Genomic DNA, 56,663 nt, shown 5'->3' with positions numbered 1-56,663 from the left:
TTCATCGTGCACGTGGCGGTGCCGGACAACGCGAGCCTCTACGAGTTCGTCATCGACCGGCTGACCCAGCGCCCGGAGGTCGCCGACGTCCGCACGTCGATCGTCTACGAGCACATCCGCAACCACCGGATCGGCCCGGTCACGGGCAGCGGGAGCCGGGGCTGAGGGGAAGGATGGGAGCATGACGAAGCTGACGGGACAACAGGTCGCGGCCGAGGGCCTGACGGGCTGGACGCATCTGTACAACGGGCTGCAGACCCGGGTCGGCAGCGGTGGCTTCGCCGCCGGCCTGGCGCTGGTCAACGCGATCGGCGCGGCGGCCGAGGAGATGGATCATCATCCGGATCTCGACCTGCGCTACACCCACGTCGACGTCCGCCTCACCAGCCATGACACCGGCGGGGTGACGGCGCGCGACGTGCGGTTGGCCCGCACCATCTCGGCGCTGGTCGCGGACGCCGGCCTGACCCACTCGTCGACCGGTCTGACCTGGCTGGAGTTCGGCCTGGACAGCCCGGATTTCGCGGTGGTGGCGCCGTTCTGGGAGGCGATCCTGGGGTTCGAGCGACGCACCGGCGACTACGACGAGGAGGTCGCCGACCCGTCCGGCGCGCTGCCGACGATCTGGTTCCAGCAGTCCGGCAGCGCCGAGCCCCGGCAGCGGTGGCACCCCGACCTGTGGATCGACCCGTCCGAGGTGCAGCCGCGGATCGACGCGGCGGTGGCGGCCGGCGGCACGCTGGAGAGCGACTCCGAGGCGCCCAGCTTCTGGGTGCTGGCCGACCCGCAGGGCAACCGCGTCTGCCTGTGCACCTGGCAGGACCGCAAGTAGGCACGAAAAAGGCGGCCGCTATGCCGCGGCCGCCTTTTTGCTGCTTCGACTAGCGAGAGTTGGAGTTCGCGTTGTCGTTGTTGTTGCGGTAGTCGTCCGCGCCTTCCCGGTCCCGGGTGAAGTCCCAGCCGCCGGCCGACTCGCGGCCCGGCCGGCCACCCATCGCGAACCCGCCGATCTCCTGACCGCGGCGCCAGCCACGGAAGTAGCCGGTGGTGTGCGCGGCGATGCTCGCCGCGTCGCGGACGATGCGCAGCGGGCGCTCGTCACGCAGCGGCGAACCGGGGACCAGGTTGGCCTGGGGGACGCGCTTGGGCAGGCCCGCGGGCGTCTCGGCGGCGATCTCCGGGGTGGCGGCACGCTCGGCGGCCTGCCATCCGCTGTCGTTCGCGTTGGCCCAATCCATGTCAGGCGTCTGGTCGGTGTGGCCGGTGAACCAGGCCGACCGGGCGGCCGCGAAGATCAGCAGGTCACCGTCGCTGCCGTCGGACGGAACCGGCGGCGCGGTGCTGCGGTCGAGCGCGGTCAGTGTGGTGCCGGAGCTGGAGATCGTGCCGTTGTTGCCGTTGCGGCGGCGGGCGGCGCCCTCGACCAGGCGCAGCGACGGCGGGTCGCCGACCGGCGGCAGATCGGCCACGGTGGCGTCGAGGCTGTTGCCGATGCGCGGCTCCACCAGGCGCAGGGCCGGCGGCTCCTTCGGCATGTCCTGCCACGGCGGCTTGACCCGGCCGGTGTCGGCGGAGGGCGGGGCGCTGATCGAGGACGAGGCGGCCGGGACCGGCAGGTCGTCGGCACCCGGGTTCATCATCGGCCAGTTGGCCCGGGAGCCGGGCTCGGACGGCTCCGGACGCGGCGCCGGCATCGGCAGCGAAGAATAGTCGGTGGCGCTGCCCGGTGCGGGCGCGGCGCGGCCGGGACGCGGCGGGATGACCGTGCGCTGCCGCTCGGCGCGAACGCTGTTGATCGCGGCGTTGGTCAGCGTCGCCCGGAACGGCTGTCCACTCTCGGCGGGCGACACGGACGCGGCCGGGGACAGCGGTGCGGACGGCGGCGGGTAGCCGGGCGAGGAGAACCCGGGCGACGGCGGCGCGGACGACGGCGGCGCGGACGACGGCCCGAAGCCGGGCGGCGGTGCGGACGAGGGCCCGAAGCCGGGCGACGGCGCGGACGACGGCCCGAACCCGGGTGCCGGCGACGCGGAGGCCGGCCCGAAGCCGGGCGGCGGCGGTGCCGAGGCCGGGCTGCGGCCACCGGAGACCGGGCGGGAACCGGGTGTGATCGGCGTCATGCCGGGCGGCGGCGGGGGCACCGACACCGGGCGGTTGCCGGGCACCGGAGCGCGGTTGGGGAAGGCCGCGGCGGCCGCGGGCGCGACCGGCGGCGGGGTGACCGGGCGCGGGGCCAGCGGCGGCGGGGCCACCGGGTCGGGTGCGGTCGGCGGAGCATTCATCGGCTGCGGGATGACCGGGCTGCCGTCGCTGATCGGATCGCGCCGGGTGCGCCGGGTCAGGCGGGCGTCGGGCACGGACTGCAGCGGTGCTGCCTCCGCGCGGCGCCGGGTCGAGCCGGCCGCGGTGCTGCTGCGGGCCGCGATCGTGCCGATCAGCGAGGCGCAGGCGGCGTCGCAGGCACGGACCGCCGCGATGGCCTTGCGGACCGTCTCGGCGGCCGCGGGGGCCAGCGACTTGTTGACCCCGCCACGGCGCGGCGACTCGCTTATCGCCACGTGCAGCGCGGTGACGGCCGCGATGATCTCGTCGTCGGAGCCGGCGCCGGAGCGGATCAGCTCGGCGGCGACCTGCTCGGCCACCCGCTCGGGGTCGCCCTGCGCGGTGAGCCGGCCCGGCTCGGGCAGCGCGTCGAGCACGGCGAGGGCCAGCGGGTGGGCCGGGTCGGTGAACGCCCGCAGGGCCGCCGGGTAGAGCTCGCGGAGGACCTCGCGCAGCGCCATCGCGGTCGCCTGCCGGCCGCCGAGGAGGGCCACGTGCGCGGCCAGCACCGGCTTGTAACTGACCAGCTCGCGCGGGGCCATCTGGTTGGTCGCGGCGATGGCCCCGGCCTGCAACGCCCGGGCCAGGCCGGCGGCCCGGCGAGCGGCCGGCGGGGCCTGCATCTCCTCGACCGAGTCGTCGTCGGCGAAGCGCTCGGCGAAGTCGTCGGTGGTGTCGTCGTCGGTGACCACCAGGGGACGGCCCGCCGCGATGAGCAGCGACGTCACCAGGTGATCGTCGCTGTCGGCGGCGACCGCGGCGTCGGTGAATCCACTCGTCCGCTCCACGAGCAGCATGCCCAGCTCGGCGTAGCCGCCCGGGTCGTCGCTGATCTCGTGAACACCGAGCAGTCGGCCTGCGTCATCCACCACGGCGATGGTCAGCCGCGCGGCCGAGGCCGAGCGCACCGTTTCATCAGCCGACGCGAGACCGCAGTACACGCGCACGAGCGCCACGGCGTCGTCCTCCTCCCCGGTGAAACTTTGTTCGGGACCCACCATGAGTCATGGGGCCGCGCAGGTCAAAGTCTCATTGCATTTTGGCCAAGCACTGATGGTCCCTGTTGAGGGGTCAGTCGCGCCAGTCCACAGCGGCAGAGATCTTGCCGATTACCGAGCGCCAGCCGAGACTTGCCTGTTGTGCCCCGATTTTCTTCAATCGGCGGCGACCGAAGAATCCGCCCATGCCACCGCTTTCCGTCGTCCGGAGGGAATCGTCCAGATCGTCGAGCGGCGAGCCGGGCGACAGGGCCAGGATCACCGGCTTGAGCCGGAGGGCGTAGCCCAGGTCGCGGGCCACCTCGCCGGCCGCGATGAGCAGCGGAAGGTCCCAGCTGTCGTGCCCGCCACGCAGGTTTTCCACCACGAGGTCGAGCTCGTAGCGGTCGTCCGCCTGCGGGTCGATGTCGGTCGACTGTACCCGCTCGGCCAGGGTGCCCCAGCTGTCGAGTTGTGCGAGGTCGTGCGGTGCACCCGAACGAATGAAGGAGACCAGCGACTCCGGCGTCTTGAACGCGAGCAGCTTGCCCTTGTGGCTCAGGAACATCGGGACGTCCTCGTCGGCCGCCTCGTCCTCCTCGACCGCTTCGTCCTCGAAGTCTTCGGGGTCGGGCTCCTCGGACGCCGCCTTCGCGTCCTCGTCGACCGCCTGGTCGACCTCGCCCTCGGTGAGCAGCGCCGAGAACTCGTCGTCGGCGATGACCTCTTCCTCGTCCTCCGCGGCCAGGCGCTTCTTGCGCGCCTCGAACGGGTCGTCCTCGTCGATGACGACCTCGGTCGGGGTCAGCTCGGAGGCCTTGCGGAATGCCCGCAGGGTCAGGCCGACGCCGCCGGGCAGGGCGATTTCGACCGGTTCGATCCGGACTTCTTCCCAGAGGTCCTGGCCGGAGAGGCCCGTTGCGGACTTCTCGGACTCGTCGGACTGGCTGGCCACGGTGACCTCCGGGATGATTCGGACGGTTGGACGGTGATTCTGCCGACACACCCTAGTGTGCCCTCCTGAGAGCTGGCAGGCCGTCCCCCGTGATTCCGCATCGGCCGACGTCCGGCGGTCAGAAACCCTTGGGGTGCCAGACCGTCTTCGTCTCCAGGAACGCGGTCATCGGCGCCGTCCCCGGATCACCGGTGAAGTCGCCGCTGCCGGGCCGCCGGACCCGCTTGAGCGTGCCCGCGGCGGCCCGCTCCAGCTCGGTGGCGAGCTCCGCGTCGTCGACCGCGGTCAGGTCGAGACCGTTGACGTCGTCGTGCGAGGCGAGCCAGGGCGCGGTCTCGGCGGCGTGTCCGGTGAGGATGTTCACCACGCCGCCGGGCACGTCGGAGGTGGCCAGCACCTCGGCGAGGGTGACCGCCACCTGCGGGCCGGCCGCGAGGGCGACCACGGTGTTTCCGGTCACGATCGCCGGGGCGACCACACTGACCAGGCCGAGCAGCGACGGCGGCGCGATCACGCCGATCACGCCGGTGGGCTCGGGCGAGGAGAGGTTGAAGTAGGGGCCGGCCACCGGGTTGGCACTGCCGGTCACCTGGGCGATCTTGTCGGACCAGCCCGCATACCAGACCAGGCGGTCGATCGCGGCGGTCACCTCGTCGGCGGGGACGCCGAGCGCGGTGAACTCGGCCCGGCGGGCCTCGACCATCTCGGCGATCCGGTAGACCACCTGGCCGCGGTTGTAGGCGGTGGCGGCGGCCCACTTGGGCTGGGCCGCGCGGGCCGCGACGACCGCGTCCCGGGCGTCCTTACGGGAGGCGAGGGCCACGTTGTCGCCGTCCACGAGATAGGTCCGTCCTGACTCGCTGCGCGGGAAGGACCCGCCGATGTAGAGCTTGTAGGTCTTTCGCACGGAAAGACGGGTGGGCTCCTTCAGAGCCGCCTTCGGTGACTTAGGCAAGGTACGCCTCCAGGCCGTGGCGGCCGCCTTCGCGACCGTAACCGGACTCCTTGTAACCGCCGAACGGCGACGTGGGGTCGAACTTGTTGAACGTGTTGGCCCAGACCACGCCGGCCCGCAGCTTGTCGGCGACGGCCAGGATCCGGGAGCCCTTTTCGGACCAGATGCCGGCCGAGAGTCCGTACGGCGTGTTGTTGGCCTTTTCGATCGCCTCGGCCGGGGTCCGGAAGGTCAGCACCGACAGGACCGGGCCGAAGATCTCCTCGCGGGCGATCCGGTGCGCCTGGGTCACTCCGGTGAAGATCGTCGGGGCGAACCAGAAGCCGCGATCGGGCAGCGAACATTCTGGCGACCAGCGTTCGGCGCCCTCTTCGCTTCCAATTTCCGACAATTCGGTAATTCGGGCGAGCTGGGCGGCCGAGTTGATCGCGCCGACATCGGTGTTCTTGTCGAGCGGGTCGCCGACCCGCAGCGTGGCCATCCGGCGCTTGAGCGAGTCGAGCAACTCCTCGGCGATCGACTCCTGGACCAGCAGGCGCGACCCGGCGCAGCACACGTGGCCCTGGTTGAAGAAGATGCCGTTCACGATGCCCTCGACCGCCTGGTCGATCGGCGCGTCGTCGAAGACGATGTTGGCGGCCTTGCCACCCAGCTCCAGGGTGAGCCGCTTGCCGGTGCCGGCCACCGAGCGGGCGATCTGCCGGCCCACCTCGGTCGAACCGGTGAAGGCGACCTTGTCGATGCCGGGGTGCTCGACCAGGTAGCGACCCGTGTCGCCGGCGCCGGTCACGATGTTGACCACGCCCGGCGGCAGGTCGGCCTGGCGGCAGACGTCGGCGAAGAACAGCGCGGAGAGCGGCGTGGTCTCGGCCGGCTTGAGCACCACCGTGTTGCCGGCCGCCAGCGCCGGCGCGATCTTCCAGGCCAGCATCAGCAGCGGGAAGTTCCACGGGATGACCTGGCCGGCGACGCCGACCGGCCTGGGGTCGGGGCCGAAGCCCGCATATTGCAGCTTGTCGGCCCAGCCGGCGTAGTAGAAGAAGTGCGCGGCGACCAGCGGCAGGTCGACGTCGCGGGTCTCCTTGATCGGCTTGCCGTTGTCGAGCGACTCGAGGACGGCCAGCTCGCGGGAGCGCTCCTGGATGATCCGGGCGATCCGGAACAGGTATTTGGCCCGCTCGGCGCCGGGCAGGGCGGACCACGTCGCGAAGGCGCGGCGGGCGGCGGCCACGGCGCGGTCGACGTCCTCGGGAGCGCCGAGCGCCACCTCGGACAGGACCTCCTCGGTGGCCGGGTTGATCGTCTTGAAGACGTCCTTGCCGGGGGTGAAGTCGCCGTCGATGAACAGGCCGTAGGAGGGCTGGATCGTGACGACCGAGCGGGACTCGGGTGCCGGAGCGTACTCGAACATGATCAGTCCAGCGTGAAGTAGTCGGGGCCGGCGTAGTGGCCGGTGGTGAGCTTGGTGCGCTGCATGAGCAGGTCGTTGAGCAGCGACGAGGCACCGAACCGGAACCAGTCGGGGCTCAGCCAGTCGTCGCCGACCGTCTCGTTGATCAGCACCAGGTATTTGATGGCGTCCTTGGTCGTGCGGATGCCGCCGGCCGGCTTCACGCCGATCTGCCGGCCGGTCTGAGCCCGGAAGTCGCGCACCGCCTCCAGCATGACCAGGGTGACCGGAAGGGTGGCGGCCACCGGGACCTTGCCGGTGGAGGTCTTGATGAAGTCGGCGCCGGCCAGCATCGCCAGCCAGGAGGCGCGGCGGACGTTGTCGTACGTCGCCAGCTCGCCGGTCTCCAGAATGACCTTGAGGTGGGCGCTGCCACACGCCTCCTTGACCGCGACGATCTCGTCGAAGACCTTGGCGTAATCGCCGGCCAGGAACGCGCCCCGGCTGATCACCATGTCGATCTCGTCGGCGCCGCCGGCCACCGCGTCACGGGTGTCGGCGAGCTTCACGTCCAGCGGCGCCTGCCCGGACGGGAAGGCGGTGGCCACGCTGGCCAGGTGCACGCCGGAGCCCTTGAGCACCTCGTAGGCGACCGGGACCATGGCCGGGTAGACGCAGATCGCGCCGACGGTCGGGCAGGTCGGGTCGGCAGGGTCGGGTCGCAGGGCCTTGGCGGAGAGCGCGCGGACCTTGCCGGGCGTGTCCGCACCCTCGAGGGTGGTGAGGTCGACCATCCGGATCGCCAGGTCGATCGCCCGCGCCTTGGCCGTCGTCTTCACCGATCGGGTGCCGAGCGCGGCCGCCCTCGCCTCGACGCCCACCTTGTCGACCCCGGGCAGTCCGTGCAGGAAAGCGCGCAGGTTGACGGCGGAATCGGGCAGGGCGGACAGCCGGGACGTCGCTGTCGCAGTCATGAAATCGATTCTACGCAGCCGGTTAACAATTGATCTTGACAGACCGGTAGGTTGTCGGCGTGGACGTACTCGTTGTAGATCACCCGCTGGCCCAGACCCGGCTCACCGCGATGCGAAATGCGGAGACCGACAGCGGTGTCTTCCGCGCTTCGCTGCACGAGCTCACCACGATGGTCGTCTACGAGGCGGCGCGCTCCTTCGCCGTCGAGCAGTACCCGATCGACACCCCGGTCGCGCCCACCCAGGGCACCAGGCTGGCCAACCCGCCGCTGATCGTCCCGGTGCTCCGGGCCGGCCTGGGGATGGCCGATTCGGCGCTGGCGCTGCTGCCCGAGTCGTCGATGGGCTTCGTCGGCCTGGCCCGCGACGAGAAGACGTACGAGCCCCGGGCGTACATGGAGTCGCTGCCCGCCGACCTGGCCGGGCAGCCGGTGCTGGTGCTCGACCCGATGCTGGCCACCGGCGGCTCGCTGCTGCACTGCTGCAAGCTGCTGGTCGACCGCGGTTGCACCGACATGATCATCTGCTGCGTGCTGGCCGCGCCGGAGGGCATCGAGCGGCTGAGCGAGAGCGGCCTGCCGCTGCGCCTGGTCACCGCCTCGATCGACGAGGGCCTGAACGACAAGGCCTACATCGTGCCCGGTCTCGGTGACGCCGGTGACCGCCAGTTCGGCGGCATGCGCCGGTTCTAGGAGAGCTCGGTGTAACTCCAGCTGAGCGCCTTGCCGCTGGCGAACGGCATCACCCCGTGGAACGGCGTGGGGGAGTCGGCGAAGACCAGTGGCAGGAAGTGCCGGTCGGACTCCCACATCGGCAGGTTGCCGGCCAGCACATCGGCGATCGGCATCCAGTGCAGGCTGCCCTCGTCGTTGGCGGACAACGGCGTGCCGGTCCAGGACGTGATCCGGAACAGGAAGCCGAACCAGTTGCCGCCGTCCTTGCCGAAGCCGGGCCAGGAAATGGTGCCGGCGAAGTCGAGCGTCCCGCATTCGAGGCCGGCCTCCTCCCGGATCTCCCGCCGCATGCACGCGGCCACGTCCTCACCCGGTTCGAGCTTGCCGCCGAGGCCGTTGTAGTAGCCGAAATGGATGTCGTCGGGCCGGGTGTCCCGCCGGATCATCAGGATGTTCTTCCGGTCGGCGGAGAAGACATAACCGAGCGTGGCGATGGTGGCCTGCACTGAGCGTCCAACCCTCTCTGGAAAGACAGCTTTTTGCGAGTAATTCACTGAATCGGGTGGGGTCGCCCGGTTGGCCGAGGGTAACAATCGGCACTTGCCCCTAACGTCTTGGCGCGTATCGCGGTCAGGGCCAAAAGGGGATTTTTCGTGAAAGTGCTCATTGCCGGGGGCGCAGGCTTCATCGGCAGCACTATCGGCTCGTGCCTGCTCGACGCCGGCCACCAGCCGGTCGTTCTGGACAACTTGGTTACCGGGCGCCGGGAGTTCTGCGCCGGCCGGCCGTTCTACGAGGGTGACATCGCCGACCGGGCGATCCTGGACCGCATCTTCGACGACCACCCGGACATCGAGGCGGTCGTGCACTGCGCGGCGCTCATCGTGGTGCCCGACTCGGTGGCCCGGCCGATCAGCTACTACCGGGAGAACGTCGTGAAGACGCTCGACCTGGTCGACCACCTGATCGCCAAGGGGGTCACCCGGCTGGTGTTCAGCTCGTCGGCCTCGATCTACGAGCCGAACGACGAGTTCAGCGTCGACGAGGGCTCGGCGCTGGCGGCGCAGAGCCCGTACGCCCGGACCAAGCTGGTGGTCGAGCGGATGTTCACCGACATCACCGCGGCCAGCCCGCTGCGGGTGCTCTCGCTGCGCTACTTCAACCCGATCGGCGCCGACCCGAAGATGCGGACCGGTCTGCAGGTGGCGGCGCCGAGCCACGCGCTCGGCAAACTGATCGAGGCCTACCGCGCCGGCACCCCGTTCAGCGTGACCGGAGTCGACTACCCGACACGGGACGGGTCCGGGATCCGGGACTACGTCCACGTCTGGGACCTGGCCGGCGCGCACCTGCGGGCCCTTGAGGTCTTCGACACACTTTTCCCGGAAAAATCGCATTACCGGGTGATCAATCTCGGCACCGGGACCGGCACTACGGTCCGGGAGTTCGTCGAGGCGTTCAACCAGGTCGTCGACCGGCCGGTGGCGATCGCCGAGGCGCCCCGGCGGCCGGGTGACCAGGCCGGTGCCTACACCCGGAGCACCCGGGCCGCGGATCTGCTCGGCTGGCGGGCCGAGCACAGCGTCGCCGACGGCATCCGGGACACGCTCGCCTGGTTCGAACAGCGCGACCGGATTCTGCCCGACCTGGCGGGACGCCGCTAGTTGAGGAACATCGGGATGGTCTTTCGACCCGACCTGGCGATCGTCGCGCGTGACTCCTGCCACTATCGTTGCGTCTCATGACCTCCATTCCGCTCGCCGAGGAACTGCTCCTCCTCGCCTATGACGACCGGACCGGCAAAGCGACCGGCTCCCGCATCGGGCTCGACCTCGGCATGGCCGCGGCTGTGCTGGTCGATCTGGCCCTGGCGGGGCGGGTCGCCTACGTCGACGGCTTCCTGAAGGTGTCCGACCCGCGGCCGATCGGTGACCCGATCGCCGACGCGGTCCTGGCCAAGGTCGCCGCCGACGAGCCGCACACGCCGAGCCAGTGGGTGCAGCGGCTGCGCCACCGCCTGCGCACCCGGGTCCTCGAGGACCTGGTGTCCCGCGGCGTGGTGCAGGACGTGGACGAGACCCAGATGGGCGTCATCCACGTGCACCGCTACCCGACCACCGATCACGCCTACGAGACCGAGATCCGCAAGCGGCTCGCCGACGCGCTGACCAGCGACGGCATCTGCGACGAGCGGACCGCCGCGCTGGCCACCCTGCTCAGCGCCACCCGGATGGAGCCGGCCCTGCGGCTTCCGCCCGAGGAGTCGGCCCGGGCGCACGAGCGCCTCGAGCAGATCGCGGCGGGCGCCGGCTTCTCCGGCTCGGCCGACCTGGAGGACTCGATCGTCCGCCCGGCGGTCGCGCTGGTGGTCGCCACCCTCGGCAAGGCGATTCAGGCCGCCCTGGGCACGCCCAAGCCGGCCTGACACCGCCTTCAGACGCCGAGCGCCGCCGCCGTTTCGTCCCGCAGGGTGCGAAGAGCGGCGGCCGCACGGATCCGGGCCGCGGGCACGTCGCCGTCGGCGACGGGTTCCACCACCTCGAGGTACGCCTTGAGCTTCGGTTCGGTGCCCGACGGCCGGATCACCACCCGCACCGCGGCGGTGCGGAAGGTCAGCACGTCGTTCTCCGGCAGCAGGTCGTTCACCCCGATCAGCGGCGCGCCGAGCAGGGTGGCCGGCGGTGCCTGCCGGGCCCGGCCCATCGCGGTGCCGATCTCGGCCAGGTCGTCGACCCGCACCGACAGCTGGTCGGTGGCGTGCACGCCGAACTCGGCGGCCAGCTCGTCCAGCCGGTCGGCCAGCGTCTTCCCGGCGGTCTTCAGCGTCGCGGCCAGCTCGGCCACGGTCAGGGCCGCGGTGATCCCGTCCTTGTCCCGCACCAGGGTCGGCGACACGCAGTAGCCGAGCGCCTCCTCGTAGCCGAAGGCCAGGTCCTCGTCGGCCCGTACGATCCACTTGAAGCCGGTCAGGGTCTCGGCGTAGGGCACGCCCCGGGCGTCGGACAGCTTGCCGAGCAGCTGCGACGAGACGATCGTGGTCGCGTACGTCCCGGGCATTCCCCGCCGGATCAGGTGGTCGGCGAGCAGGATGCCCAGCTCGTCACCGCGCAGCGGACGCCACCCGCCGCCGGCCGTCGGGATCGCCACCGCGCAGCGGTCCGCGTCCGGGTCGTTGGCGATCGCCAGGTCGGCGCCGTGCGCGGCGGCCAGCGCGAGGAGGTTGTCCATCGCGCCCGGTTCCTCCGGGTTGGGGAACGCGACGGTGGGGAAGTCCGGGTCGGGGGTGAACTGGTTGGGGACGAACGCCGGCGGCGGGAACCCGGCCGCGGCGAACGCGGCCAGCACCGTCTCGCCGCCGACCCCGTGCAGCGGGGTGTAGGCGATCTTCAGGTCACGCGGACCGCCCGCGTCGAGCACGGCCGCGGCGCTCACCACGTACCCAGAAACGATCTTGTCGTCGAGAACCGTGCCCGGCTCGCCCAGCCGGACCCCTGCGATCGGGCCGACGGCCCGGATGGCCGCCTCGATGCCGGCGTCGGCCGGCGGGACGATCTGCGCGCCGTCCCCGGCCCGCCCGCCCAGCTCGCGCCCGAGGTAGACCTTGTAGCCGTTGTCCTGCGGCGGATTGTGGCTGGCGGTGACCATCACCCCGGCCACCGCGTCCAGCGCGCGCACCGCGTAGGCGAGCACCGGCGTGGGTAGCGTGCCCGGCATCAGCAGCGCCTCCCGCCCGGCGCCGGTGGCGACCTGGGCAGTCCGCTCGGCGAACTCGCGGGAGCCGTGCCGGGCGTCGTAGCCGATCACCAGCGGTCCGGTGCCACCCTGCTCGGTCAGCCAGGCGATCAGCCCGGCGGCGGCCCGGGTGACCACCGCGAGGTTCATCCCGTTCGGCCCGGCCCGCAGGCGGCCGCGCAGCCCGGCGGTGCCGAAGGTGAGCGGCCCGGCGAAACGGTCGCGCAGCTCGGCCGCCGTCCCGGGCAGACCTTCGAGCAGCGCGCTCAGCTCCGCGCGGCCCGCCGGGTCGGGATCGTCGGCCAGCCAGGCCTGGGCAGTCGCCAGAAGTTCATCGTCACGTGCCATCAGGTGTTGATAGCACGTGCCGAAAGATCAGGCGTCCTGGAGGGTGTAAGTCTTGATCATTTCATCGAAGATCGGCTTGCTGTCGGCGAACTGCGCCTCGGTGGCGGTCATGTAGAACGAATACGCCTTGCCGCCGGTGATCACCGCACCCCAGAGGCCGTGCCGGGCGGCGTCGCCGGTGCCGCACGTGTACTCCAGGACGGCGCCGTCCTTGCCGGAGATCGTGGCCTTGTCGAGCGCGATCCGGGTGTACGGCTTCGGGCAGTTGGCCGACTTCGTCTTGAGGGTGTTCTCCGCGACGCCGAGGAACGACGTGGGCGTGCCCTTCGACGTCTCGACCAGGATGCGGACCTTGTGCTTGGCGTCCTTGGGGTCGACGTAGTCCACCCAGCTGCCGGCCGCCTTGCGGGTCCAGCCCTTCGGCACCTGCACGGTGATGCCGCGGTCGTTGTACTCCTGGGTCTCGACCACCGGCTCGACCGGCGCCGCGACCGTCTCCTGGGCGGTGGGCGGCGGTGTCGTGCCGCCGCCGCTGCCGACCAGCGAGAAGACCACGACCAGCAGGACGACCACGGCGAGCGCGCTGCCGCCGGCGATCAGCTGCTTGTTGCGCTCCCAGCCCTTGACGGTGGTGACCGCTCGGCCGGTGGTCTCCTTGACCGTGCCGACCGCCTTGTCGATCATCTGCTTGCGCTTGACCGACGGGCTCGACACCACGGTGCCGGGCATCGGATCGCGCGCCGCGCGGGCGCCGTTCCAGGAGTCCCGCGGCGGGATCACGCTTGTCGGGTCGGCGTTGCCGCCCCGCGCGGACGGCAGCATGCCGGTCGCGGCGAGCCCGTCGGCCGGCTCCGGGGCGCGTCGCCGGCCACCGCCGGCCGGGGTCGCGTTGCTCTGCTGCAGCTTGGCCAGGTGATCGGTGAGCGACTGCCCGGGCGCGAGCATCGCCCGGCCGCCGATCTGCCCGCTCGGCTGCGGCGGGATCGGCTGGGTCTCGGCCGGCGCGGCCGACGGCCGCTGGGCCGGAACCACCGAGTAGGGGTCGGTCATCATGTGCGGCGGGGCCTTGCTGGCCAGCGGGCCGGCGAGCTGCTGACGCAGCATCGTCCGGGCGGTCTGCACGTCCATCCGCTTGGCCGGATCTTTCTCCAGCAGACCCATCAGCACCGGAGTCAGCGAACCCGCGCGCACGGCCGGGGCCGGCGGGTCCTCGACCACGGCGTGCATGGTCTCGATCGGGTCGCCCTTGTCGAACGGCGGGCGGCCCTCGACCGCGGTGAAGAGCGTGACACCCAGCGAGAACAGGTCGCTCGGCGGGCCGAAGTCGCTGCCCATCGCCCGCTCCGGGGAGATGAAGTGCGGCGAACCGAGCACCATGCCGGGCGTGGTCAGCTGAATGTCGGTGGGCATCCGGGCGACGCCGAAGTCGGTCAGCACGCAGCGGCCGTCCGAGCAGATCAGCACGTTGGCCGGCTTGACGTCGCGGTGCAGCACGCCGTGCGCGTGGGCCACCTCGAGCGCACCGAGCAGCGCGATGCCGATCTTGGCGACGACCCGGGGGGTGACCGGCCCGTCCTCGATCACCATGTCGGCGAGGCTGCGCGCGTCGAGCAGCTCCATCACGATCCACGGCCGGCCGTTCTCGTGCACGACGTCGTAGACCTGGACCACGGCGGGATGCTGAAGCGCGGCCGCGGCACGGGCCTCGCGCATGGTCCGCTCATACATCGAGTCGCGGTCGCTTGGCGCCAGGCCGGGCGGCAGCACGACCTCCTTGATGGCCACGTCACGGCGCAGCAGCGTGTCCGCCGCGCGCCAGACCGTGCCCATGCCACCGTGGCCCACCGCGGCACGCAGCGTGTAACGCCCGCCGATGAGAGTGCCCGGGGCCGCGCGTCCGCTGGTGTGCGCTGTGTTGCCGCCGCTCCACGTCGGAATCTGAGTCACTGAGGATGCCACCGAGGGGGTCTAGGGGCCGTCGACCAACCCCGCTATCTTGCCCGTAGCCGACCCCTATTTGAAAGCCACGGGGCCGGTGTTCCTATGAAGTCGACAAACCGTGACCGGGAAATCTCCCTGAGTTCGGACTATCGGACTCTCTGTGCAAAAGGCCTCACTCTCCAGGCCCGAGCGACGCCCTAGGATCACATTTGTGAACGCAGAGTCGGGTTTCGAGATCAAGCCGGTCTATCGCCCGGAGGATGTCCCCGCGGGCGCACCGCTCGGCGAGCCGGGCGAATACCCGTACACCCGGGGTCCGTACCCGACGATGTACACGAAGCGGCCCTGGACCATGCGGCAGTACGCGGGCTTCGGCACCGCGACCGAGTCCAACGCGCGCTACCACCAGCTGCTCAAGGCCGGCACGATGGGCCTCTCGGTGGCGTTCGACCTGCCCACCCAGATGGGCTACGACTCCGACGACCCGATCGCGCACGGCGAGGTCGGCAAGGTCGGGGTGGCGATCGACTCGATCGACGACATGCGCAAGCTGTTCGACGGCATCCCGCTCGACCAGGTCTCCACCTCGATGACGATCAACGCGCCGGGCTCGGTCCTGCTCCTGCTCTACCAACTGGTCGCCGAGGAGCAGGGCGTCGAGGGCGGCAAGCTGCAGGGCACCATCCAGAACGACATCCTGAAGGAGTACATCGCCCGCGGGACGTATATTTTCCCGCCGAAGCCGTCGCTGCGGCTGGTGGCCGACACCTTCGCCTACTGCCGGGCCGAGATCCCGAAGTGGAACACCATCTCGATCTCCGGCTACCACATGGCCGAGGCCGGTGCCACGCCCGCGCAGGAGATCGCGTTCACCCTGGCCAACGGCATGGAGTACGTCCGGGCCGCGCTCGCCGCCGGCCTGGCCGTCGACGACTTCGCGCCCCGCCTGTCGTTCTTCTTCGTCGCCCGCACCACCCTGCTCGAGGAGATCGCCAAGTTCCGCGCGGCCCGCCGGATGTGGGCCCGGATCATGCGCGAGGAGTTCGGCGCCCAGGATCCGAAGTCGCTGATGCTGCGGTTCCACACCCAGACCGCGGGCGTGCAGCTCACCGCCCAGCAGCCCGAGGTCAACCTGGTGCGGGTGGCGATCCAGGCGCTCGGCGCGATCGCCGGCGGCACCCAGTCGCTGCACACCAACGCGTACGACGAGGCGATCGCGCTGCCCACCGAGAAGTCGGCCCGGCTCGCACTGCGGACCCAGCAGGTGCTCGCCTACGAGAGCGGCTTGACCGGCACGGTCGACCCGTTCGCCGGGTCCTACGCGATCGAGGCGATGACCGACGAGGTGGAGCGCGAGGCGACCGCGCTGATCGAGCGGGTCTTCTCGTTCGGATCGGTGGTCGACGCGATCGAGCAGGGCTTCCAGAAGGAAGAGATCGAGACCTCGGCGTACCGGATCGCCAACGAGATCGACTCCGGCGAGCGGGTGGTGGTCGGCGTCAACCGCTTCACGGTCGACGACCAGGAGAAGTACGACCCGCTGCGGGTCGACCCGGCGATCGAGGCGGCCCAGGTCGGCCGGCTGGCGACGCTTCGCGCCGAACGGGACTCGGCCGCGGTCGAGGCCGCACTCGGGGATTTGGCGAAGGCCGCACAGGGAACAGAGAACGTTCTACCGTTGATGAAAGACGCTTTGCGACTGCGTGCCACTGTTGGCGAGGTATGCCACACGCTGCGTGGCGTGTGGGGGATCTACCACCCGGTGGAGCGTTTCTGAGGCAAGTACGAGGCACGTACCCGTGTCATGGTTGAACTCCGTCACCTCCGTGATCCGTTACCGGTTGTAGGAGGTGAAGGGCCAGATGCTGCGTTGGGAAGACACCCCGGGCATCCCCCGGACCTCTGCGGAGCGCTCTAATCAGGGCATTCGTGACCCTGCGCAATCCGGCGTGCACGGGAATGACGTTGCACAGCGTCACCAACATGGGTCTAAGCTGTCGCGCGTTGCGAAAACCCGACAAAACTTCGAGATCGATACGGAAACCGACGTGACTACTGCTCTGACGAGGCCCGACGAGGCCGAAGAGGAGTTGCCCGGGCCGTTGCCCGGTGCCGAGCCCCTGCCCGGTCAGCTCGACCGCTGGCTCGCCTCGCACGGTGCTGAGCTGGTAGCGATTCGTCGGCACATGCACGCCCACCCGGAGCGCTCGTTCCACGAGTTCGAGACCGCCGCCATGATCGCCCGCGAGCTGGCCGTGGCCGGTCTCTCGCCGCGGATGCTGCCCAAGGGCAACGGCGTGATCTGCGACATCGGCGAGGGCGACCGGGTCGTCGCGTTCCGGGCCGACCTCGACGCGCTGCCGCTGGCCGACCTCAAGGACGTGCCCTACCGGTCGACCGTCGACGGGGTGGCCCACGCCTGCGGGCACGACGTGCACACCACCGTGCTGCTCGGCCTCGGCCTGGCCCTGGCGCAGCTGGCCAAGCGGGGCGAACTGCCCGGCCGGGTCCGGCTGATCTTCCAGCCCGGCGAGGAGGCGATCCCGTCCGGAGCGCCCCAGGTGATTGCGGCCGGCGCCCTCAAGGACGTCGCCGCCATCTACGCGCTGCACTGCTACCCGCAGCTGCCGGCCGGCCTGGTCGGGGTCCGCTCCGGGCCGTTCACCGCCGCCGCCGACACGGTCAGCGTCAAGCTGACCGGCCCCGGCGGGCACACCGCGCGGCCGCACCTGACCGCCGACCTGGTGCACGCGCTGGGCCGGGTCATCGTGGACGTGCCGGCCCTGCTCGAGCGCCGGATCGACCCGCGCGCCGGGGTCTCGATGGTCTGGGGCGCGGTGCACGCGGGGAAGGCGTTCAACGCGATCCCCAGCGTCGGCGAGGCCTCCGGCACGGTCCGCATCCTCAACCGGGAGGCGTGGCGTGCGGCGCCCGAGCTGATCACCAAGCTGATCAAGGACGTGGTCGCGCCGACCGGCGCCGAGGTCGAGGTCACCTATCAGCGGGGTGTCCCGCCGGTGATCAACGACCGGATGGCGGCCGCGGTGATCGCCGGAGCGGCCGGGGCCGCGCTCGGCGCCGACCGGGTGGTCGAGGCCGAGATCAGCATGGGCGGCGAGGACTTCGCGTTCTACCTCGACCACGTGCCCGGCGCGATGATCCGGCTGGGCACCGGGGTGCCGGGCTCGGACGAGCGGCACGACCTGCACCAGGGCGACTTCGACGTGGACGAGAGCTGCATCGGCCACGGGCTGCGGGTGTTCGTGCACACCGCCCTGGCGGCGCTGTCGACCGGCGCTTTCTGATCCGTACCGGACGGCCCGCGAGATTGTGATCTCGCGGGCCGTTCCGTTCTAGTCCTTGTCGGCGGGCTTCGCCGGCGGTGCCGGTGGGAACGTCGGCAGCGGGCCGCCGGTGGCGGCCGGGGCGAGCGCGGGCTGGGCGGCCGGCGGCCGGTTCCGGGACCAGCGCTTGTAGGCCCACCACACCGCCCAGGCCGGCAGCCCGATCGCGATGATCCAGGGCAGCAGCGCACCCAGCACGGTCAGCAGCACGCCGAGCGAGGCCAGCAGCGCCTTCCAACCGGCCGAGAGCCCGCCGAGGAAGCCACCCGGATTGTCGTCCGGCTTCACCCCGGGCGACTCCGGCCCGAGGAACGTCACGGTGATCGTGGACAGCGCGGTGAGATCGGCCAGCCGCCGCTTCTTGGCCTGCAGCGACGCCAGGTCGGACTCCCGGGTGGCCACTTCCTTCTCCAGCATCACCAGGTCGTTCAGCGACTTGGCCTGGCTGAGCAGGTTGCGGCCGCTGGTCACCCGGGCCTGCTGCACCGCGATCCGGGCGTCCAGGTCGACGGTCTGCTCGGTGACGTCCTCGGTGCTGATCTCCCGGGACTCCTCGGTGCCCAGCTTGGACAGCTGGTCGACGCTGGTGGCGAACTTGTCGGCGGGCACCCGGATGGTGAGCGTGGCGGTGCCCGAGCCGGTGTTGCTGCTGCTGCGGTTGTCCCCGCCGATGAAGCCGCCGGCGGTCTGCGCGATGCCGGTGGCCTGCCCGGCTGCGGCGTTGACGTCCTTCACGCGGACCGAAGTGGAACCGCGATAGATGATCGACCGCTGATCGACGCCGAGGTCCGGGGCCTGCGCCGGGACGTTCTCGCCCTGGGCGGCATCCGGCGCCCGTTCCGCGGCCGCCTGCGGCTCGGCCGCGACCTTCGCTCCCGAGTCGGCCATCCCGGCCGAACTCGATGAGTTGTCCGAGGCGTCGGCACCGCATCCGGTAAGAATGATTCCCGCAGCGATCGCGGTGGTAATGAGCAAAGTCGTTCGTCTGAGGTGAACACGCATGGTTTTCTCCGATCCCCGTGGAGGCGTGCACCTGGGACGTGCGGCGCACGTCCACCGGTTCCGGCAGACTGCGTGATTAGCGGTTACGTTTCGGCAGCGGAGGGGTCCCGTGCGCATCACGAAGTACACGCATTCCTGTCTGCGGATCGACGGCGGTGGAGTGCTGGTGGTCGATCCGGGGGAATTCAGTGAAAGGTCCGCCCTCGACGGCGCGGACGCGGTGCTGATCACCCACGAGCACATCGATCACCTGGATCTGGCCGCGGTTGCCGAGGCGGCGGCGCGCAATCCGGCGCTGCGGGTCTTCGCCCACGCGGACGTGCTGCCCAAGCTCGCCGCCTTCGGCGACATCGCCACCGCGGTGGAGTCGGGCCAGGATTTCACCGCGGCGGGTTTCCAAGTTCGTGCGTACGGCGGTAAGCACGCGGTGATCCACCCGGACATTCCACGGATCGCGAACCTGGGCTTTCTGATCGCCGACGGCGACACGAACGTATTCACCCCGGGCGACTCGTTCACCGTTCCGGAGGACACGGTCGTGGACACGCTGTTCGTCCCGTTGAATGCTCCGTGGATGAAGCTGATGGAATCGATCGACTTCGTCCGGGCGGTCAAACCCGGGCGGGCCTATGCCCTGCACGACTCGCTGCTGACCGCGACCGGCGCGAAGATCTCCGACGGGCACCTGGAACGCTTCTCCGGCACCAGGTACGCGCACGTGGCGCCGGGGACCACGATCTGACGTGCCGAGCGCTACCGACGAGGTGATCCAGCGGCTCTACTCCGAGCCGCCGGAGGGTTTCGTGGCGACCCGCACCGCCGCGATCAACGAGGCCCGGGAGTCCGGCGACCGGGACACCGCGAAGCGCCTGGCCGCCCTCAAGAAGCCGACCGTGGCGGCCTGGGTGGTCAACCTGCTCGCACTACGCCGGCCGGAGCTGATCGAGGAGCTGGTCGAGCTGTCCGCCGCGTTGCGGGAGGCGCAGCGCGGCCTCGACGGCGAGCAGCTGCGGGAGCTGACCACGCAGCGGCGGCAGGTGGTGGCGGCGCTGGTCGGCGCGGCCCGGCGGCTGGCGCTGGAGGCCGAGCCGGGGGCGAAACTGCCGCTGGGCGAGGTGGAGGCGACGCTGACCGCGGCGCTGGCCGAGCCGTCGATCGCGGCCCAGGTGCGGACCGGGCGGCTGATCCGGGCCGCCACCTACGCCGGGTTCGGCGAGGTGCCGCGGCCGCGTCTGCGGCTGGTCACCGACGAAGCTTTTGACGAGCCGGACTCGGTGGAAGAGGACGAGGACGAAAGCGCCGAGGTCGTCGAGTTTCCGCAGCAGTCGGTCCGGGAGCGGGCCGCGGCCGAGCGGCGCCGGCGCGACTTCGAGCAGAAGCGCCGGGAGCTACGCCGCGAACTGAGTGCCGCGCAGTCGGCCGAGCGCCGCGCGGACGAGCAGTTGGAGCGGTCCGAGGCGGCCGAGCGGGACGCCGAGCATCTCGTCGAGGACCTCGACGCCGAACTGGCCGAACTGGAACGCCGCCGTACCGAGGCGCAGGCCGATGTGGCGCGGCGTAAACAGGCCCGGCGCTCGGCCGAGCGGGAGACCGCGGCGGCCCGCAGGCAGGTGGGCGACGTTCAGGCCGCGCTGGAGGATCTTGAATCGGACGAGCCGGATTGACCAACCGTGCCCCGCCGCCGCCCTTAACCGGACTAAAGCGTTTTTCCGGGGCCAGACGGGAAGAATATTTTCCAGATCGGGCGTGGGAGAGCACAATCGGCGCGTGACCCCCGAACAGGCTGCCGCCAATGCCAAAACGGGACTCGCAACGATCGTGGGCGCCTTTGCCGAGTCGCCACAGACGCTTCGCCGTGCGCGTCTGCTGGGATTGTCCGGTTGGGCCTACCACGTCTCCGCGCGGGCCGGTGCGCTCGGCGAGGTGAGACCCGAAACAGTGGCCGCGGCCATCGGCTTCATCGCCCCCGAGGCCGTCATCGACGGCTGGGAGGCGACCGCCAAGAGCTCCGCCCCGATGGAAGTGGCCACCTGGCACCTCCATGAGCTGTGCAAATGGGGCATCGAGCAGATCGGTGGCTTCCCCCGGGTGACCCGGCTGCTCGAGCTGACCGGCCGGGTGGTCGACGCGGTCGAGCATGCCGGGTTGCCGCTGTTCGCCGCGTGGCGGGCCATGCCGGTGCCCGATCAGGCGCCCGGCGCCCGGGCCGCGGTGACCCTGCACCTGCTGCAGGAGCACCGGCTCGGCGTGCACCTGGTGGCCGTGCGGGCCAGCGGGCTCACCCCGCTCCAGGCGATCATCGCCGGCCCGGAGGGGGAGACCGGCGCGGTCGCCTTCGGCTGGCAACCGCCCTACCCGCCGGCCGGGCCGATCGTGCGGCGGCTGCTGTGGGCCGACTCGGTGGCCGACGCGCTGGCCGGTCAGGCCTACGGGACGCTGGACATGGCCGAGCGGATCGAGCTGGTCGGCCTGCTGCAGTCGCTGAGCCAGCGCTTGGCCCGATAGAAACTGGCCCGATAGAAACTGGCTCGATAGAAATCGGTCGACAGACGCGGGCGGGTCGTGGTCGGATGCGCGCCATGACCGCCGCCGCGACGACCGCGCTGCCCGAGGGCTGGACCACTCGCCGGCCGAAGCTCGACGACGCCGAGGAGATCCTGGCCCTGGTGCACGCCAGCGACATCGCGGCGTTCGGCGAGCCCGACTGCACGCTCGACGAGGTGCGCGAGATGCTCACCGAGCCGAACACCGACATGTCCCGCGACTGCTGGATCGCGCTCGACCCGGCCGGCAAGATCATCGGCTGGGCCTACCCGCGCAACGCGAACCGGGGCGACCGCGACTTCGCCGACGTCTACATCTGGCCGGAGCACGGCCGGCCGGCCCTGCGCCCGCTGCTCGCCCTCCTGATGGACCGGATGGCCGAGCGGGCCGCCGAGTTCGGCCACGACCCGTACGAGGTGCGCGCCGGCGCCATCGCCAGCGAGGGGGAGTTGGTCGCGGCGCTCGAGGACGCCGGGTTCGCCTTCCTGAAACAGCACGCGCGGCTGCAGATGTCGCTGGCCGGGGTGCCGCTGACCGCGCCCGCGCCGCCGGCCGGGGTGACCGTGCGCGAGGTGCGCGGCGACGACGAGGGCGACCTGCGGGCCGTGCACTCGGTGATCTTCCGGGCCTTCGCCGACACCGATCATCTCGGCGCCGACTACGAGGCGTGGCGCACCCAGATCGGCAACGAGTCCTCGATCTCGTTCGACGAGTGGTTCGTCGCCGAGGTCGACGGCCGGGTCGTGGGGGCACTCCAGTCGTCCGACGCCGGCGTGGACGACAACGAGGGCTGGGTGAAGCGGCTCGGCGTGCTCCGGGCGTACCGGAAGCGGGGTGTCGGTGAGGCGCTGCTGCGCCGGGCCTTCGCCGTCTACGCCGCCAAGGGCCGGGCGAAGGTGGGCCTGGGCGTGGACATGGAAAATCCGACCCAGGCCATCCGGCTGTATTACGCGGTCGGCATGACCCCGCTGTACCAGGCGGACGTCTACCGCACCTACGTGACCGCCCGGGCCCGCTGAATTCAGACTTCGGGCGCGGAGGTGGCGCTCGGGCGGTTGCGGACGTCCTCGACGTAGTCGTCGGGGGCGCCGGCCTTCTCGGCCGCGTTGGCGATCTCGGAGATGTACCACGCGGTGGGCAGGCCGCCCTCGTAACCGTCGTAGACGTAGACCCACGCGCTGAACTCGCCCTCGAGGGTCGAGACACGCACGGTGAGTTTCTGGTACGCCCCGGCGGTCACCCCCTCGACCTCGTCGAGTTGCGCCGCGTCCCAGGGGTGGACGTCGTAGAGCGACACGAACACGCGGTCGCCGGGCGACTCCACGATCGTGGTGACCGCGCCTTCCCAGCCCATTTCCCCCTCACCGGCGAAGGTCAGGCGCCAGCCTTCTATCCACCCCACGCCCACCATGGGCGAGTGCGGACAGTAGGCCCGCATGCGGGCCGGGTCGAGGTTTGAGCCATACGCGGCGTAGTGACGCACGGCGACGACGATAGCCGTATCGGGCGGTGGTGGAGAATACAGGGAGTGCGTGTCGGCACAGAACCCCTGAGCATGGAGGCAGAAAGTCGTGAGCCGGATCGTGATCATCGGTGGCGGACCGGGCGGATACGAAGCAGCCCTGGTCGCCGCCCAGCTCGACGCGGAGGTGACCCTCGTCGAGGCGGAAGGTCCCGGCGGCGCCTGCGTCCTGACCGACTGTGTGCCGTCCAAGACGTTCATCGCGAGCTCCGAGGTGATGACCGGTTACCGCCACAACGAGCGGTTCGGCATCCGCTCGTCCGGCCTCGACGGCGTGACCGTCGACGCGGTGGCGGTCAACGAGCGGGTCAAGAGGCTGGCCCTGGCCCAGTCGGGCGATATCCAGGCCAAACTCATCAAGGCCGGGGTCGAGGTGGTGCACGGCCGGGCGCTGCTCGGCGAGGACACCCTCGGCCACACCCACCAGGTGCTGGTGATTCCCGACGGCGGCGAGATGTACTCGGTCGAGGCGTCTACCGTGCTGATCGCCACCGGAGCTACCCCTCGGGTGCTGGCCACCGCGAAGCCGGACGGCGAGCGCATTCTCGACTGGCGGCAGGTCTACGACCTCACCGAGCTGCCCGAGCACCTCATCGTGATCGGCTCCGGCGTGACCGGCGCCGAGTTCGCCAGCGCCTACCTGGCGATGGGCACGAAGGTGACGTTGGTCTCCAGCCGCGAGCGGGTCATGCCGCACGAGGACGCGGACGCGGCGATGGCGATCGAGCGGGTGTTCCGCGAGCGCGGCATGACGATCCTCAACCAGTCCCGGGCCGAGTCGGTGGTCAACACCGGCGACGGCGTCCTGGTCACCCTCTCCGACGGCCGGACGGTCGAGGGCTCGCACGCCCTCATGGCGGTCGGTGCCGTGCCCAACACGGCCCAGCTGGGCCTGCGGGAGTACGGCGTGGATGTCGGCGACGGCGGTTACCTGACCGTCGACCGGGTGTCGCGCACCAACGTGCCCGGCATCTACGGCGCCGGCGACTGCACCGGCGTGCTGCCGCTGGCCAGCGTGGCCGCCATGCAGGGCCGGATCGCGATCTGGCACGCGATGGGCGAGGCGGTGGCGCCGCTGCGGCTTCGGACGGTCTCGGCGAACGTCTTCACCGACCCGGAACTGGCCACCGTCGGTGTCTCGCAGAACGAGGTCGACTCCGGCCGCACCCCGGCCCGCCAGGTGATGCTGCCGCTGACCGGTAACGCCCGCGCCAAGATGGCCGGCCTGCAGGACGGTTTCGTGAAGCTGTTCTGCCGCCCGGCCACCGGTCAGATCGTCGGTGGCGTGGTGGTGGCGCCGAAGGCCAGCGAGCTGATCCTGCCGATAACGATGGCGATCGAGAACAACCTGACCGTGGACCAGCTGGCCCACACGATCACTATCTACCCGTCGTTGTCGGGGTCGATCGCCGAGGCGGCACGTCAGCTGATGCAGCACGAGCTGCAGTGACGTCGGCGGCGCCGGCCGCGATGGCCTCGTCGACGTCCGCTTTCCGGCCGCCGAACAGGGCCAGGATCCAGCCGGCCGTGCCGAAGACGATCGCCGCGGTGGCGGCGATCGCGAACAGCCGCCAGGCCGACTGGGTGATCGCGGTACCGCCGATGTGACCGACGAGGCCGCCGTAGCCTGCCCAGCAGAGCGCGGCGGCCCCGTCGTACAGCACGAAGAGCTTGACCGGGTAACCGGTGCGGCCGGCCGCGAAGCCGGCCGCCATCCGCCCGCCCGGCACGAACCGGCAGAGCAGCAGCACCAGCGGCCCCGGCCGGCGCAGGCCGCGGGTGAAGCGGACCGCGGCCTTCTTGGTGCGTGACTCGGGGCGCGGGGTGTCGTCGTGCTTGGGGGCGCAGCGGGCGCGCAGGTTGGCGAGCCAGCCCTTGCCGACATGCCCGGTGGAGCGGCCGAGGAGGAACGCGATCGAGTCGCCGGTGAACATGCCGAGCGCGCCGATCGCGATCACCAGCGGAAGGTCCAGGTTGCCGTAGACGGTGAGCGCGCCGGATGTGATCATGATCGCCTGGATCGGCACCACCGGAACCATCGCGTCGACGGTCAGGAAGCCGAACAGCGCCAGGTAGGCCCACACCGGGGTGGCCATCATGGTCAGCAGTTCGGTCATCGGTTCGGCCACCTCACGGGCGTCAGGGTCTGCCACATTGTCGATGGGCGTACCTGAGAATGTGCTGTGCTCCAGCATGCGCCCTGATCAGGGCCCCGGAACGGTGATACCTGACACGGTATTGTCGCCGCCCTCCCGAAGTTCCGGGGCCGGTCCGCGCCGGTTATTTCCCTTTATTTCATTCTGCGGCGCCGCACGGGTTTTTCGCGTGCCGTCCTCCGGCGTACCGTGAGACTGCCGGTGACATCGAGTCCCCCGTTCTCGGTGTGGCCGGCCCCGGGCCGTCGGAAGGTCCCGTTCCGACGGCCCTCCTCATGTCGCACGACGAGCGGATTTCCTTCGTTACGCGCGTGCAATGAGCCGCCCGTAGATTCCTTGCATGGCGGATCTTTTCGAGGAGTACCGCCTCGGCCCCGGCTGGGACGAGATGTTCAGCGAGCTAGGCATGCCCCGGGAAAGTTACGAGGCCCTGCACGCGACTCTCCAGCCGTTGTCGAGTGCGGAACTGGGCATTCGTGCCGAGGTACTGGCCCGGGCGTTCCTCGACCAGGGCATCACGTTCGCGCTCAAGGGCGTCGAGCGTCCCTTCCCGCTCGACATCGTGCCGAGGATCATCGCGGCCGCCGAGTGGCGGTCGGTCGAGGTCGGCGTGGCCCAGCGCATCCGGGCGCTGGAGGCGTTCCTCGCCGATGTGTACGGCGCGGGTCAGGTGCTCGCCGACGGCGTGGTGCCGCGGCGGATCATCGCGACCAGCGCCCACTTCCTGCGCGCGGCGGCCGGCATCAACCCGCCCAACGGGGTCCGCATCCACGTCGCCGGGGTCGACCTGATCCGCGACGAGCAGGGGACGTTCCGCGTTCTCGAGGACAACGTGCGCATCCCGTCCGGGGTGAGCTACGTGATGGAAAACCGCCGCGCGATGGCCCAGGTGCTGCCCGAGGTCTTCGCCGCCACCCGCATCCTGCCGGTGGAGAGCTACCCCGGGATGCTGCTGCGGGCGCTGCGGGCGGCCGCGCCGGTCGGGGTCAACGACCCGACCGTGGTGGTGCTCAGCCCCGGCGTCTACAACTCGGCCTACTTCGAGCACGCGCTGATCGCCCGGGAGATGGGTGTCGAGCTGGTCGAGGGGCGCGACCTGGTCTGCGTCGGCAACGACGTGGCGATGCGCACCACCGCCGGTGAGCAGCGGGTCGACGTGATCTACCGGCGGATCGACGATGACTTCCTCGACCCGGTGCACTTCCGGGCCGACTCGGTGATCGGGGTCGCGGGCCTGCTCAACGCGGCCCGGGCCGGGCGGGTGACGATCGCCAACGCGGTCGGCAACGGTGTCGCCGACGACAAGCTGCTTTATACGTACGTTCCGGATCTGATCCGCTATTACCTGAACGAAGAGCCGCTGCTGCCGAACGTCGACACCTACCGACTCGACGAGCCCGGGGTTCTCGATCACGTGCTGACCCAGCTCGACCAGTTGGTGATGAAGCCGGTGGACGGCGCCGGTGGAGCGGGCATCGTGATCGGTTCTCAGGCCTCCGGGCAGGAGCTGCACGACGTACGGGAAAAGATCTTGGAAAATCCTCGGGGTTGGATCGCGCAGCGCGAGGTGAAGCTCTCGATGGTGCCGACCCTGATCGGCAATCGGCTGCGCGGGCGGCACGTCGACCTGCGGCCGTTCGCGGTCAACGACGGCGAGAAGATCTGGGTGCTGCCGGGCGGGCTGACCCGGGTGGCGCTGCCCGAGGGCGCGCTGGTGGTCAACTCCAGCCAGGGCGGCGGTTCCAAGGACACCTGGGTGCTCGCCGCCGAGGACGACCTGACGCCGTTCGAGGTGCCGCACCTGCCGGCCGCACCGGCACCGTTGCCGGCCGCCGCCAGCCCGGATCTCGGTCCGGGCGCGGCCGTCGCCGAAGAGCAGCAGCAACAACAGCAACAGGGGAGGCTGGCGTGCTGAGCCGGATAGCCGAGTCGCTCTACTGGATCGGCCGCTACGTCGAGCGGGCCGAGGACACCGCCCGCATCCTCGACGTCCACCTGCAGCGGATGCTCGCCGACCCGTGGACCCAGGAGGATGCGGCCTGCCGGTCGCTGCTGGGCGTGATGGGCATGCCCACCACCGACGGGCCGTTCACCTCGGCCCAGGTGGTCGGCCTGCTCGGCCTCGACGACCGGAACGCCTCCTCGGTGGTCGGCGCGCTCGCCGCCGCCCGGGAAAATGCCCGCGGCTCCCGGGAGACGGTCTCCTCGGAGATGTGGGAGTGCCTCAACTCCACCTGGCACGGCCTGCCCAACGCCCGGCGGCGGGTCGAGCAGCAGGGCGTGCACGCGTTCTTCCGCTGGGTGCGGGAGCGCTGCGCGGTGATGGCCGGGCTGACCGACGCGACCATGAGCCGTGACGAGGGCTGGCTGTTCCTGGTGCTCGGCCGCAGCGTGGAACGGGTCGACATGACCGCCCGGCTGCTGCGCACCCATGAGCGGGCCGGCGGCAGCATCCCGACCTGGATGACCCTGCTGCGGTCGAGCGGGGCCTGGGAGACGTTCCTGCGTACCTACCGGGGGTCGCTCGACGACCGGCACGCGGCCGAGTTCCTGCTGCTCGACCGGCTGTTCCCGCGGTCGGTGTTCGCGGCGCTCTCCACCGCGGAGAGCTGCCTGTCCGATCTGGAACCCGATCCGGGCCGGGCCGGGGTGGCCACCGACGCGCAGCGGATCGTCGGGCGGGCCCGCACCAACCTCGAGTTCCGCGGCGCGGACGATCTGATCGGCGACCTGTCGCCGGTGCTGGCCAGCCTGGAGAAGACGTGTTCGCAGGTGAATGACGCGGTGTCCCGGCGCTATTTCCGGCAGACGACCGCGGTCAACTGGGTGCGGGGAGCGGTGGCATGACCGCCTGCACCGAGCGGCACTTCCGTGACTTGCACGCCCAGGCCGCAGGCGAGGGCCAGAAGGGCATGCCCAAGGAGGGCTCAGCATGACGGTGGACAGCTGGCGACTTCGGATTCAGCACAAGAGCGGGTTCGACTATGCGGGGCCGGTGAGCTCGTCCTACAACGAGGCCCGGATGTGGCCGCGTAACGAAGCCCGTCAGGCCGTGCTCGACGCCCGGGTGGAGGTGTGGCCGCCGGCCCGCACCTACCGCTACGAGGACTACTGGGGGACCGTCGTCACCGCGTTCGACGTGCACGCCAAGCACGACGCGCTGACCGTGACGGCGACGTCGACGGTGGAGACTCTGCCGCCCGGCGACCTGCTCGAAGCGGGCGAAGGCTCCTCCTGGGAGGGGCTCACCCAGCCGGAGAGCGTCGACCGCTGGTACGAGCTGGTCCTGCCGACCAAGCGCACCGGCCTCGACGACGAGCTGAGCGGGATCGCGGCCGACATCAAGGCCGCGCACGCCACCCCGCACGCGGCCGCCCTCGCCGTCTGCGAGTTCGTGCGCGGCGAGGTCACCTATCAACCCGGCGCGACCGGCGTGCAGAGCGACGCACTGCACGCCTGGGAGCAGCGCAAGGGCGTCTGCCAGGACATCAGCCACCTGACCGTCGGGATGCTGCGCGAGATGGGCATGCCGGCCCGCTACGTCTCCGGCTACCTTCACCCGCAGCCCTCGGCCGCGATCGGTGACTCGGTGATCGGCCAGTCGCACGCCTGGGTCGAGTGGTGGGTGGGCCGGTGGACGGCCTTCGACCCGACCAACGGCGTCCCGGTGGGGGAGCGGCACGTCGTGGTCGGGCGCGGCCGGGAGTACGGGGACGTGCCGCCGCTCAAGGGTGTCTACGCCGGACCGAAGAGCACCGGACAGGGCGTCGAAGTGACGATCACTCGCCTACGCTGAGCGGCATGCCGGCCCTGATTCCCCCCACCGTCGACGTCCACGCCTCCTACCTGCGCGCGATGGCCGAGCACATCGCCGAGGGCCGGGGCGAGCCCGGCGACGGCAGCAACGTGGGGCAGTACATTCGGCAGTTCGGTGCCGGTTGGGCCGAGCGGCCGGAGTTCGAGCGGTTCGTCGGCAGCCTTCGGGCGCAGGAGCTGGAGGACACGCCGCGGCCGGCCACCTTCGTCCCGACGACGTCGCTGTGGTGGGTCGACGGCGACGAATACCTCGGCCGGTTGGGCATCCGGCACCGGCTCGCGCCGGGGCGGATGGGCGAACGCAACGGGCACATCGGGTACGACGTACGCCCGTCGGCGCGCCGGAAGGGGCACGCGTCGGCGATGCTGGGCGCGTCCCTGCCGATCGCCGCCACGCTCGGCCTGTCCTCGGTGCTGATCACCTGCGACGAGACGAACGACGCGTCCCGCCGGACGATCGAGCGCAACGGCGGGGTGCTGCACGACAAGCTCGACGAGAAGCTGCGCTACTGGCTGCCGACCGGTTAGGGCCTGTCCTCATCATCTTGTCAGCGACAAGTTAAGATTCGGCCATGGTCAAGCAGTCCTACCACCACGGTGACCTGCGCCGGGCCCTGTTGCAGGCCGCTGAGGAAGCGATCACCGAGCACGGCGTGGCCACCCTCAGCATGCGGGATCTGGCCCGCCGGGCCGGGGTCTCGCACGCGGCGCCCACCCACCACTTCGGAGACAAGGCCGGGCTGCTCACCGCGGTCGCCACGGCCGGCTTCGAGCAACTGGCCAAGGCGCTCGCCACCTCCCGGCTGGCCAGCAACAGCTTCATCGAGCTGGGGGTCACCTACATCCGGTTCGCGGTGACCCGCCGGGCCACCTTCGACGTCATGTGGCGCACCGATCTCTACCACGCCGACGATCCGGAGTTGCTTGCCGCGCGGGCGAAGGCGGCCGACGCGCTCTACGCCGCGGTGTCGGACCTGCCGGACGGTTTCCTGGCCCGCGCCGACGCCGACGGGCCGGCCCGCCCCGCGCGCGAAGGCACGGCCGAGACCGCGCCGCCCGAGGTGCGCACGGCCGGGCTGGCGGCGTGGTCGATGGCGCACGGGTTCGCCACGCTGTGGCTGACCGGCGCCTTCCCGGACCGTGAACTGGACCCGGCCGAAACCGCCCGGATCCTCTTCTCGGAGCTGTCCCGCGACTTCGCGCCGTAGCGCGAGCCCGTAGCGCGAGCCCCGTAACGCGAGCCCCGTAACGGGCTCAGTCGATCGAGCAGATCAGGGCGCCGGCCGTCACCGTGCCGCCCACCTCGACGGCCAGGCCGGAGATCGTGCCGGAGCGGTGCGCCTGCAAGGGCTGCTCCATCTTCATGGCCTCGACCACGACGATCGTGTCGCCCTCCTGCACCTCGTCGCCGTCGGAGACGGCGACCTTGACGATCGTGCCCTGCATCGGCGCGGTCAGCGCGGCACCGCCCGCGGCCGTCGTGGAAGCTTGCGCACCCGAGCGGCGGGAAGTCGGACGCTGCGGTTGGGCCGCGGTCCCACGCGTACCCGTCATAAGGGTTTTCGGGAGACTCACCTCGAGCCTCTTGCCGCCGACCTCGACCACCACGGTTTCTCGTTCGGCCGGCTCGGCCGTCGGTGCGGCCGCGCCGAACGGCTCGACGCCGCCCGCCCACTCCGTCTCGATCCACCGGGTGTGCACGGTGAACGGCTCGGCCGTGAACGCCGGATCGCGCACGACGGCCCGGTGGAACGGCAGCACGGTCGCGATGCCCTCGACCACCGTTTCGTCGAGCACCCGGCGGGAGCGTTCGAGCGCCTCCGCGCGGGTCGCCCCGATCACGATGATCTTCGCGAGCATCGAGTCGAAGTTGCCGCCGATGACGCTGCCCGCCTCGACGCCCGAGTCGACCCGCACGCCCGGCCCGAGCGGCCAGGCCAGCGCGGTGACCGTGCCCGGCGCCGGCAGGAAGTTGCGGCCCGCGTCCTCGCCGTTGATCCGGAACTCGATCGCGTGCCCGCGCGGCTCCGGGTCCTCGGTGAAGGGGAGCGGCTCGCCGTCGGCGATCCGGAACTGCTCGCGCACCAGGTCGATCCCGGCGGTCTCCTCGCTGACCGGGTGCTCCACCTGCAGTCGCGTGTTGACCTCGAGGAAGGAGATCGTGCCGTCCTGGCCGACCAGGTATTCCACCGTGCCGGCGCCGTGGTAGCCGGCCTCGCGGCAGATCGCCTTGGCGCTGTCGTGGATCTGGGCCCGCTGGGCCTCGGTGAGGAACGGTGCGGGCGCCTCCTCGACCAGCTTCTGGTGCCGGCGTTGCAGCGAGCAGTCGCGGGTGCCGACCACCACGACGTTGCCGTGGGTGTCCGCCAGGACCTGCGCCTCGACGTGCCGGGGCCGGTCGAGATAGCGCTCGACGAAGCACTCGCCGCGCCCGAACGCCGCGACCGCCTCGCGGGTGGCGCTCTCGAACAGCGACGGGATCTCCTCGATCGTGCGCGCGACCTTGAGACCGCGGCCGCCACCACCGAACGCCGCCTTGATCGCCACCGGCAGGCCGTTCTCCCGGGCGAATGCCACGATCTCCTCGGCGTCGACCGCCGGCTCGGCGGTGCCGGCCACCAGCGGCGCACCGGCCCGCTGGGCGATGTGCCGTGCGGTGACCTTGTCGCCGAGGTCGCGGATCGCCTGCGGGGTCGGGCCGATCCAGGTCAGCCCGGCGTCGATCACGGCCTGGGCGAACTCGGCGTTCTCGGAGAGGAAGCCGTAGCCCGGATGTACCGCGTCGGCGCCGCTGCGGGCCGCGACGTCGAGAAGCTTGTCGATGCGGAGGTACGTGTCGGCGGCGGTCTCGCCGGCCAACGCGAACGCCTCGTCGGCGAGCCGGGCCGGCAGACCGTCGCGGTCGCTGTCGGCGTAGACGGCGACGCTGGCCAAGCCGGCGTCCTGGCAGGCCCGGATCACCCGGACGGCGATCTCGCCTCGGTTGGCGACCAATACCTTGCGCATCGCCCGAGCCTAACGAAAGTTAACCGCAGATCTACCCTGTGAGTTGTGTCCACGACGCGCATGATGATTCTTGGCCTGGTTCAGTGGCTGCAGCCGGTGCACGGCTATGACGTGCGCCGCGAGTTGCTGAGCTGGAACGCCGACAAGTGGGCCAACATCCAGCCCGGTTCGATCTATCACGCGCTGCGCAAGCTCACCGAGGAAGATCTGCTCCGCGAGGTCTCCACCGAGCAGGTTGCCGGGCGGCCGGCCCGCACCACCTACGAGATCACCGACAAGGGCCGGGCCGAGTTCCAGTCGCTGCTGCGGGGCGACTGGTGGAACCTGGCCACGCCGACCGATCCGTTCATGGCCGCGTTCTCCTTCCTGCCGTTCCTGTCGCGCGAGGAGGCTGCGGCGGCGCTGCGCAACCGGGCCGCGCAGTTGCGGGTGGGCGTGCAGCAGTTGGAGGCGGCGACCAAGGCGGACTGGGCCGACCAGAAGCCGGTCTATGTGTCCTGGATGTGGGAGCTGACCATCGTCCGGTCCGAGGCGGAGATCCTCTGGTGCGAGCGCACGGCCAAGAAAATCGAAGCCGGTGAGTCGCCGGTCGCATAATCAAGTTTGACTAGTAAAACTTGATTAACCTACGCTGCCCGCATGATAGAGACTCGCGGGTTGCGCAAGTCGTTCAAGTCGCGCCAGGGGCGCGAGAAAAAGACCATCGAGGCCGTACGCGGTGTCGACCTCGACGTCGCCGAAGGCGAGATCTTCGGCTTCCTCGGCCCGAACGGGGCCGGCAAGACCACCACGCTGCGCATGCTCGCCACCCTGATCGAGCCGGACGGCGGCAGCGCGACCATCGCCGGCGCCGACCTCCGCGCCGACCCCGGGGAAGTGCGCCGCCGGATCGGGTACGTCGCACAGGGCGGCAGCACCTGGGACGGATCGACCGCCCGCGAGGAGTTGGTGCTCCAGGCCCGGCTCTACGGCGTCAGCAAGGCGGACGCCCGCGCCCGCACCGCCCAGGTCCTCGAGGCGTTCCAACTGTCCGAGTACGCCGACCGCAAGTGCCAGACCTACTCCGGTGGGCAGCGCCGACGGGTCGACATCGCGCTCGGCATCATCCACGAACCCAAGGTGGTCTTCCTCGACGAGCCCACCACCGGCCTCGACCCGCAGAGCCGGGCCCACATGTGGGACGAGGTCCGCCGTCTGCGCGCGGAGGGCATGACGGTCTTCATCACCACGCACTACCTCGACGAGGCTGACGCGCTCTGCGACCGGATCTCCATCATGGACAACGGCGAGATCGTCGCCTCCGGCACGCCTTCCGAACTGAAAAGGGAAATCTCCGGCGACGTTGTTCGGGTCGGACTCGCGCCCGGCTCGATCTCTGCCGCTGCGCAAGCCCTCAATGCCTACAAGATTGAGACGTACGACGACAGCGTGCGCCTCTTTGTCGAAGACGGCGCCGTGGCCATTCCGCAGATCCTGCGCGCCCTGGACGCCGCCGACGTGCCGCTGGGCGGGATCGAGCTGCGCCGGCCCAGCCTCGACGACGTCTTCCTCACCAAGACCGGCCGATCCCTGCGGGAGAGCTGAGCGATGAAGCTGCTGCGCGACACTTCACTGATCTTCCAGCGGCAGGCTCAACTACTGCTGCGCAATCCGGTCTGGATCCTGGTCGGCGTCTTCCAGCCGGTGATGTATCTGTTGCTGTTCGCCCCGCTGCTCAAACCGGCACTTCAGGTGAACTCCAACGCGGAGGCGTACGAAATCTTCGTCCCCGGCCTGTTGGTTCTGCTCGCGATCTTCGGGGGCCTGTTCCAGGGTTTCGGGCTGATCGCCGAGCTGCGGGCCGGGGTGATCGAGCGCTCCCGGGTGACCCCCGTGTCGCGGCTGGCCCTGCTGCTGGGCCGATCGCTGCGCGACGTGGTCTCGCTGATCGCCCAGGCGGTGATCATCACGCTGCTGGCCCTGCTCTTCGATCTGCGCGTGTTCATCGGGAACCTGCTGCTCGCGTACCTGATGCTGGCGCTGATCTCACTGATGACCTCGGCCCTGAGCTACGGCATCGCGCTCGTCGTGAAGAGCGAGGACGCGCTGGCGCCGCTGATGAACACGGTGGCCCAGCCGGTGCTGCTGCTCTCCGGCATCCTGCTGCCGCTGACCTTCGCCCCCGGTTGGCTGCAGGGCATCGCCGATTGGAACCCGTTCTCGTGGGCGGTCAACGGCACCCGGGCCCTGTTCCGGGGTGACCTGGGCGCCCCCGATGTCTGGCAGGGCCTGCTGATCATGGCCGTGCTGGCGCTGCTCGCCGTCCTGTGGGCGGCTCGGGAGTTCTCCCGCAGCGTGCGCTGAGGCTCTCCGGTTTCGCCGCTTTGTGGCGGGCCTTGCCGCTTTGTGGCGGGCCTTGCCGCTTTGTGGCGGGCCTTGCCGCTTTGTGGCGGGCCTGGTCAGGCCCGCCACAAAGCGGTGATCGAGACGCCCATCTCGATGAGGAGCTTCCGCAGCAGCGGAAGGGAAAGCCCGATGACGTTGCCCGGATCCCCTTCGATCCGCTCGACGAAGGCGCCACCGCGCCCGTCCAGCGTGAAGGACCCGGCCACGTTGAGCGGCTCGTCGGTGGCGACGTAGGCCGCGATCTCCTCGTCAGTGACGTCGGCGAAATGCACCACGGTGGTGCCGACCCCCTCGGCCTGCTTGCCGCTGACCAGCCCGGTGAGGTGATGACCGGTGTGCAGCACGCCCGAGCGACCGCGCATCATCGACCAGCGCTTGGCCGCTTCGGTGGCGTTGGCCGGCTTCCCGAAGATCTCCCCCTCGAACGCCAGCACCGAGTCACACCCGAGCACCAGAATCCCCGGATCGGCCGGAAGCTCGGCGGCGATGGCCCGAGCCTTCATCCGCGCCAGCGCGAGACAGAGCGAGTAGGCATCGGTGGCTTCCACGGTGGACTCGTCGACGCCACTGACCAGGACCTCGGCGTCAATGCCGGCAGCGGAGAGAAGGGCGCTCCGGGCCGGACTGGCCGAGGCGAGGACCAGCCGGTACGCGATGTCGTTCTGCACGCTTCCGAGGTTACAAGCCCCGGCCCCACCGAAGGTGCACAGAACGCCGCGTTTCCGCCCTTAAGCCACATAAGTTCCAGGCGGGGCGGCTTGTCACGGCCCGGTCAGAAGCTCCGGCGCCGCCGAATAACCAGCGCAGCGACGAGACCACCGGCCACCACAAGGCCCGCAACTAGCCCGAGCACGAGCGGCGTGCTGCTGGAAGCCGGTTCCGGCTCGGCCTGCGGCGGCGGCACGGTGGTCGCGGCCGGATCGATATAGCCGGGCGCGGTGGACGCGGTAGTGGAGGCCGAACTGGGCGGGGTCGACTGAGCGGTTCCCTCGAGCAGGGGTACGTCTGCGGTAAGTGCCTTGAGCACGTTCAACCGTCCGAACCCACATTCGGCATCCCGCCCGGGTGGCCCGATGTCATCCGCGGTGGCGGTGAGGCGATTGATGACGTCCTTGGCTGACAAGTCCGGAAACTTGGCACGAACCAGAGCGGCCGCTCCTGAGACTATCGCGGTCGAGTCGGACGTGCCTGAGGCGAGGGAGTAGCCGCCGTTCGGCGTCGTGGAAATCATGTCGACGCCTGGCGCGCAGATCTGGACCTTCGCGTCCTTCACCGAAATAGCCGCACGCTTTCCGTCGCGCCCGGTCGCACCGACCGCCAGAACTCCGTCAAACGCGGCGGGATAGCCGATGACAAGGTCGTGCGGGGCATTGCCGACCCCGGCAACCACGACGACATTGCGCTCCAGCGCTCGGGCAACGGCATCTTCCACGTCGAAGTCAGGTCCGCCGACCAAAGAAATGTTGATCACCGAGGCGCCGTGGTCTATCGCGAAGTTCATTCCCTTCGCAAGAGCGTCGGTGCTCTTACCTTCTGCGCTCTGTGCCACCCGGATCGGCAGAATCTTCGCGGACGGGGCGATGCCCTGCATTCCTTTGTTTCCAGCGCCTCCGTGAGCCGCGATCAATCCAGCAATGCGCGTTCCGTGGCCCTGCTGGTCGTTTTGGCCGTTGCCGGACCCGGAGACGGTTTCGTCAGCTCCGCTGAGGAGGTTCTTCCGTAGATCCGGATGCGGGGAAGTGCCCGTATCGATTACGGCGACGGTAACGCCCTGCCCAGTGGTTATGGATCTGGTCTGCGGTGCATTCACGCTGCGCAGATACCATTCTTGATCGCGAACACTGTCGGCGTAGGCGGCGGTTGCTGGAAGTGAGGCGGCCGCAACAATGCCAATTGCTGCGGCCGCACTCGCTATGCGGAAGCTTTTCAATGGAGCCCGATCGCCGGTCCTGGATCGATGTGCTGGTCCCGGGCCGGAAGAACAACAGGGTCCACGCCTTCGGCGGTCTCCCAAGGATTGTCCGGATCCCACCGAGTATCCGTGGCATCCTCGCGGCGACCTGACCTACGTCCAGATCCCTGGCCGTAAGGGCCGCCGCCCATCGGGCGTTCACCCGCGACCGATGATGCTCCGCCCAGTCCGCGCCTGGCTCCTGATGCGCCTTCGGCTTCACCGATGACACCGCCGACCGGGTTGATGCGTCTCGTGCTCGCTCCGCCGGTGCGGCCCGGCTGTGAGTGCCCAGCGCCGACACCGGGCGTGCCGCCGATAAGGCCGCCGGGAGGCATTGCGCGCGTGCCTTCCGGCAGGGAGCCCGGCCGAATCAGGCCCTCGCGAGGCAGTCCTCCGATGCGGCCGGCGCCAGTGGAAGGCGTCGGAAGCAGCGGTTTGCCGCCGCCGCTGGGCAGAAGTGGATTACTGGCCGGAAGAACACCGGTGTTGGTGAACGGTCCGGTCCCGGTGGGGATGCTCGGCGAAATCGGACCCGACCCAACCGGAGTGACGGGTGTCGGGGCCAGCGGCTGTGTGCCTCCGAGAACAAGGCCCGGCTGCTGGGTGCCGAGTCCTGGCTGTGTGACCGGCGTCGGATTTGTCGCGACAGGCGAGGTCGGGAAGGTGGCGGAAGGCCGCGTCGAGTTCGAGGTGGTGGAGCTGCTGCCCCCGGCTCCGATGGGCGTGATCGGAGGCAGCGGCGGGGCCACGTAGGTTGATCCGTCGCCCGGCTTGCTGGGGTCTTCGACGATCTTCAGCGCTTTGAAATCCGGCGGCTTGACCAGCTTGATCTGCGATTGGGCCAGGTCGGTACTGACTCCGCTGAGCATGGTGACGGCCTTGATTCGCAACTCTTCTTGCCGACCGGGTGCCACCGGTGGTTCTTCCCCACTGGGGCTGGGTGTCGGGGTCGGCGTGTTGCTCGACTGAGCCTGCTGCTGCTTCGCGTTGAAGTCGACGAGGAGTGACTCGTTGGCCTTGTACTCCTTGTAGATCTTTTCCATCTCGACCTGAGCCTGATAGATAGACCCGGTCGCCCTGGAGACGGCGTCGTAGTTCGCAAGAGATGCCTCGTACGTCGCCTTCAGGTTGTCGATCATCAGGTTGAGCCGAGTGATGTACTCGTCCGCGGCCTTGCTCTTCGCGGGCGGCCAAGCCGCAGCAAGGTTGTCCCGATAGCTCTCTACCTGGAACCGGTGCTCATTGATCAGCTCAGCTGATCGCTTCCATCCGGTGACGAGGTCCCACTGGCCGTCCGTGTTCGGGTTCTGGATGAGCTCTTGCATCTTGTCGACGGTCATCGACTCCCAAGGAGTACCGCCGCCACCGCCCGCTGCCTCAAGCATCAGCCGTTCCCTTCCGTGGCCGACGGGCTGTCCATCGAGGGGAGGTTGTTGAAAGCCCGGTCAACGTCCTTGACGCTCGCTTGGGCAAAGGCATCGGATCCGCTGTATCTCTTGCCGATGTCCTGGGCAACCACGGCGAAGTCTTGCGTGCCGTTCGCGTAGTTGTACACGTTTTGGTGAGCGACGTCCGCCACGTCGCGGTGAGCTGACAAGAAGGTCAGGAGCTCGATGAACTCGCTTGGCGGATCCGGCAGTCTGGTCGACATGGCCTCGGTCACCGTGGATAGGTGGGGCGCATAGTTGTCTTCAACCGTCGCGGACAGCTTCGAGGCGAACTGTTCCATCGCGTCGATGTCGGCCTCAATCTGGCCGAAGTCCGTATATCCGTAGTCGCGGAGCCATGCCGGCCCGCGGTCCTCGTCAGGAATCATGCCCTGGCCTCCCCCGAACGAACCTCTCGGACACCGGCGCAAAACCGGCGAACCATCAATGAGAGTAATCCGTCGCCGCCAACACCGGGGGCCCACACTACCGCCTGTGGACAGTCGATTTCGATCGACCGGGAGTGATCTACCTGGGCAAGGTCGACCGGCGCCAGCCGGAAGCGGGCATCGACGGGCGTGCGGATCTGGTCCAGTTGGACATCGACGCAGGGCGGGAAGGCGCATCTACCGAGGTGGATCGGGCTGCCAGTACCGTGACCAGGGCGGCCAGCTCCAAGTCGGTCGGCGCGCCGCGCACTACGCTGACCAGCGGTTCCTTATCCATCGACCGAGCGTACGACGTCTAGGGGGATATCCGGTGACACGCGTCCCACACTCGGCTGATCGATTCGCTGCCGCTGGACATGACCGGGTATTTTCTGCGTGATGTCTCCTTCTCCCCCAGCCGTAGTCGCTGACCGTTACCGGCTTGTCGCGCCGCTCGGTCAGGGCGGGATGGGTCGTGTCTGGCGGGCGACCGATGTCGTCCTGCACCGTGAGGTGGCGATCAAAGAGCTCGTGCCGCCTCCGGGGTTGACCCCGGGGGAGCGGCAGGAGATGCGTGAGCGCTCACTGCGTGAGGCGCGTGCCATCGCCCGGCTCAACAACATCAACGTGGTGCGCGTCTTCGACGTGCTGAGCACGGACGCCGACCCGTGGATCGTCATGGAGTACGTTCCGTCCCGCTCGCTGCAGGACATCCTCGCCGCCGACGGGCCGTTCTCGCCGGTCCGCACCGCCGAGATGGGGCTGGGCGTGCTCGGCGCGCTCCGGGCCGCTCACCGGGCCGGCGTGGTGCACCGCGACGTGAAGCCGGGCAACGTGCTGATCGGCGCGGACGGCCGGGTCGTGCTCACCGACTTCGGGCTGGCCACCGTGCCGGGTGACCCCAACGTCACCCGAACGGGTCTGGTGCTGGGCTCCCCGGCGTACATCGCTCCGGAGCGCGCTCGGGACGGCACGGCCGGTCCCGCCGCCGACCTCTGGTCGCTCGGCGCCACTCTTTACGCCGCGGTGGAGGGCGCTTCGCCGTTCGCCCGCCCGTCGGCGATTGCCACGCTGGCCGCGCTGGCCACCGAGAATCCGCCGCCGGCCCGCAACGCCGGTCCGCTGAAGCCGGTGCTCAACGGTCTGCTCCGCAAGGATCCGACGCACCGGATCAACGCGGAGGAGGCGGAGCGCCTGCTCAACCGCGCGTTGGGCCGCCGGTCGAAGCTCAGCTTCCCGATGAGTCCGACGATGCGCCGGCCCGGGGTGGGCCGGGAGCGTCCCGCGTTGACGTCGCCGACCAATGCGACGCCGGTCGTTCCGGGTCCGCGTCCGCCGGTCGCGCCGGCTCGGCCGGTCGATCCGCCGGGTCGTCCGGCCGTGTCGGGTGGTCGCCCGGCGGCCGGCGAGGGCCGGCCGCCGGTCTATGTGCCGGGTAAGGCTCCGGTCGGGCGTCCCGACACGCCGACCAAGGTCGACGGGCAGAAGGTCGACGCGCCCCGGCTGGACGCGACGCGCCTGGACACCCCTCCGGTCAAAGACGACAAAACCACCTTCATGGGTACGCGTGGCGGGTCCACAACCGCAGGGTCACCGCCCCCAGCTGCTCGACAGACGAGCCCGGCGAACTCCCCGACCCACACGAACCGTGGCGAGCGCGCCGGTTTCACCGCGGCCGACGTAGCCGCGAACCGCCGCCGCAAGTCCACGCCCGACCCGGAGCAGCCGCCGGCCGACGCGACCGCCCTGGTCCGCAGCCCGGCCGCCCCGCCCGCCGACAAGACCACGGTGGTGGCCCCACCGGCGGACAGGACGACGGTCGTGCCCCCGCCGGCCGACAAGACCACGGTCGTGGCACCGCCGGCCGACAAGACCACGGTGGTAGCCCCGCCGACTGACAAGACCACGGTCGTGGCCGCGCCGGAGCAGGCCGACGCCACCACCATGGTCCCGCCGGCCAAGCCGACGCCGAAGAAGAAGTCCACGGCGAGACCCACGCCGAAGCCCACCCCGGCCGCAGCGGAGAAGACGGAAGCGGAAGCGCCCGAGCCGGCGACGGCCGACGCAGCCGCGGCCGTCGCCGGTTCCACCGAGACGACCGACGAGCCGGCCGACACCGAGGTGCCGACCGAGCGGGCCGAGCCGGCCGAGTCCGCCGACGCCCCGGCGAAGCAGGCCGAAGCGGCGACCGAGCAGACCGAGAAGGCCGGGCAGGACGAGCCGGTGGCGGCGACCGAGGAGAAGGCCCCGGCCAAGCTCACGGTCCCGCAGGCCCGCACCGAGGCGAAGCCGATCAAATCACCGGCCGAGCCGGCCAACGACACGGCCACCAAAGCCGCCAAGGCCGCGCCGAATACGACCGGCGAGAAGCCGGCCGACGAGGACAACGCCCCGGTCTCGCCGATCCCGGTCATCAACCGCTCCAGCCGCCCGGCCTGGCGCCCGATGGAGCCGCGCCCGGTCCCGGGTGGCGTGACCGTCTTCGGCACCCGCCTGACCTATCGCCAGGCGGCGATCGGCGCCGGCCTCATCCTGCTGGTCCTGGCCCTGGTGATCACCCTGGTCGCGCAGTCGTTCGGCAGCGATTCCGACAAGACCGGCGGCGCCGGGCCGACCGGGGCGGCCACCGTCCCGACCACGCAGGCGGCCCAGCCGACTCAGCCGACCACGGCCGCGACGACGCCGAGCGCCGCACCCTCGTCGGCCGCCCCGACCACCACGGCACCGTCGTCCGCGGCGGCCAGCACGCCGGCCAACTCGGCCGCGCTGCCGAAGGGCTGGACGTACCGCACGATCCCGGCCACCGGCAGCGCACCCGGTTTCAAGATTCCGCTGCCGAGCGGGGTCAACGTCTCCGGCGGCGGCACCGAGATGCGGTTCACCTACAACAACCGGCTGCTGATCCTGGGCCGCACCAAGTCGCCGCAGGCGGACGCCTACGACGACTGGAAGAGCCAGGAGAAGGCGCGGCGCGGCACCTACCGCGACTACAACCTGATCCGGCTGGACCGGGCGACCTACCGCGACTACGAGTCGGTGGCCGACTGGGAGTACACCTACACCACCGACAAGGGGAACCCGCAGCACGTGATCCGGCGGAACATCCGGGTCGACAGCAGCGCCGCGTTCTCCTTGAACTGGTATGTGTCGACCAGCGACTGGGCCGCTTCGCAGGCCGATCTTCAGGCCATTTACCAGGGGTTCCAGCCTTTGTAGGACACCGATGTGCGTGATTGCGGTCAAGTGGGTACTTGATCCGCAGTCACGGATGGAGGTGCAGTCACCATGAACCGCCGACGGCACGGCAGTAAGCCCACGATCGCTCTCTGGATGCTGGTCGCGGTCGCCGATGCGGCGATCCTGATCGCCACCGGTGGCCTGGTCGCCCTGGTGCTTATTGTCGCCACCCTGGCCATCGTCGCGGGCGTCGTGTTCGCCGCGCGCCAGCTGGCCACGCAGCAAAAGCTCACCCGGTCGAAGGTTGCGAACACGCTCGCCAGCCGGGACCGGCGTCGCGCTTAGCGTGATCGGCTAGAGTCGCCCGCGTGTCGATCGACGGTGTGGCTGACCTCTGGGACAAACTGCTCGGCGCCCAGCCCGATCCTCCGGGCCTGCTCGTGCTGCTCACCGCGGTGGCCGCCGTGCTGGCGGTCGCGTTCCGCCCGGTGTGGCGGGTGGCGCGCAACGCGGTGACCATCGCGCACGAGGGTGGGCACGCCCTGATGGCGTTGCTGACCGGCCGGCGCCTGCGCGGCATCCGGCTGGAGTTCGACACCTCCGGCCTGACGTTGTCGTCGGGCCGCCCGTCCGGGCTGGGGATGATCCTCACGCTGCTCGGTGGCTACATCGCTCCGTCACTGGTCGGTGTGCTGGGCGCGTGGCTGCTCGGCGGCAACCGCATCACGCTGCTGCTGTGGCTGGCGATTGTGCTGCTGCTGCTCATGCTGATCAACATCCGCAACCTGTTCGGCGTCGTCTCGCTGCTGATCACCGGCGCGATCGTGTTCGTGGTGTCGTGGTTCGCCGATCCCGAGGTGCAGGCGGTCTTCGCGTACGCCGGGGTGTGGTTCCTGCTGTTCGGCGGCATCCGCCCGATCTTCGAGCTGCAGAGCCTGCGCCGCCGTGGCCGCATGCGGGAGTCGGACGCCGACCAGCTGGCGCACATCACCCACCTGCCGGCCCTGTTCTGGGTCGGCGTGTTCCTGGTGGTGGACGTGGCCGCCCTGGTGATCGGCGCCTTCCTGCTGGCCGGCCAATGGCTCCCGCAGACGGTCGCCTAGAGCGGGATGTTGCCGTGTTTCTTCGGCGGCAGGGTCTCCCGCTTGGTGCGTAGCGTCCGCAACGCCCGGGTCACCTGCGCCCGGGTCTGCGACGGCGCGATCACCGCATCCACGTAACCGCGCTCGGCCGCGATGTACGGGTTGGCGAGCGTGTCCTCGTACTCCTGGATCAGCTCGGCCCGGCGCAGCGCCGGATCGTCCGCCGCCGCGAGTTCTCCCCGGTAGAGGATGTTGACCGCGCCCTGGGCGCCCATCACCGCGATCTGCGCGGTCGGCCACGCGAAGTTGAGGTCGGCCCCGAGGTGCTTGGACCCCATCACGTCGTACGCCCCGCCGTACGCCTTGCGCGTGATGACCGTGACCTTGGGGACGGTGGCCTCGGCGTACGCATAAATGAGCTTGGCCCCGCGCCGGATGATGCCGTCCCATTCCTGGGATGTGCCCGGCAGGAAGCCGGGCACGTCGACGAAGGTCAGCACCGGGATGTTGAAGGCGTCGCAGGTGCGCACGAAACGGGCGGCCTTCTCGCTGGCGGCGATGTCGAGGGTGCCGGCGAAGTGCATGGGCTGGTTGGCGACCACGCCGACCGGGCGGCCCTCGACGCGTCCGAAGCCGACCACGATGTTCTGCGCGTAGAGCGGCTGCACCTCGAGGAAGTCCTCGACGACGGTCTCCACGACGGTCTTGATGTCGTAGGGCTGGTTGGCCGAGTCGGGGATCAGGGTGTCGAGGGCTTGATCTTGCTCATTCGCCGAAATGTCGGAAAGCTCCTCGAAGACCACCGGCTCGTCCAGGTTGTTAGACGGCAGGTAGGACAGGAGCGCCCGCACGTAGTCGATCGCATCGGGTTCGTCCGACGCCAGGTAGTGGGCGTTGCCGCTGCGCGAGTTGTGGGTGCGGGCGCCGCCGAGCTCCTCCATGCCGACCTCTTCGCCGGTGACCGTCTTGATCACGTCGGGGCCGGTGATGAACATGTGCGAGGTCTGGTCGACCATCACGGTGAAGTCGGTGATCGCCGGCGAGTAGACCGCGCCGCCCGCGCACGGGCCCATGATCAGCGAGATCTGCGGGATGACGCCGCTGGCCCGGACGTTGCGGAAGAAGATGTCGGCGTAGAGGCCGAGGGCGACCACGCCCTCCTGGATGCGGGCGCCGCCGGAGTCGTTGATCCCGATGATCGGGCAGCCGATCTTCATGGCGAGGTCGAGCACCTTGACGATCTTCTCGCCGAAGACCTCGCCGAGCGATCCGCCGAAGACCGTGAAGTCCTGGGAGAACACGCACACCTGCCGGCCGTCGACGGTGCCGTAGCCGGTCACCACGCCGTCGCCGTAGGGCCGGTTGTCGGCCAGGCCGAAGTTGGTGGTGCGGTGCCGGGCCAGCCCGTCGAGCTCGACGAACGAACCCTCGTCGAGGAGCAGGTCGATGCGTTCGCGGGCGGTCTTCTTGCCGCGCGCGTGCTGCTTCTCCACCGCTCGGGCGGAGCCGGCATGCACGGCTCCGTCGGTGCGCCGTTCGAGGTCGGCCAGCTTTCCGGCGGTGGTGTGGATGTCGGCCTGGACCGCTTCGTGCTGCGTCGTCACGGTGATCCTCACACTCTGCAGTGCTACCGGTGAGTATTCCTTCGGTGATCGTAATGCGAGGAGGGGGCCGCGGCGCTACGGGTGCGTTTCGCACCCAATGCCCCATTCGTTACCTGAAGCGTGACGAACTGGATGACCGCGGCCGGGCTCGCCCTCATCGCCGGTGGCCTCGCCACATTGATCAGCTTCCGTTCCTTCCTGTTCGGTGGCGGGGAACGCCGTGCCCGCCGGCAGCCGGTCCTGGAAGCGCCGCGGCGCCGTCCGGCCCTGGCCGCCGAGCCGGCGGAAGTTCCGGCCGAGGTGGTGGTCGAGGTAGTGGCCGAGGTGATCGCCGAACCGGTGGTCGAACTCGCCGAGCCGGTCCCGGTCGAGGAGACGGCGGGCCGGTCACGTCGTAGCCGGCGAGGACGCCGGCGCGCGCTGGTCCCGGCATCGGAGGACGTGGGTACGCCATACGTCGTGCCCGGTCCCTCCGATGAGGACGCTGCGGGGGATCGTGGCGGTCTCGCGTCCATCGGCCTGGCCGGCGACGACGGCGAGTTCGACCTGCCCGAGGCCGAGAACGAGCCGATCCCGGCGCCACTGGTCGTCCGCGGCCGCCGTGGCCGGCGGAGCCGGTCGGTGGTGGAACCCGAGCCGCATTTCGAGGAGCCGGCCGTGTTACACCTCGACGAGCTCGACGGTGACCTGTGTGCGGAAGCCGACCGGGTCCCCGAGGGGCCGCGGGCCGACCGCTATGGCGACCGGGTCGAGGGCTGGGTCCGTCCCGAGTATCACGAGCCCGCCGCCGAGCCGCGCCCCGGCGAATACTGGACCCCGATCCCGGTCGACCTGGAGCCGGACCCCGAGCCGTCGGCCAAGGGCTACGGCTGGCCGCGCCCGGTCGAGCGGCTCCCGGCCGTGCCCGACTACGAGCCCGCCACCGGCTTCGACATGCGCCCGGTCCAGTACGAGCCGACCGAGGCGGTCCCGGTCTGGCCGATGAACGACGAAGGCCCGGGCCGGGTCCGGCTGCCCCGCTCGTGGGCGGTCCGCAACGAGAAGCCGGAGCCGCTCGGCACCGAGAAGCCGGGCCCGGCCCCCGACCGCCGCCGCCCGCGCCCACGACCGCGCCCGAGCATCTCGGAGATCCCGGAAGCACCGCCCCCGGTCGACCGCAGCACGATGTACGTGAGCCGGCACGCCGCCGATCCACCACCCCGCTGATCTAGGCTCGGTTGATGGCGTCCCCCTATACCGACCTGGACCGCCCGCCGCTGTCGTCGCGCGGGCTGGAGCGGGCCCTGGTCACCCCGGAAAGTCTGTGGACGCGCATCGACGTGCGCGCCGAGACCGCCTCCACCAACGCCGATGTCGCCGCGGCCGCGATGCGGGGCGAGCCCGAAGGGCTGGTGGTGGTGGCCGAGCGGCAGACGGCCGGCCGGGGCCGCCGCGACCGGCAGTGGACGTCCCCGCCGCGGGCCGGCCTCACGCTGAGCGTGCTGCTACGGCCGGGCCCGGCCGTCCCGACCGGCGGTTACGGGTGGTTGCCGCTGCTGGCGGGGGTGGCGCTGCTGGAGGCGGTGCAGCGGGTCGCCGAGGTGGAAGCCGGCCTCAAATGGCCGAACGACCTGCTGGTGGGCAAAGGGAAGTGCGCCGGGATCCTGGCCGAGGTGGCCGGCGACGCGGTGGTGGTCGGGATCGGACTCAACGTGAGCACCCGCGCCGACGAGTTGCCCGAGACGACCGGCCTGCCGGCGACCTCGCTGAAGCTGGCCGGGGCGGCCTCGGCCGACCGCGACCCGCTGCTCCGGGCCCTGCTGCGCGGGATCGCCGGGTGGTACGGCGGCTGGCGGGACGCGGGTGGCGACGCCGAGCTGGCCGGCCTGCTCGCGGCGTACCGGCGGGGGTGCTCGACGATCGGCCGCGAGGTGCGGGTGCTGCTGCCCGGCGGTGGCGAGATCCGCGGCGAGGCGACCGCGGTGGACGGCGACGGCCAGTTGGTGATCCGTTCGGCTGACGGCGGGACCCATCGCGTCTCGGCGGGTGACGTGCTCCACGTACGCTGACCGCGTGGCGTTCCCGGACGAGGTCCTCACCGACGAGGAGGAGGTCGTCTTCCACCTGCATCCGCACTGGAAGACGGCGATCCGCCCCGGCGCGGTCGTGCTGTTGGCGGTGTCGACGACGGCACTGGCCTGGATCATGCTGCCGCAGAACAACGGCGGTTTCCTGGCGTTCGGCGTGGTCGCGCTGATCATGGGTTACTACGGCATCCGGTACGGTGCGGTGCCGCTGGTGATCTGGCGCTGCACCCATTACGTGGTGACCACCGAGCGTGTCCTGCTGCAGGACGGGGTGATCGCCCGGGCGCGGCGGGACCTGCCGCTCAACCGGATCGACAACCACCTGATGACCCAGACGGTGCTGGACCGGATGTTCGGTTCGGGCACGCTGACCATCGACTCGATCGGCGACCAGGCGGCGGTGCTCGCGGCCGTGCCGCAGGCGAACCACGTGCAGACGGCGCTCTACGAGGTGATCGAGCAGGATCGCCTGCGTAATCCGGAGGACTACGAGGACGAGGAGCCCGAGGAGGAGCCGGAGCTGCCGCCGCAGCGAAAGCGCGGCGGGTTGTTCAAACGCTAGCGGGTCGGCTCGGGCTCGGAAGCGGACAGCTCAGCGAAGCCGGCCATCGCGTCCAGCTCGGCGAGCTCGGCCTCGTGGCCGTCGACCGGCGGCTTCAGGAAGACGAACGTGCGGTAGGCCCAGAAGCGGAACACCGTGGCGATCACGATGCCGACCAGGGTCACGCCCATGAAGGCGATCTCGTCGTGCTGCTCGGTGAGGCCGAAACCGTACTTGCCGATCGCCACCAGGCCGGACTGGATGACCATGCCGACCAGGTTGAAGCCGAAGAACAGCGTGTACTCCCGCCGCAGCGCGGTGCGCGTGTGATGGCGGTAGGTCCAATACCGGTTCGCGAAGTACGCCAGGGTCGTCGTCACGACCGTCGCGATGATGCTCGCCTTGACCGCGCCGACCGAGAGGGCGGCCCAGGTGATCGCCATGTAGAGCAGGGTGTTGGCGGCGCCGATGACACCGAACGCGATGGCTTCGGGAGCAAGACGGCGCAAGCGATCCGTCAGCGGACTTGCTGAGGGCATTGGGCAACCTTACGGGGGAAGGGCGATCACGCCGAGTCACGGACGGGGGAAGGCGAAGCCACGTTAGTCGCGTGGTGGCCGGAGTGCTGCCCCGTGGCGGCCTGATCGGGGGGAGTTGTGTCGCGGAACACGAACCGGCGGTACGACCAGAACCGGAAAAGGGTGCCCACGGCGGTGCCGACCAGCTGGCCGGAGATGTTGTCGGCGAGCGGGGTCTGCAACGCGGGCCAGATCTGGCCGAGCCCGTAGTGGCTGATCGCGAGGCAGGACAGTCCGATGCCGAGGCCGATGGCGTTCAGCACGAAGAACATGGTGTATTGCCGGGCCATGTTGTCGTGGACGCGGTGCCGCCAGGTCCAGAAACGGTTGCCGGTGAACGCGACCGTCGTCGCGATCACCGTCGAGATCGTCTTGGCGAACAGGGTCTCGACGCCGGTCTGCAACAGCACGTTGAAGATGGCCAGATCGATGGCGAACGAGATGGCGCCGACGGTGCCGAACTTGCTCAGCTCGTGGACCAGTGCCCGGAGTCTGCTCCGCAGGCTGCGTGGCTGCGGCGTCGAGGTCTCGGGCACGACCCGACTGTACCGGGGGTAGTCACGGACCGCGGTTTTCGTTGGCGAGTCTTAACCGGTTGATCCAGCATGGTGACGCTGTCGATACGGACGGTGACGCAGGCCGTCGATTTCGCTGACTTCGGCGAACCGTCCCCGGCATTCGCCGCACCAGCCGAGATGACCGCGCATCCGGTTGGCGTCCCGCGGGGCGAGCCGGCCGCGCAGGTGGCCGCCGAGCCGGTCGCCGGCCCAGCGGCACTCCGGATGTTCGGCGACCGCGACGTGCTGCTGCAGGTAGAGGCTGCGCAGGCCCTCCCGGGCCCGGTGGGCGAGAACGGCGACCGCGTTCGGCGTCATGCCGAACATGCCGGCCACCTCGGCCGGCGTGTTTCCCTCGACCGCGGTCTGCCACAGCACGTCCCGCCACCGTTCGGGCAGCTGCTTGAACGCGGCGGCCGCGTACGCGCGCTCAAGCCGGTCGAGGGCCGGGTCGGTGAACGGCTCGCCCTCGTCGTAGCGAGTGAGGTCGTCGGTGAACTCGAGCCGCCGATCGCGCCGGGCCCGGTGATAACAGACGTGCCGCATCGTCGTGTGCAGGTAGGCGCGGAAGGCGACCAGCGGCCCACGGCCGGCCCGCAGGGATGCGAACACCTTGGCGAACGTCTCGGCCACCAGGTCGTCGGCATCGGCCGGGTCGCGGGCGAGCCCGAACGCCAGCTGCCGGGCCGCGCCCCGGTGGCGTTCGTAGAGCGTCCCGTATGCGGCGGTGTCGCCGGCCCGGACCGCGGCCAGCAGGTCGGTGTCCGAGTCCGGTTCGGTAGCCGGGATCGTCATTCCTGCCTCCTGAAGCGGGAGTGAGAGGAAAGACCAGGTACTCGCAGTTTAGGGTGTTTAGTCCGATTTGCGGAAGTCCACCGAACGGCCCGGTGTGGGATGGCTGAAATGGCGATGCTGCGCAGATCTGCGCTTTGCGGCGAAGGATCGATCGTCTGCAAGCAAAGGTTCCGTTGATTGTGCGGTTATCCACAGAAACAACCGATGAACAGCACGCTCAGTCGCCTTAGTCTGAGGTGACTCCCATGACCTCGGGGCGGGCCCTCTCCGGCCCGTCATCGGTCATTGGTCAGTGCCGACCGAAGGAGATCGCCTTGCTCGACGACGCCCCCACCTCGCATCCCCGCCTGCTCGCCTGGATCGACGAGGTAGCCGCCCTGACCACGCCCGACCGGATCGTCTGGTGCGACGGCTCGGAGTCCGAATGGACCGGCATCACCGATGCCCTGGTCGACTCGGGCGCCCTGGTTCGCCTCGACCCGGCCAAGAAGCCCAACTCGTTCTGGGCCCGTACCGACCCCGGCGACGTGGCCCGGGTCGAGGAGAGCACCTATATCTGCTCGGTCGACGAGGCCGACGCCGGACCCACCAACAACTGGATGGCGCCGGCCGAGATGAAGTCGACGATGACGGAGCTCTACCGGGGCTGCATGAAGGGCCGGACGATGTATGTCGTCCCGTTCTGCATGGGTCCGCTCGACGCGCCGACGCCGATGTTCGGTGTGGAGCTCACCGACAGCCCGTACGTCGTGGCCAGCATGCGCATCATGACCCGGATGGGGACCGAGGTCCTGGCGGCGCTGGGCGATGAAAAAGACTTTGTTCCGGCGCTGCACTCGGTCGGCGCGCCGCTCGAGCCCGGCCAGGAGGACGCGGCCTGGCCCTGCAACGAGACGAAATACATCTCGCACTTCCCGGAGACCCGGGAAATCTGGTCGTTCGGTTCCGGCTACGGCGGCAACTCGCTGCTCGGCAAGAAGTGCTACGCGCTGCGCATCGCCAGCGTCGCGGCCCGGGACGAGGGCTGGCTCGCCGAGCACATGCTGATCATGAAGCTGACCTCGCCGGAGGGCCAGGTCCGTTACATCGCCGGCGCCTTCCCGTCGGCCTGCGGCAAGACCAACCTCGCCATGCTCCAGCCGACCCTGCCCGGCTGGAAGGTCGAGACGGTCGGCGACGACATCGCCTGGATGCGGTTCGGCGAGGACGGCCGGCTCTGGGCCACCAACCCCGAGTTCGGGCTGTTCGGCGTCGCGCCCGGCACCGACTTCCATACCAACCCGAACGCGATGCGCACGCTCGCCCGGGGCAACTCGGTCTTCACCAACGTGGCGCTGACCGACGACGGCGACATCTGGTGGGAAGGCATGGGCACGCCGCCCGCGCACCTCACGGACTGGAAGAATCACGACTGGACGCCGGATTCGGAAAACCCTTCGAGCCACCCCAACAGCCGTTTTTGTACGCCCATCGAGCAGTGCCCGATCCTCGCGGACGAGTACCACGACCCGCGCGGCGTACCGATCGACGCGATCCTCTTCGGCGGCCGCCGCAAGACCACGATCCCGCTGGTCGCCGAGGCCCGCGACTGGGTGCACGGCGTCTACCTGGGGGCCACGCTCTCCAGCGAGACCACGGCGGCGGCGGTCGGCCAGGTGGGCGTGGTGCGCCGCGACCCGATGGCGATGCTGCCGTTCATCGGCTACCACGCCGGCGACTACTTCCAGCACTGGATCGACATGGCCAAGGGCGCATCCGGCGACGCCGCCAAGCTGCCCAAGGTCTTCTACGTCAACTGGTTCCGCCGCGGCGACCAGGGCCAGTTCCTGTGGCCCGGCTTCGGCGAGAACAGCCGCGTCCTCAAGTGGATCGTCGAGCGTCTCGACGGCAAGGGCGAGGCGATCGAGACACCGGTCGGGCACGTGCCGACCCCGGGCGCGCTCGACGTGACCGGCCTGGACATCAGCGACGAGGACCTGGCCGCCGTGCTCAGGGTCGACCGCGACGAGTGGCTGGCCGAGATCCCGCAGGTCACGGAGTGGTTCACCAGGTTCGGCGACAAGCTCCCCGCCGTCCTGTGGGCCGAGCTGGACGCCTTGCGCGCCCGCCTCGCCGACGCTTGACCCGCTCGACCCCTCTTTATCGCCTCGCTCCGCTTCGGCTTTCCGCCGGGGCGGAGCGAGGCTTTTTATGTACGCACGGAGCGCACTCGCCGCAGCAGGCGTAGGTGGGTCGGAAGCTCGCGTGGACGTGCGCCACGGAACGGTCATATCCGGCGTGGGGCGGCGACGCCCGTACGCATGAAGTGACCAAAGGTTTAGCCTCCCGGACGAAGCCGTCGGCAGCCGACAGGGCTAGGGTTTGGGGCGATGGGCGTCCGGTCTTTGGTCTATTCCTTTTACGAGCGGCGGCTTGCTGGAAAGCTGGCCGGCAAGCCCGTGCCTCAGCATGTCGGCATCATGTGCGACGGAAACCGGCGCTGGGCCCGCGAGATGGGCTTCGTCGACCCCAACGACGGTCATCGCGTCGGGGCCGCCCGGATCAAGGAGTTGCTCACCTGGTGTGACCAGGCGGGCATCAAGCACGTCACGCTCTACCTGCTGGCCACCGACAATCTGCAGCGGCCGGCCGCCGAGCTCGATCCGCTCGTGAAGATCATCGAGGACCTCGCCACCGAGCTGGCCGAGGACGGCAACCCGTGGCGGCTGCGGATGGTGGGCGCGCTCGACGTGCTGCCGGCCGACACCGCGACCGCGCTGAAGGCCGCGCAGGAGAAGACCCGCGACCGCACCGGCGGCGTCGAGGTCAACCTGGCGGTCGGCTACGGCGGGCGGCGGGAGATCGCCGACGCGGTCCGTTCGCTGCTGTTCGAGCACGCGGCCCGCGGTGGCACGCTCGAGGAGCTCGCCGAGATCCTCGACGTCGAGCACATCGCCGAGCACCTCTACACCCGCGGCCAGCCCGACCCCGACCTGGTCATCCGCACCAGCGGGGAGCAGCGGCTCTCCGGCTTCCTGCTGTGGCAGTCGGCGCACTCGGAGTTCTACTTCCACGACGCCAACTGGCCCGACTTCCGCCGGATCGACTTCCTCCGGGCGCTGCGATCCTACGGAAGCCGGCAGCGCCGTTACGGCGCCTAGTTCTTCGCTGTCAGGCGGCTCAGGCCGTCGGTGAGGAACTCGGCCACCGCGTCGGGCGAGTCGAGGGTGAGGTCGGCGGCGCTGGAGACCTCGGCGCCGGTCTCCGGGTTGGCCACCGCGACCGCGACGCCGAAGAACTTGGGGTCGACCGCCTCCCGGGCGCGCAACGCGTCGAACGCCTTGATGTCGGACATGTCGTCCCCGAAATACCAGGCGCAGCCGGCGTTGCGGACGCCCTCGGTGATGACCATCCCCTTGTCCTGATCGACCGGGGGCTTCAGCTCGACCACCATCCGGCCGCCCTGGATCTTGAGCCCGAGCCGCTCGGCCTGCTCGTGCCCCCAGCGCTCCACCTCGGCCGCGTGCTGCGGCGCGGTGCGGTAGTGCAGGGCCACCGAGAGGCGCTTGAACTCGACAAGGATCTGCTCGGGCAGCTCGGCCCGGGCCCGGTCGGCCAGATCGCTCATCGCCGGGATCCAGGGCAGCGCGGCCGGCTCGGTCACGACCGCGCCGTCGTGCCAGACCTCGAGGCCGTAGAGGCCGTAGAGATCCACCCGCTCCAGCGAGGCGAACCGCGACCGCAGGAAACTGACCGGCCGGGCCGACACGATCGCCACCCGGCGGACCGCGGTGGCCAGCTGCTCCAGCACGCCGGGCACCGCGTCGACCGGTTGCGACGCGTCGGGGTCGTCGGTGACGGGGGACAGCACCCCGTCGAAGTCGAAGAAGAAGGTGGTCTCGGCCGCTCGCCCGGCCGTCACGGCCCAGGCGTCGGCGGTGCTCAGCGGACGGTTCGGACGCAGAGTCTCAGCCACGTGGTCAGATTACCCGTCGTACGTCCGGTTGCGAGCCGGAGAAATTGGCGTGCCATGAGTTTTGTGTACTTCCGCGTTCCGCAGTTGACCGCTAGCGTTCTTGTCATGGCGCGGGGTCATCCCGAGCCAGACGGTAGGCCCGGACCTGCGACAAGTACGCCACGGGGCCCGCAATCCGACCCCGTGTACGTGCCGGGCGACCGGAGGTGCGGACCGCGGGCGTCGACGGGTTGCACGCCCGCCCCTGGAGCAGGCCTGTGACACCACGCCGATCTGACGCCGAGGGCACCAAAACCAGCAACCGCGCCGCGACGGGACGCACCTCCCGGGATCGCCACGCTGACGCGGAGCCGGCCCCAGCGGGCCGAGTTTTTGTTCTGGACACCTCGGTCCTGCTGTCCGACCCGGCGGCGTTCCGCCGGTTCACCGATCACGAAGTCATTGTTCCGCTCGTGGTCATCTCCGAGTTGGAGGGCAAGCGGCATCATCCTGAGCTGGGCTGGTTCGCGCGGCAGGCGCTGCGCATGCTGGACGAGTTGCGGATCAAGCACGGCCGGCTGGATCAGCCGGTGCTCTGCAACGACGAGGGCGGCACCGTCCGGGTCGAGCTCAACCACGCTGATCAGAGCGTTCTGCCGCAAGGCTTCCGCAACGACTCGAACGACACCCGCATCCTCTCGGTGGCGCTGGGCTTGGCCGCCGAGGGCCGCGATGTCACGCTGGTCAGCAAGGACATGCCGCTGCGGGTGAAGGCGGCGTCGGTGGGCCTCACGGCGGATGAATACCGCCACGGCCAGGCCAGTGACCCGACCTGGACCGGGATGGCCGATCTCAAGCTCGGCGAGGAACAGGTCGCGGCGCTCTACGCGGGTGACGAGCTCGAGCTGGAGGAGTCCGAGCAGCTGCCCTGTCACACCGGCCTGGTGATTCATTCCACACGTGGCTCGGCCCTCGGCCGGGTCAACCCGGACAAGACCGTGCGGCTGGTGCGCGGTGACCGGGAGGCGTTCGGCCTGCGCGGCCGGTCCGCCGAGCAGCGGGTGGCGCTCGACATCCTGCTGGACGAGTCGATCGGCATCGTCTCGCTGGGTGGCCGGGCCGGCACCGGTAAGTCGGCGCTGGCCCTGATGGCCGGCCTGGAAGCGACGATGGAACGCAACCGCCACAAGAAGGTGATCGTCTTCCGCCCGCTCTACGCGGTGGGTGGCCAGGAGCTGGGCTATCTGCCCGGCACCGAGAACGAGAAGATGTCGCCCTGGGCGCAGGCGGTCTTCGACACGCTCGGGTCGGTGGTGCACGCCAACGTCGTGGAGGAGGTCATGGCGCGCGGCATGCTCGAGGTGCTGCCGCTGACCCACATCCGCGGCCGCAGCCTGCACGACGCGTTCGTGATCGTGGACGAGGCGCAGTCGCTGGAACGCAACGTGCTGCTCACCGTCCTCTCCCGGATCGGCCAGGGTTCGCGGGTCATCCTGACCCACGACGTCGCGCAACGGGACAATCTGCGCGTCGGCCGACACGACGGCGTAACTGCCGTGATCGAGGCGTTGAAGGGGCATCCGATCTTCGCGCACGTCACGCTGACGCGGTCCGAACGGTCGCCGATCGCCGAAGTGGTCACCGATCTGCTGGAGGAAATTCCTCTTTGAGGTGACACTCGGGCTGGGGAACTATCGCCCGGTTTACGCGCAAATTTAGTGTGAGCAAAGTCACAAGAGCGCGCCACCGTTTCACATCCACTTCACTCTGCGCCATGGTGTTCGGCGAGCGCCATCGCGTGGTCATCTTCGTCGGAGATCGACGTCGGGCCACCAGTTCGATCGAGGTTGATCGAATTGTCGGCCCGAGTGGTCGCGGTGCTCGCGGCACGCCCACCACCATCCCCGGTGGCCGGACGTGCCGCGTCATTGCCCCCGACGAAGGGATACTTCGTGAATCGGCTTGCGAGCCGGGTCGGAGTACGTGTCGCGTCGGTCGGCCTGCTGGTAGCGGGTCTGATCGCAGGTGTGTATCTCGGACAGGACCGCGTGGTCCAGGCGCAGCAGCGGAGCTCCGAAGCGTCGAACGTCGTCCAGGTGGACGTGGACGACATGCAGCTTCTCAAGCAGCGACAGAGCCAGCACGCCGCCGCTCGTGCGTACCAGCGCGAGGCCGAGGGCGATGCCGCCGAGAAGGCGGCCGCCGAGGCGAAGTCGGCGGCGAGCAAGGCGCATGCGCTGGAGAGCAAGGCGATCGAGGCCAAGAAGGCGGCGACCGAGGCCGCGGCCCAGAAGAAGGCCGAGGAGAGCGGCGGCCCGGTGGCCTACACCGGCCCGGTGCCGACCTCCTGCAACGAGTACAGCGGCAGCCGCAAGACCGGTTGCTCGCTGATGATCGCGGCCGGCTTCGAGATCGACCAGTTCCCCTGCCTCGACAAGCTGTGGAAGAAGGAGAGCGGGTGGAACTACCGCGCCGAGAACAGCAGCTCCGGCGCGTACGGAATCCCGCAGGCCCTCCCCGGCAGCAAGATGGCGTCGGTGGCGTCGGACTGGAAGACCAACCCGGCCACCCAGATCAAGTGGGGTCTGGGCTACATCGAGGGTCGCTACGACACTCCGTGTGGCGCGTGGTCGCACTCGCAGAGCACCGGCTGGTACTGACGTTCGTTCAAAGTAGACACGCCTGACAAAACGGGCCGCGCGGCGTGACCGCGTGGCCCGTTTTGCTGTGATCAAATGTCTGAATGATGCGAAATGTCACTTCACGACTGTTGATCGGTGCCGCCGTTGCGGCGCTGGCCGCGGTCGGTGGCGTGGCCTATGCGGCCGTCGGCCCGCGACCGATCACCGAGGTGGTGGGTGGCGTTCCGGCCCCGGAGGGCAAGTTCCCGTGGATGGTGCGGCTCTCGATGGGCTGCGGCGGCGTGCTGACCGCGCCGCGCGTCGTGCTCACCGCCGGACACTGCGTGGACGGTACCGGCGAGACCGACACCATCAAGGTGATCGCGGGCACGATCGACCTCAAATCCCCGAAGGCGCTCTCCGCGCACTCGGTGAAGGTCTACCGGGCGCCCGGGTTCCGGGACGAGACCCGCGGCGACGACTGGGCGGTGATCCGCCTGGACCACCCGCTGGACCTGCCCGTCCTGCCGCTCACCAAGACCGACGACGACCGGGGTGACTTCGTCGTGATGGGCTGGGGGCAGACCCGCGAGGACTCGATGAAGCAGGAACGGCGGCTGCACTACGCGACCGTGCCCACGGTCCCCGACGACAAGTGCGCCAAGGAGTACAAGAAGGCCGGCGTGAAGCTCGTCGCCAAGGAGTCGATCTGCGCCGGCACCAAGACCGTCGACACCTGCCAGGGCGACTCCGGCGGTCCGATGGTGACCCGGGACGCCCACGGCGACTGGGTGCAGGTCGGCATCGTGAGCTGGGGACTCGGCTGCGCCCGTGACGGCTATCCCGGCGTCTACACGCAGATCTCCGCGTTCCGGACGGATATTCGCAAGGCCACCAGCAAGTTCAGCTGAGGTTGGCGGCCCTTGCCGTCACCTGGGACCATCGAACCATGAGTTACGGCAGCACCGACCCACAGTCAGAGGCGGCGGCGAAGTTCGGGACCGATGCGTTCTACGCCTCGCTGGGGCGGGCCTTCGTGACCATGTGTGCCGTGATTCCCGTTCTGTTCCTCATCGAGGTGATCGACAAGGGCATCGGGAACGGTCAGCTCGACGTGGCCGGCGGCATCATCCCGCATCGCATCGACGGCCTGGACGGCGTCCTGTTCAGCCCGTTCCTGCACGCGGGCTGGGACCACCTCTACGGCAACGCGGTGCCGCTGATCCTGGTCGGCACGTTCGCCCTGGCCGGCGGCGGCCGCCGGTTCATCTGGTCGACCTTCGTCATCATGCTGGTCAGCGGCCTGGGCGTCTGGTTCGTCGGCGATCCGAACAGCGTGGTGGTCGGCGCCAGCGGCGTCATCTTCGGCTACCTTGGCCTGCTGGTGATGCGCGGCCTGGTCGAGCGCAGCTGGTGGAACCTCGCCGTGGCCGGGTTCATCGGCCTGCTGTATTGGTACCAGCTCTACAACATCCTGCCGACCGACCAGCCGATCTCCTGGCAGGGCCACCTGCTCGGCCTGCTCGGCGGCGTGCTGGCGGCGATCCTGTTCCGTCGCAAGCGGCCGAAGCGAGTGAAGACGTCGCCGTTCTCACCCACCTCGACCACCACGACGCTGACCGACATCTGAGGTCTTACAGGATCGGTTCGCCCATCGGCACCGTCGGCAGGTGCCCGTCGAAGTCGACCGCGGAGTAGAGCGACAGCTTCTCCAGCCGGTGGTACGAGTCGATCACCCGGATCGTCCCGCTCTTCGACCGCATCACGATCGACTGGGTGTGCGCGCCACCGGCCCGGTAACGGACGCCCTTGAGCAGGTCGCCCGAGGTGACCCCGGTGGCCACGAAGAAGCAGTT

55 protein-coding genes and 1 pseudogene (2 of these 56 cut by a window edge) are annotated in these 56,663 nt (G+C 70.0%); 34 read left to right on the top strand and 22 right to left on the bottom strand.

Annotation, left to right across the window (positions count from 1 at the left end):
- Positions 1 to 165 carry the end of an Lrp/AsnC family transcriptional regulator gene (locus Adu01nite_RS04255; protein ID WP_203724989.1) on the top strand. It extends 318 nt beyond the left edge of the window, so 165 of the gene's 483 nt are visible here — the last part of the coding sequence; the start codon falls outside the window, past its left edge; it ends in the stop codon at positions 163 to 165.
- A 16-nt stretch (positions 166 to 181) separates the two neighbouring features.
- Positions 182 to 832 carry a 4a-hydroxytetrahydrobiopterin dehydratase gene (locus tag Adu01nite_RS04250; RefSeq protein WP_203724987.1) on the top strand — a complete coding sequence of 217 codons (651 nt, stop codon included), beginning with the start codon at positions 182 to 184 and terminating at the stop codon, positions 830 to 832.
- Between the two features lie 49 nt (positions 833 to 881).
- Here Adu01nite_RS04250 and Adu01nite_RS04245 read toward each other — a convergent pair whose 3' ends face one another.
- The 5 genes from Adu01nite_RS04245 to deoC form a co-directional block, all read right to left on the bottom strand.
- Positions 882 to 3,323, bottom strand: coding sequence for a transposase (locus Adu01nite_RS04245; protein WP_203724985.1), 2,442 nt, complete (start codon positions 3,321 to 3,323; stop codon positions 882 to 884).
- Positions 3,324 to 3,393: 70 nt separating this feature from the next.
- Entirely contained in the window at positions 3,394 to 4,254 is an 861-nt protein-coding gene (locus Adu01nite_RS04240; RefSeq protein ID WP_203724983.1) for a SatS C-terminal domain-containing protein, read from the bottom strand.
- A 118-nt stretch (positions 4,255 to 4,372) separates the two neighbouring features.
- Complete coding sequence (locus Adu01nite_RS04235) at positions 4,373 to 5,185, bottom strand: aldehyde dehydrogenase family protein (RefSeq protein WP_239132125.1); 813 nt, start codon at positions 5,183 to 5,185, stop codon at positions 4,373 to 4,375.
- A gap of 16 nt (positions 5,186 to 5,201) precedes the next feature.
- Complete coding sequence (locus tag Adu01nite_RS04230; protein WP_203724980.1) at positions 5,202 to 6,620, bottom strand: aldehyde dehydrogenase family protein; 1,419 nt, start codon at positions 6,618 to 6,620, stop codon at positions 5,202 to 5,204.
- Between the two features lie 2 nt (positions 6,621 to 6,622).
- Positions 6,623 to 7,573: a deoxyribose-phosphate aldolase gene (gene deoC, locus Adu01nite_RS04225; RefSeq protein WP_203724979.1), complete on the bottom strand. Its 951-nt coding sequence runs from the start codon at positions 7,571 to 7,573 to the stop codon at positions 6,623 to 6,625.
- Positions 7,574 to 7,632: 59 nt separating this feature from the next.
- Between deoC and upp the strand changes: the two genes are divergently transcribed.
- The gene (gene upp, locus Adu01nite_RS04220) at positions 7,633 to 8,265 is read left to right on the top strand and encodes a uracil phosphoribosyltransferase (RefSeq protein WP_203724977.1); all 633 of its coding nucleotides are present in this window, start codon (positions 7,633 to 7,635) and stop codon (positions 8,263 to 8,265) included.
- Here the strand turns inward: upp and Adu01nite_RS04215 are convergent.
- Positions 8,262 to 8,753, bottom strand: coding sequence for an NUDIX hydrolase (locus tag Adu01nite_RS04215; RefSeq protein ID WP_203724975.1), 492 nt, complete (start codon positions 8,751 to 8,753; stop codon positions 8,262 to 8,264). The two genes, upp and Adu01nite_RS04215, sit on opposite strands and share 4 nt — an antisense overlap.
- A gap of 147 nt (positions 8,754 to 8,900) precedes the next feature.
- On the opposite strand from Adu01nite_RS04215, the gene galE reads away from it, so the two are divergent.
- Together galE and Adu01nite_RS04205 are read left to right on the top strand one after the other, a co-directional pair.
- On the top strand, positions 8,901 to 9,911 hold the full coding sequence (galE, locus tag Adu01nite_RS04210) for a UDP-glucose 4-epimerase GalE (protein WP_203724974.1): 1,011 nt from the start codon (positions 8,901 to 8,903) through the stop codon (positions 9,909 to 9,911).
- 77 nt (positions 9,912 to 9,988) lie between these two features.
- Entirely contained in the window at positions 9,989 to 10,672 is a 684-nt protein-coding gene (locus Adu01nite_RS04205; RefSeq protein WP_203724972.1) for a GOLPH3/VPS74 family protein, read from the top strand.
- A gap of 8 nt (positions 10,673 to 10,680) precedes the next feature.
- Here Adu01nite_RS04205 and Adu01nite_RS04200 read toward each other — a convergent pair whose 3' ends face one another.
- A complete protein-coding gene (locus tag Adu01nite_RS04200) occupies positions 10,681 to 12,327 on the bottom strand; it encodes a phospho-sugar mutase (protein ID WP_203724970.1) in 1,647 nt (548 codons plus the stop codon).
- Positions 12,328 to 12,354: 27 nt separating this feature from the next.
- Positions 12,355 to 14,274 carry a serine/threonine-protein kinase gene (locus Adu01nite_RS04195; RefSeq protein WP_203724968.1) on the bottom strand — a complete coding sequence of 640 codons (1,920 nt, stop codon included), beginning with the start codon at positions 14,272 to 14,274 and terminating at the stop codon, positions 12,355 to 12,357.
- A 205-nt stretch (positions 14,275 to 14,479) separates the two neighbouring features.
- Here Adu01nite_RS04195 and Adu01nite_RS04190 point away from each other — a divergent pair, with 205 nt between their 5' ends.
- Both Adu01nite_RS04190 and Adu01nite_RS04185 read left to right on the top strand, forming a co-directional pair.
- Complete coding sequence (locus Adu01nite_RS04190; protein WP_203724966.1) at positions 14,480 to 16,045, top strand: acyl-CoA mutase large subunit family protein; 1,566 nt, start codon at positions 14,480 to 14,482, stop codon at positions 16,043 to 16,045.
- Positions 16,046 to 16,316: 271 nt separating this feature from the next.
- Positions 16,317 to 17,573: an amidohydrolase gene (locus Adu01nite_RS04185; RefSeq protein WP_203724964.1), complete on the top strand. Its 1,257-nt coding sequence runs from the start codon at positions 16,317 to 16,319 to the stop codon at positions 17,571 to 17,573.
- A 48-nt stretch (positions 17,574 to 17,621) separates the two neighbouring features.
- On the opposite strand, the gene Adu01nite_RS04180 is transcribed toward Adu01nite_RS04185, so the two are convergent.
- Entirely contained in the window at positions 17,622 to 18,500 is an 879-nt protein-coding gene (locus Adu01nite_RS04180) for a DUF4349 domain-containing protein (protein WP_239132117.1), read from the bottom strand.
- A 223-nt stretch (positions 18,501 to 18,723) separates the two neighbouring features.
- Here Adu01nite_RS04180 and Adu01nite_RS04175 point away from each other — a divergent pair, with 223 nt between their 5' ends.
- From Adu01nite_RS04175 to Adu01nite_RS04160, 4 genes are all read left to right on the top strand, one after another.
- Complete coding sequence (locus tag Adu01nite_RS04175; RefSeq protein WP_203724960.1) at positions 18,724 to 19,356, top strand: MBL fold metallo-hydrolase; 633 nt, start codon at positions 18,724 to 18,726, stop codon at positions 19,354 to 19,356.
- 1 nt (position 19,357) lies between these two features.
- Entirely contained in the window at positions 19,358 to 20,278 is a 921-nt protein-coding gene (locus Adu01nite_RS04170) for a hypothetical protein (RefSeq protein WP_203724959.1), read from the top strand.
- Between the two features lie 103 nt (positions 20,279 to 20,381).
- Positions 20,382 to 21,119 carry an SCO6745 family protein gene (locus Adu01nite_RS04165; protein ID WP_203724956.1) on the top strand — a complete coding sequence of 246 codons (738 nt, stop codon included), beginning with the start codon at positions 20,382 to 20,384 and terminating at the stop codon, positions 21,117 to 21,119.
- A gap of 74 nt (positions 21,120 to 21,193) precedes the next feature.
- Positions 21,194 to 22,177, top strand: coding sequence for a GNAT family N-acetyltransferase (locus Adu01nite_RS04160; protein ID WP_203724954.1), 984 nt, complete (start codon positions 21,194 to 21,196; stop codon positions 22,175 to 22,177).
- A 2-nt stretch (positions 22,178 to 22,179) separates the two neighbouring features.
- Here the strand turns inward: Adu01nite_RS04160 and Adu01nite_RS04155 are convergent, their stop codons facing one another.
- The gene (locus Adu01nite_RS04155) at positions 22,180 to 22,641 is read right to left on the bottom strand and encodes a gamma-glutamylcyclotransferase (protein WP_203724951.1); all 462 of its coding nucleotides are present in this window, start codon (positions 22,639 to 22,641) and stop codon (positions 22,180 to 22,182) included.
- A gap of 88 nt (positions 22,642 to 22,729) precedes the next feature.
- Between Adu01nite_RS04155 and Adu01nite_RS04150 the strand changes: the two genes are divergently transcribed.
- Positions 22,730 to 24,130, top strand: coding sequence for an NAD(P)H-quinone dehydrogenase (locus Adu01nite_RS04150; RefSeq protein ID WP_203724949.1), 1,401 nt, complete (start codon positions 22,730 to 22,732; stop codon positions 24,128 to 24,130).
- Here the strand turns inward: Adu01nite_RS04150 and Adu01nite_RS04145 are convergent.
- Positions 24,060 to 24,797 carry a DedA family protein gene (locus tag Adu01nite_RS04145; RefSeq protein WP_203724947.1) on the bottom strand — a complete coding sequence of 246 codons (738 nt, stop codon included), beginning with the start codon at positions 24,795 to 24,797 and terminating at the stop codon, positions 24,060 to 24,062. The two genes, Adu01nite_RS04150 and Adu01nite_RS04145, sit on opposite strands and share 71 nt — an antisense overlap.
- A 379-nt stretch (positions 24,798 to 25,176) precedes the next feature.
- On the opposite strand from Adu01nite_RS04145, the gene Adu01nite_RS04140 reads away from it, so the two are divergent.
- The 5 genes from Adu01nite_RS04140 (at position 25,177) to Adu01nite_RS04120 (ending at position 29,860) form a co-directional block, all read left to right on the top strand.
- Positions 25,177 to 26,751: a circularly permuted type 2 ATP-grasp protein gene (locus Adu01nite_RS04140; protein WP_203724945.1), complete on the top strand. Its 1,575-nt coding sequence runs from the start codon at positions 25,177 to 25,179 to the stop codon at positions 26,749 to 26,751.
- A complete protein-coding gene (locus Adu01nite_RS04135) occupies positions 26,745 to 27,683 on the top strand; it encodes an alpha-E domain-containing protein (protein ID WP_203724943.1) in 939 nt (312 codons plus the stop codon). The genes Adu01nite_RS04140 and Adu01nite_RS04135 overlap by 7 nt, the downstream gene beginning before the upstream one ends.
- A gap of 85 nt (positions 27,684 to 27,768) precedes the next feature.
- Positions 27,769 to 28,632: a transglutaminase family protein gene (locus Adu01nite_RS04130; RefSeq protein ID WP_239132116.1), complete on the top strand. Its 864-nt coding sequence runs from the start codon at positions 27,769 to 27,771 to the stop codon at positions 28,630 to 28,632.
- A 5-nt stretch (positions 28,633 to 28,637) separates the two neighbouring features.
- A complete protein-coding gene (locus Adu01nite_RS04125) occupies positions 28,638 to 29,180 on the top strand; it encodes a GNAT family N-acetyltransferase (protein ID WP_203724941.1) in 543 nt (180 codons plus the stop codon).
- A 44-nt stretch (positions 29,181 to 29,224) separates the two neighbouring features.
- Complete coding sequence (locus Adu01nite_RS04120) at positions 29,225 to 29,860, top strand: TetR/AcrR family transcriptional regulator (protein WP_203724939.1); 636 nt, start codon at positions 29,225 to 29,227, stop codon at positions 29,858 to 29,860.
- Positions 29,861 to 29,906: 46 nt separating this feature from the next.
- Here Adu01nite_RS04120 and Adu01nite_RS04115 read toward each other — a convergent pair whose 3' ends face one another.
- Positions 29,907 to 31,658, bottom strand: a complete 1,752-nt coding sequence (locus Adu01nite_RS04115) for an acetyl/propionyl/methylcrotonyl-CoA carboxylase subunit alpha (protein ID WP_203724937.1) — start codon at positions 31,656 to 31,658, stop codon at positions 29,907 to 29,909.
- Positions 31,659 to 31,703: 45 nt separating this feature from the next.
- Here Adu01nite_RS04115 and Adu01nite_RS04110 point away from each other — a divergent pair, with 45 nt between their 5' ends.
- The 3 genes from Adu01nite_RS04110 to Adu01nite_RS04100 are packed head-to-tail and all read left to right on the top strand — an operon-like array spanning position 31,704 to position 34,001.
- Entirely contained in the window at positions 31,704 to 32,255 is a 552-nt protein-coding gene (locus Adu01nite_RS04110) for a PadR family transcriptional regulator (RefSeq protein ID WP_379130857.1), read from the top strand.
- Positions 32,256 to 32,297: 42 nt separating this feature from the next.
- Entirely contained in the window at positions 32,298 to 33,242 is a 945-nt protein-coding gene (locus tag Adu01nite_RS04105; RefSeq protein WP_203724935.1) for an ATP-binding cassette domain-containing protein, read from the top strand.
- Between the two features lie 3 nt (positions 33,243 to 33,245).
- On the top strand, positions 33,246 to 34,001 hold the full coding sequence (locus Adu01nite_RS04100; protein WP_203724933.1) for an ABC transporter permease: 756 nt from the start codon (positions 33,246 to 33,248) through the stop codon (positions 33,999 to 34,001).
- A gap of 95 nt (positions 34,002 to 34,096) precedes the next feature.
- Here Adu01nite_RS04100 and Adu01nite_RS04095 read toward each other — a convergent pair whose 3' ends face one another.
- From Adu01nite_RS04095 to Adu01nite_RS04080, 4 genes are all read right to left on the bottom strand, one after another.
- Positions 34,097 to 34,711, bottom strand: coding sequence for a Maf family protein (locus Adu01nite_RS04095; protein WP_203724931.1), 615 nt, complete (start codon positions 34,709 to 34,711; stop codon positions 34,097 to 34,099).
- Positions 34,712 to 34,815: 104 nt separating this feature from the next.
- Positions 34,816 to 35,973, bottom strand: a complete 1,158-nt coding sequence (gene mycP / locus Adu01nite_RS04090; RefSeq protein WP_203724930.1) for a type VII secretion-associated serine protease mycosin — start codon at positions 35,971 to 35,973, stop codon at positions 34,816 to 34,818.
- Entirely contained in the window at positions 35,970 to 37,337 is a 1,368-nt protein-coding gene (locus Adu01nite_RS04085; RefSeq protein WP_203724928.1) for a hypothetical protein, read from the bottom strand. Before Adu01nite_RS04085 ends, mycP begins: the two co-directional genes overlap by 4 nt.
- A 44-nt stretch (positions 37,338 to 37,381) precedes the next feature.
- Positions 37,382 to 37,813 carry a hypothetical protein gene (locus tag Adu01nite_RS04080; RefSeq protein WP_203724926.1) on the bottom strand — a complete coding sequence of 144 codons (432 nt, stop codon included), beginning with the start codon at positions 37,811 to 37,813 and terminating at the stop codon, positions 37,382 to 37,384.
- Positions 37,814 to 37,947: 134 nt separating this feature from the next.
- Between Adu01nite_RS04080 and Adu01nite_RS49060 the strand changes: the two genes are divergently transcribed.
- From Adu01nite_RS49060 to Adu01nite_RS04060, 5 genes and pseudogenes are all read left to right on the top strand, one after another.
- Positions 37,948 to 38,172 (top strand): hypothetical protein, encoded by a 225-nt coding sequence (locus Adu01nite_RS49060; RefSeq protein ID WP_438871067.1) that lies wholly within the window; start codon positions 37,948 to 37,950, stop codon positions 38,170 to 38,172.
- A gap of 79 nt (positions 38,173 to 38,251) precedes the next feature.
- Positions 38,252 to 39,499 (top strand): annotated as a pseudogene (locus Adu01nite_RS04070) (serine/threonine-protein kinase); the annotation flags it as partial.
- Positions 39,500 to 39,796: 297 nt separating this feature from the next.
- Positions 39,797 to 41,068 carry a serine/threonine kinase C-terminal domain-containing protein gene (locus tag Adu01nite_RS49230; RefSeq protein WP_498371273.1) on the top strand — a complete coding sequence of 424 codons (1,272 nt, stop codon included), beginning with the start codon at positions 39,797 to 39,799 and terminating at the stop codon, positions 41,066 to 41,068.
- A gap of 69 nt (positions 41,069 to 41,137) precedes the next feature.
- Positions 41,138 to 41,374 carry a hypothetical protein gene (locus tag Adu01nite_RS04065; protein WP_203724922.1) on the top strand — a complete coding sequence of 79 codons (237 nt, stop codon included), beginning with the start codon at positions 41,138 to 41,140 and terminating at the stop codon, positions 41,372 to 41,374.
- Positions 41,375 to 41,397: 23 nt separating this feature from the next.
- Positions 41,398 to 42,132, top strand: coding sequence for a M50 family metallopeptidase (locus Adu01nite_RS04060; protein WP_203724920.1), 735 nt, complete (start codon positions 41,398 to 41,400; stop codon positions 42,130 to 42,132).
- Here Adu01nite_RS04060 and Adu01nite_RS04055 read toward each other — a convergent pair.
- Complete coding sequence (locus Adu01nite_RS04055) at positions 42,129 to 43,715, bottom strand: acyl-CoA carboxylase subunit beta (RefSeq protein ID WP_203724919.1); 1,587 nt, start codon at positions 43,713 to 43,715, stop codon at positions 42,129 to 42,131. The two genes, Adu01nite_RS04060 and Adu01nite_RS04055, sit on opposite strands and share 4 nt — an antisense overlap.
- Positions 43,716 to 43,835: 120 nt before the next feature.
- Between Adu01nite_RS04055 and Adu01nite_RS04050 the strand changes: the two genes are divergently transcribed.
- The 3 genes from Adu01nite_RS04050 to Adu01nite_RS04040 are packed head-to-tail and all read left to right on the top strand — an operon-like array spanning position 43,836 to position 46,343.
- Positions 43,836 to 44,921: a hypothetical protein gene (locus Adu01nite_RS04050; RefSeq protein ID WP_203724917.1), complete on the top strand. Its 1,086-nt coding sequence runs from the start codon at positions 43,836 to 43,838 to the stop codon at positions 44,919 to 44,921.
- Positions 44,922 to 44,932: 11 nt separating this feature from the next.
- The gene (locus tag Adu01nite_RS04045; RefSeq protein WP_203724915.1) at positions 44,933 to 45,763 is read left to right on the top strand and encodes a biotin--[acetyl-CoA-carboxylase] ligase; all 831 of its coding nucleotides are present in this window, start codon (positions 44,933 to 44,935) and stop codon (positions 45,761 to 45,763) included.
- A 4-nt stretch (positions 45,764 to 45,767) separates the two neighbouring features.
- Entirely contained in the window at positions 45,768 to 46,343 is a 576-nt protein-coding gene (locus Adu01nite_RS04040; protein WP_203724913.1) for a PH domain-containing protein, read from the top strand.
- Here the strand turns inward: Adu01nite_RS04040 and Adu01nite_RS04035 are convergent.
- From Adu01nite_RS04035 to Adu01nite_RS04025, 3 genes are read right to left on the bottom strand one after another with little or no spacing between them, the layout of a single operon-like run.
- Entirely contained in the window at positions 46,340 to 46,861 is a 522-nt protein-coding gene (locus Adu01nite_RS04035; protein ID WP_203724911.1) for a GtrA family protein, read from the bottom strand. The genes Adu01nite_RS04040 and Adu01nite_RS04035 overlap by 4 nt on opposite strands.
- Before the next feature lie 26 nt (positions 46,862 to 46,887).
- The gene (locus tag Adu01nite_RS04030; RefSeq protein ID WP_203724909.1) at positions 46,888 to 47,436 is read right to left on the bottom strand and encodes a GtrA family protein; all 549 of its coding nucleotides are present in this window, start codon (positions 47,434 to 47,436) and stop codon (positions 46,888 to 46,890) included.
- 51 nt (positions 47,437 to 47,487) lie between these two features.
- Positions 47,488 to 48,252, bottom strand: a complete 765-nt coding sequence (locus Adu01nite_RS04025) for a sigma-70 family RNA polymerase sigma factor (protein ID WP_203724907.1) — start codon at positions 48,250 to 48,252, stop codon at positions 47,488 to 47,490.
- Between the two features lie 245 nt (positions 48,253 to 48,497).
- Between Adu01nite_RS04025 and Adu01nite_RS04020 the strand changes: the two genes are divergently transcribed.
- Positions 48,498 to 50,375, top strand: a complete 1,878-nt coding sequence (locus Adu01nite_RS04020; protein ID WP_379130876.1) for a phosphoenolpyruvate carboxykinase (GTP) — start codon at positions 48,498 to 48,500, stop codon at positions 50,373 to 50,375.
- Positions 50,376 to 50,621: 246 nt separating this feature from the next.
- A complete protein-coding gene (locus Adu01nite_RS04015) occupies positions 50,622 to 51,392 on the top strand; it encodes an isoprenyl transferase (RefSeq protein ID WP_203724905.1) in 771 nt (256 codons plus the stop codon).
- Here Adu01nite_RS04015 and otsB read toward each other — a convergent pair.
- Positions 51,389 to 52,207, bottom strand: coding sequence for a trehalose-phosphatase (gene otsB, locus Adu01nite_RS04010; protein ID WP_203724903.1), 819 nt, complete (start codon positions 52,205 to 52,207; stop codon positions 51,389 to 51,391). The genes Adu01nite_RS04015 and otsB overlap by 4 nt on opposite strands.
- Before the next feature lie 257 nt (positions 52,208 to 52,464).
- Between otsB and phoH2 the strand changes: the two genes are divergently transcribed.
- From phoH2 to Adu01nite_RS03990, 4 genes are all read left to right on the top strand, one after another.
- Entirely contained in the window at positions 52,465 to 53,856 is a 1,392-nt protein-coding gene (gene phoH2, locus Adu01nite_RS04005; protein WP_203724901.1) for an RNA 5'-3' helicase PhoH2, read from the top strand.
- Positions 53,857 to 54,138: 282 nt separating this feature from the next.
- The gene (locus tag Adu01nite_RS04000; RefSeq protein ID WP_203724898.1) at positions 54,139 to 54,846 is read left to right on the top strand and encodes an aggregation-promoting factor C-terminal-like domain-containing protein; all 708 of its coding nucleotides are present in this window, start codon (positions 54,139 to 54,141) and stop codon (positions 54,844 to 54,846) included.
- 83 nt (positions 54,847 to 54,929) lie between these two features.
- On the top strand, positions 54,930 to 55,718 hold the full coding sequence (locus Adu01nite_RS03995; RefSeq protein WP_203724896.1) for a S1 family serine peptidase: 789 nt from the start codon (positions 54,930 to 54,932) through the stop codon (positions 55,716 to 55,718).
- Between the two features lie 38 nt (positions 55,719 to 55,756).
- Complete coding sequence (locus Adu01nite_RS03990) at positions 55,757 to 56,437, top strand: rhomboid family intramembrane serine protease (protein ID WP_203724895.1); 681 nt, start codon at positions 55,757 to 55,759, stop codon at positions 56,435 to 56,437.
- A 4-nt stretch (positions 56,438 to 56,441) separates the two neighbouring features.
- Here Adu01nite_RS03990 and glpX read toward each other — a convergent pair whose 3' ends face one another.
- Positions 56,442 to 56,663 carry the 3' portion of a class II fructose-bisphosphatase gene (gene glpX / locus Adu01nite_RS03985; RefSeq protein WP_203724893.1) on the bottom strand. It continues 816 nt past the right edge of the window, so 222 of the gene's 1,038 nt are visible here — the last part of the coding sequence; the start codon falls outside the window, past its right edge; it ends in the stop codon at positions 56,442 to 56,444.

The organism is Paractinoplanes durhamensis (assembly GCF_016862175.1).
GTDB classification, from domain to species: domain Bacteria; phylum Actinomycetota; class Actinomycetes; order Mycobacteriales; family Micromonosporaceae; genus Actinoplanes; species Actinoplanes durhamensis.
The sequence above is the reverse complement of the archived record's forward strand: the minus strand, read 5'-3'. Positions and strand labels throughout refer to the sequence as shown.

Coding starts and splice junctions, on each gene's coding strand:
- Adu01nite_RS04250 (WP_203724987.1), top strand. CDS start 182: ATGACGAAGCTGACGGGACAACAGGTCGCGGCCGAGGGCCTGACGGGC.
- Adu01nite_RS04245 (WP_203724985.1), bottom strand. CDS start 3,323: ATGGTGGGTCCCGAACAAAGTTTCACCGGGGAGGAGGACGACGCCGTG.
- Adu01nite_RS04230 (WP_203724980.1), bottom strand. CDS start 6,620: ATGTTCGAGTACGCTCCGGCACCCGAGTCCCGCTCGGTCGTCACGATC.
- deoC (WP_203724979.1), bottom strand. CDS start 7,573: ATGACTGCGACAGCGACGTCCCGGCTGTCCGCCCTGCCCGATTCCGCC.
- Adu01nite_RS04205 (WP_203724972.1), top strand. CDS start 9,989: ATGACCTCCATTCCGCTCGCCGAGGAACTGCTCCTCCTCGCCTATGAC.
- Adu01nite_RS04200 (WP_203724970.1), bottom strand. CDS start 12,327: ATGGCACGTGACGATGAACTTCTGGCGACTGCCCAGGCCTGGCTGGCC.
- Adu01nite_RS04180 (WP_239132117.1), bottom strand. CDS start 18,500: ATGGCCGACTCGGGAGCGAAGGTCGCGGCCGAGCCGCAGGCGGCCGCG.
- Adu01nite_RS04160 (WP_203724954.1), top strand. CDS start 21,194: ATGACCGCCGCCGCGACGACCGCGCTGCCCGAGGGCTGGACCACTCGC.
- Adu01nite_RS04145 (WP_203724947.1), bottom strand. CDS start 24,797: ATGACCGAACTGCTGACCATGATGGCCACCCCGGTGTGGGCCTACCTG.
- Adu01nite_RS04140 (WP_203724945.1), top strand. CDS start 25,177: ATGGCGGATCTTTTCGAGGAGTACCGCCTCGGCCCCGGCTGGGACGAG.
- Adu01nite_RS04130 (WP_239132116.1), top strand. CDS start 27,769: ATGACGGTGGACAGCTGGCGACTTCGGATTCAGCACAAGAGCGGGTTC.
- Adu01nite_RS04125 (WP_203724941.1), top strand. CDS start 28,638: ATGCCGGCCCTGATTCCCCCCACCGTCGACGTCCACGCCTCCTACCTG.
- Adu01nite_RS04120 (WP_203724939.1), top strand. CDS start 29,225: ATGGTCAAGCAGTCCTACCACCACGGTGACCTGCGCCGGGCCCTGTTG.
- Adu01nite_RS04115 (WP_203724937.1), bottom strand. CDS start 31,658: ATGCGCAAGGTATTGGTCGCCAACCGAGGCGAGATCGCCGTCCGGGTG.
- Adu01nite_RS04105 (WP_203724935.1), top strand. CDS start 32,298: ATGATAGAGACTCGCGGGTTGCGCAAGTCGTTCAAGTCGCGCCAGGGG.
- Adu01nite_RS04100 (WP_203724933.1), top strand. CDS start 33,246: ATGAAGCTGCTGCGCGACACTTCACTGATCTTCCAGCGGCAGGCTCAA.
- Adu01nite_RS04085 (WP_203724928.1), bottom strand. CDS start 37,337: ATGACCGTCGACAAGATGCAAGAGCTCATCCAGAACCCGAACACGGAC.
- Adu01nite_RS04080 (WP_203724926.1), bottom strand. CDS start 37,813: ATGATTCCTGACGAGGACCGCGGGCCGGCATGGCTCCGCGACTACGGA.
- Adu01nite_RS49230 (WP_498371273.1), top strand. CDS start 39,797: ATGGTCCCGCCGGCCAAGCCGACGCCGAAGAAGAAGTCCACGGCGAGA.
- Adu01nite_RS04065 (WP_203724922.1), top strand. CDS start 41,138: ATGAACCGCCGACGGCACGGCAGTAAGCCCACGATCGCTCTCTGGATG.
- Adu01nite_RS04035 (WP_203724911.1), bottom strand. CDS start 46,861: ATGCCCTCAGCAAGTCCGCTGACGGATCGCTTGCGCCGTCTTGCTCCC.
- Adu01nite_RS04025 (WP_203724907.1), bottom strand. CDS start 48,252: ATGACGATCCCGGCTACCGAACCGGACTCGGACACCGACCTGCTGGCC.
- Adu01nite_RS04020 (WP_379130876.1), top strand. CDS start 48,498: ATGACCTCGGGGCGGGCCCTCTCCGGCCCGTCATCGGTCATTGGTCAG.
- Adu01nite_RS04015 (WP_203724905.1), top strand. CDS start 50,622: ATGGGCGTCCGGTCTTTGGTCTATTCCTTTTACGAGCGGCGGCTTGCT.
- Adu01nite_RS03995 (WP_203724896.1), top strand. CDS start 54,930: ATGATGCGAAATGTCACTTCACGACTGTTGATCGGTGCCGCCGTTGCG.
- Adu01nite_RS03990 (WP_203724895.1), top strand. CDS start 55,757: ATGAGTTACGGCAGCACCGACCCACAGTCAGAGGCGGCGGCGAAGTTC.